Genomic DNA, 57671 nt, shown 5'->3' on the forward strand with positions numbered 1-57671 from the left:
GTTTATCCCAATGCTCAGGTTCAGCTGTGTATCGTGCATATGGTGCGTTACTCCATGAAGTTTGTACCATGGACGGATAAGAAGGCCGTAGCGGCTGATTTAAAGGCCATCTATGGCGCTGATACGCTTGAGATGGCAGAGGCCAATCTTGAGCACTTTGATGAGGTGTGGGGCGAGAAATACCCGCACGTGGTTAAGTCTTGGCGCAATAACTGGGAGGGCTTAACGGTGTTCTTTAATTACCCTAAAGACATCAGAAAAGCCATCTATACCACCAATGCGATAGAGTCGCTAAACAGTGTGATTCGGACAGCGGTGAATAAGCGTAAGGTGTTCCCCTCTGATCAGGCAGCATTTAAAGTGGTCTATTTAGCAACTCAGCAGGCATCCAAAAAGTGGTCTATGCCCATTCGTAACTGGACGTCTGCTTTAAATCGCTTTATGATTATGTTTGATGATCGTATTAGTAAGCATTTAATCTAAATGGCAGTTACACAGAGTTTGGGATGGTCTCGTTATTTTTATATTTGCCTTTGTTTTTATGCTTGTTGTTATTTTTATATTTGCCTTTTCCGTGCTTGTTGTGCTTATCCTTTTTGTCATAATCATACTTATTATGGTCGCGATCATCATAATCACGGTCATTATCATATTTATCATCATAGCGTTTCTTGGACCAATCTTGCCTGCTTGAACTGATAAGCCTTAAATCAGGGTAGGTATACTTGAGCTCGTAGGCTTGATTGTTCTTTTTGGCATAGGCTGTGAGCAATCGATTACCGCGATAACTGTCAGATCTGATGTTCGTGACCTGATACCCTTTACGACGTAAATCGTTGCGCAGCTGTTGGCTAACGCGGTTATAGTTAGCATTGCTGTAACCCTTATCACCGCGATAGACGGACTGATTGTCATAGCCTGGACCAACGACGGTACAACCGACCATCGTGCCTAGCAAGGTAAGCGAAAGGCCTGCAGACATCGCTGTCTTCAATGAAAATAGCTGCAAAATCTTCATGATAAAATCTCCTACGATATTTTTGGATTAATAATTACCGGATTGCTTTTCACATCTAACAGCGTCATGTGGTTGATGTCTATGTCACTTGGTAGCCTTTATAAATGCAGAAGTAATAATTGCATGACTAACTGACTTTCTTATTTATCTGATGGCTAGAAATATTTTCTTACATTATCTATGATAAGACACAAAACTTGATGTTAAGTGTCATTTGCGTTAATAAGTTGTAATTGCCCGTTTAATGATATATCGCTTAATTGATCACTTAGCTAACAAAGCAGCATATCTCTGAATGGTAGCGATGAAAAGGAACCATAAATGCTATTCAAGCTTATTTTGTTTTCAGCTTTTGCAGGTATAACCGTGTTTATAGGCGGTTTATTGGCCAATGTTTTTGACCACCATGTCACAGACAGCCCAGTCAAATATGAATTTATTCATACCTCGATGTCGTTCGGTGCGGGTATTATTTTATCGGCATTGGCATTCGTTTTATTGCCAAAGGGTATGGAGGTATTGAGTGTTTGGGGTGTCACAGGCTCATTTTTATCAGGGGCCATCCTGTTTATGCTGCTAGATCGTAAGCTGGCTGAATCGAATAGTCAGCAGGCAACCTTACTCGCTATGATGATGGACTTTGTACCGGAGTCCATCGCGCTAGGAGCGGTATTCGCGATTGAACCGCAGCTGTCGCTATTATTAGCATTGTTTATTGGACTGCAAAACCTTCCAGAGTCATTCAATGCCTTTCGTGATATGGTGCAGAGCGGTTTTAGTGTTAAAAGGACGTTGACCATCTTTTTTGGACTCAGTTTTTTTGGCGTTATATCTGCGCTGATCGGGCATTTTTTATTGAGCGAGCATCCTAATCTTACCGCCCATCTTATGATTTTTGCGAGTGGGGGTATTTTATATCTACTTATCCAAGATATCATTCCTGCCAGTAAGCTGGATAAGAGTTATCTGACCTCGCTTGGGGCAACGCTCGGCTTTTTGGTCGGTATTTTTGGGGAAATGCTGATTTGAAAATAGCAATAAAATCGTTATCAGGTTCTCGTGTAAGCATATGCTTACACACAATGACGTTTACGCGACTTAACATCGGAGTGAGAATTAGGCATTATACATACACGGCATAAGGGAATGTAACTCAAGGATTGAGTTGACCGCATTAAGGATAATGATTCGTTTACTAGCGTCAGGATGATAATAGTGAACGAAGAAAGGATACATAACCTTTGCTAGTAGCATTATTAATGCTAATAACGGTAGTAAACAGGGCAGGATGCCCGATATCGCAACACACTGAACGTTATGCAAGGATGCATAGATTACAGTCGTGATAGGTAACATGGATGGTTAACAATAAAACCGCATAACAATCAATTGCTATGCGGTTTTATCGTGTCTAGAGCTTAAGAATTTTTTATTCAACCTTTTTTAGATACGTTATTGAGTAGTGTATAAAGCGTTAAATGGCTGCTAACAAAAAAACCGCATAAGATTTATGCGGTTTTTTGACTTATTAGATTATCGAATTAAATCATCAATAGCATTGTTCGCTATTTGACTGATAACTTAGTATTTGTTTTCGCGACGCCAGTCATCTACTTCACGTTCAGCATCTTCTTTTGCATGGCCATAACGCTCTTGTACACGACCGACCAGTTTATCGCGGCTACCTTCGATGTGGGTTAAATCATCATCAGTGAGATCAGCCCATTTTTGTTTTACTGAGCCTTTCATTTGGTTCCATTCGCCTTTTAGAGTATGTTCGTTCATTGTTATATTCCTTTTTTGATTATTTGTTTATCCAGACATTTATCCCATCTGGCCTTTCTTAACATTTTATTCAGTAGCTTTTTTCTAATGACCGTTTTACTTGATAAGCTCTTGTTTAATAAGAACTCGTCGAGTCGTTATAAGAAATTTATAAAACAAGCTAGCTGATGTCTCTAATATAGGCGTCAAGAATTCGGCTGTCTGTATGCGCAATGTTTAGAGTGTTACTTCATGATAGCAATCTGCATGGCTATGTTATGGAGACCATCTTTGTGTAATAAAGCAGGGGTTTTATCAGTGCAATAGGTAAATGAATTAAGAAAGGGTTTATTGAAAAATAAAAATGAGCGTGCTTTCTCAATAACGCGAACCCTATATTCGTATAGGCAAATAAAAAACAGGCGCTATTAATAAAATGGCGTCTGCTTTTTACTGTGGTTATTAATCGATTTAGGCTACTTAGCCAAATAATCTTGATAACGTTTTGTTAGTTTCTTTAAGCGTATGCGGTCGCTAATTAACGAAAATAGTGGCGAGGCATTGGTCTTGGGTGTTTTTCCTTGCCCCATGCGTTGTAGCTGACGCTTAATGACTGCCATGGTGGCGATAGCGCTCAAGGTTTTGTCTTTCCAGCGTACGGCTGGGTCGTGCGCACTTAGTTGCTCATTGTGTTGCCAATCATTGGGCAGAGATGGACTCATGGCGAGCGCGGTGCCCATGCCGACGATATCGATACCTTGAGCCAATACGGATTCTGCTACCGCTAAACGCCTGACCCCACCAGTAGTCATCATCGGCATGCTGGCCACTTGTGCAATCTCGGCGGCGAACGTTAAAAAGTAGGCTTCTCGCTGTAAGGTTCTACCATCTGCCGTTGTACCTTGCATCGCCGGACTCTCATAGCTGCCACCCGACAGTTCAACCAAATCAACACCAAGCCCGCGCAGCGCTAAAACAACAGCTTTGGCATCATCAGCATCAAAGCCACCACGTTGAAAATCAGCCGAATTTAATTTGACTGATACCGCAAAGCTAGGGGCGACTTGGGCACGGACGGCTTTAATCACCGAAATTAATAAGCGCATACGATTCTCGATTGAACCGCCAAATTCATCAGTGCGCTTATTGGTCAACGGCGATAAAAACTGTGATATCAAGTAACCATGAGCCCCGTGAATTTGCACACCATCGAAGCCCGCTTGTTCAGCTTTGACAGCGGTATCGACGAAGCGTTGAACCAGCTGCTCAATATCCTCGTGGGTCATGGCACGAGGCTTGCCAAACAGATGAGAGTGCTTTCCTAAATCAAGGGAAACGTCAGAAGGTGACAACACATCGCCTCCCATCGCTGCATAGACTTGGCGACCCGGATGATTGATTTGCATCCAAATGTGGCTATGGTTCTTTTTAACCGTTTGCGCCCATGCTTGAAAGGGTGCTAAATCACTGTCTTTCTCTAATACGATGCCACCAGGTCCCGTCATTGCTCGGCCATCAACCATAACATTACCAGTAATCAGTAACCCAGTACCGCCTTCCGCCCAGCGTTGGTATAGGCGCAAAATAGTAGGACCGGGGATTTGCCCTTTATCTGCCATGTTTTCTTCCATAGCGGCTTTGGCTAAGCGGTTTGGCAGCACAGCGCCACATGGCAAGGTAAAAGGAGAGAAAACGGCTGATGTCATAATAAATCCTAAGTATCGTCAATTCTATATAAGTCGATTCTATATAAATGGCGTGCAGTGTCAGGCTTGCTCAGTCTGTTATTGCTAAGACTTAGCGAGCCTTTCTTGTATCCAACTTATCTTGAAACGACTGCATGTGGTTTTGGGGAGGTTTTTATAACCCTCTTTTTCTAAAAACTTTGTACTAAAAATTTAAGCTATAGACTTATAGTTTAAATGACTATAGTCTTATAGTCGATGTAGTAATTATTCCCGTAAGTCATTTTAAAATATAAATCGAGGTCAACATTGAAGGCAAATGCTAAAACAGACTTCATCAGTGCAGATGACAGTGCAACAACTGAAACAAAGCGTGAGCTGGCAAAAGCCAAGACACGACGCGCGCTCCTAAAAAGTGCCTTGCAGCTCTATCGTGTGGAAGGTGCTTGTGGCATGAGTATGAATAAAGTGGCCAAGGGCGCAGGCATCGCGCAGCCGAGTTTTTACAATCATTTTGCGAGCTTAGAGGCGCTGCAACAAGAGCTGGGTGCTCAGCTTAAGGAGAACTATTTATCGCCCATGCGTATGGCGTGGATTGATATGCTAAAGGATTATCCTAGATTAACTAAAGCGCAGTTCAATGAGCGTTGTCAGCACTGCTTAAATATGATTTTTGATGCAGCATTTCAGAATATTGCTTTATTTCAGCGTTTGCTCGAAGACCGTCTGCGCTTTGCCCCAAGTATAAAAGAGCAAGATTTATTGAATGAATGTTTATTAACTAGCGATTCAAAAAATCCAGCCCAAGAAAATAACAGCCTATTGGATAAGGGTTTAGGCAATTTAATGACCGAAATACAAGAAGAGTGGACGGCAATATTTATAAAAGGATTGTCCTTATCTGGATGTTCTTTTGAACGCTCGGAAGTCAATCTTTGTGTCGATATCGCCGCCGCTCAAGTCCATGAATTAATAGTTGGCTGTCATCAGCAGCGTTATAGCAGACAGCAAGCTATCTCGATGTTAAGCACAAATTTCGATGCGCTTTTTAGTCAATTCTTTACCACAGAATGGCAAGAAATGAGCGGCTAATCATCAAGGCAGTCCAATTTATAAAAAGATTTAAACGGAATTTACATAGCAAAAACGCGGATAAAAAATAATAGGGAGCACGACGATGAGTAATGAGCCAACCAAAAACAATGAGCAAACCCATTTTAGAACTTGTAACCTATGCGAGGCGATGTGCGGTATCGTCATCAAACACGATGGCGATAAGGTGCTATCGATTAAAGGCGATAAAGATGACCCTTTTTCGCAAGGTTATATTTGCCCGAAAGCGACGGCTTTGCAAGATTTGCATGAAGATCCTGATCGCTTGCGTCAACCCGTTGAGAGAACGGCGAATGGCTGGAAGGAAATCAGCTGGCCTGAAGCGCTAGATAAAGTAGCAGCGGGCGTCCAAACGGTACAAAAAAAATATGGTAAAAATGCGCTCGGTATCTATCTGGGCAACCCCAACGTGCATAACCTAGGCGGGATGTTAACCGTTAAGCACTTATTAACCAGTATAAAGACGCGCAGTCGTTTTTCTGCCACCTCAATCGACCAACTACCGCATCATATCGTCTGCATGCATCTCTTTGGTCATATGCTGCGCATCCCAGTACCCGATGTCAATCGTACCCAGTATATGCTGATTATTGGCGGCAATCCGCTGGCATCTAACGGCAGTATTATGACTGCCCCCAATATGCGCCAGAAGCTAAAAGATATCAAAGCCCGTGATGGCAAGGTGGTGGTGATTGATCCAAGGCGCACAGAAACGGCAGATATTGCTAGCGAGCACCATTTTATTCGTCCAGCGACCGATGTCTTATTACTGCTAGCAATGCTCAACGAAATCTATCTACAAGGCTATGCGGATAAGGCACAGATTGATAATAGGGCGGCGGCTCTAACGCCAGAAATTTCACGACTCGCAGACTTTGCTAAAGACTATAGTGCAGAGTCGGTTGCCAGTATTACGGGTATCACTGCGTCTGAAATCAAACGTCTCGTTAAAGAGTTTTGTGAAGCAGAAAGTTCGGTCTGCTACGGTCGCATGGGCGTATCGGTGCAAGAGTTTGGCTTATTAAGCCAGTATTTGATTATGGCGATTAATATCGTCAGCGGTCGCTTAGATGAAGTAGGTGGTCTGATGTTCCCTAATCCGGCGGTCGATGTGGTGAATAACTCTGGCCCCGGCTATTTAGGTAAGCGCCACAGCCGCGTCAGCAATTTGCCTGATTTTAATGGCGATTACCCCGTGGTTGCGATGGCAGATGAGATGCTCGTGGAAGGCGAGGGACAGCTAAAAGGCTTTATCACTGTCGCAGGTAACCCGGTGCTCAGCACTCCGAACGGTGAAAAACTAGATGAAGCTTTAGCAAAGTTGGACTTTATGGTTTCATTTGATTATTTCGTGACAGAAACCAGTCGCCACGCCAATATTATTTTGCCACCCGTATCACCGCTAGAGCGTGATCATTATGACGTCACCTTTAATGGTTTTGCGGTGCACAACGTCGCTAAATACTCTCCAGCGTTATTTGCTAAGCAAAAAGACGCCAAACACGATTGGCAAATCTACCTAGAGCTGGCGGAGCGACTGGATAAAAAAGTCCCTCTGGCGACCAAAGTTGAGCGTCGATTGGTAAAGGCGCTAGGGCCAAAAGTAATACTCGATCAAGGCTTAAAGCGCGGGCCTTATTACCATATGAGTTTGAGAAAACTAAAGAAACACCCTCACGGTATGGATCTTGGGCCACTAAAAACAATGCTGCCGCAAGCGTTAAAACATAAAGACAAGCAGATTCATCTTAACGTTGATTTTTATCAGGCAGATCTAAAGCGCGTGCAAGACATGATGGAGCAATATGATGACAAACAGATTCTATTGATTGGTCGTCGCCACGTGCGTAGCAATAACTCGTGGCTACACAATAGCCATCGTTTGGTCAAAGGCAAACTACGCTGTACCCTGATGCTGCATCCTGAAACAGCGGAAAACCACGGTATTAAAGATGGTCAAGAGGTAAAAGTTACCTCACGCGTCGGTCACGTGACGATCGTCGCAGAAGTGACGGATGAGCTGATGCCGGGCGTGGTCAGTATTCCTCATGGTTGGGGTCATGGGCGCAAAGGCGTGAAACAGAAAATCGCGCAAGCACATGCAGGCGTCAGTGTGAATGACTTGACGGATGACACGTTAATCGATCAGTTAAGTGGTAACGCAGCGGTCAATGGTGTACCAGTACAGCTAGAAGCAATCGAGCTAGAAGGGGTTGATTTGAACACGACTGATGCTAAGGTTGAATCTACTAGTGCGGCATAAAATAACTTTAAAAATTTTAGTTTAAATGAAGAAGGTACTTATATTAGTGCCTTTTTTTATACTTTTAGACCAATAAAATCAAAATCTACCTGCGGCGTCTCGCCTTGCATCAATAAGCTAATAGCCTTTGCAGAACCGCAAGCATGAGTCCAACCAAGCGTGCCATGCCCCGTATTTAGCCATAGATTATCAAAAGTTGCGTGCGTATTATGACTGCCATGCCGCACTTGACCGCTATGCGCGCGCCCAATTAATGGCACATTAGAAGGGGTCATCGGTCGTAGCCCCGTCCAATATTGCACAGAATTGGCAATGATACCTTTCGGGAATAGTTGCTGCACACGGCGAGTAATCGCTTCACAGCGGGTACTATTTAAGTCCAAATTATAGCCGTTAAATTCAGCCGTTCCTGCGACGCGTAATTTATCGCCAAGGCGTGAAGTTACTAACTTAAACTCATCATCAATAAGACTGACAAAGGGAGCGAGGTGCGGGGCGCGAGGATTGATTTGATAAGTGGCTGAGTAGCCTTTGGCTGGAAATATGGGTGCGTGTATTCCCAAAGGTTTTAGTAATGACACGCTATAGCTACCGAGGGCTAGCACATGGCTATCAGCACTAAAAGTTTGCGCGTTTTCACCCTTGGGACGAATGGTAATACTATGGATATGTGGACTGGTAGAGTTGGCATCTGCGTTTAACGCCAACACTTCCGTATCATATAAGAATTGCACGCCAGCATCGGCGCAACGCTCAGCTAGACGCTGAGTAAATAAGTGCGCGTTACCCGATTCATCATGGCTGGTATAGGTTGCGCCCGTGAGCTTATGGGCAATAGGGTAAAGTGCTGGCTCCAAACTGACCGCGTTATTAATGTCGATGACATGGCGCTCACAGCCCAGCGCTTGCATACGCTCTGTTGGCGCAATAGCAGCGTCAAACTCTGCTTGGTTGGTATAAAAATGCATGATGCCGCGCGTTTGCTGCTCATAATTGATACCGATGTCAGCACGTAGTTGCTGCAAAGCATCGCGTGAATACAGACCCAAGCGCACCATTTGTACCAGATTGGCATCGGCTCGTTCAGCACGACATTCTTGCAAAAATTGCATGGCCCATTTGAGCTGTGCCTTATCAGCACGCAAGCGATACAGTAATGGTGCGTCCTCGCGAAACAGCCATTTAAGCGCCTTCATTGGTGTGGCAGGATTCGCCCAAGGGGTCGCATGCGAAACCGATATCTGCCCACCATTGGCAAAGGAGGTTTGCATACCTGCTGCCGACTCACGCTCAATCACGGTTACATCGTAGCCTGCTTGGCAAAGATACCAGGCGCTGGTTACGCCCACCACACCCGCTCCGAGTACCGCAATATGGGTCATAGATTGCTCTGTTGCGTTTTTAGTAAAAGTGCTTTAAATAGTGCTTACTGTTTTGGTTATTTGGCGTTACTTTTGGCGCGCCACATCCGCTTGTAGTGCTGGCGGTAAGTCTAATATCGTAAGCTCGCTATCGGCCAAATGCTCAGGACGGGCAACCACTAATGCCTCAAAGCCTTCGGCAGTGGCAATCGCATTGACTATCTGAATTTTCTCTAGCTTGTCACCTGCGGCTGGCACGTCACCTATGCCGCTGACATAATGCAAAAATGCTTTTGGTGCTGCTTTAAAGTAAATGCGAGCGATGACTTCTTGACCAAGATAACAGCCTTTATCGTAGTCCATACCGCCGCGCTGATGCAGACGCAGCTCTTGTGGTTGAAACTGGGCCTGCGTTGCTGACACGATCCAATAATTGCCGTTTTCAATACTACACTGCATCCACGCTTGCGTATCTTCAGCATTATTATGATCATCCTTATGACTAAAAGTCGGCTCATCAGCGAGCACACAAGGATAAATCGGCGTTGGCGCGCTCGTATCGAACTTTGAAAAGGCACCAAACTTTTTTAAATGCGATTGTAGCGACTCTGCGCAATCCCCACTAACAACCACGTCGTAATGTTTCTCTGCTTGTTTTTTAATCCAAATGCCAAACTCAATACGACCTTTTAAATTGCTAAGCGCCGCTGCTTGATAGCTAAGCCCGAGCTTGGTGACATCACAAGTTAACTGACCCTGTAAGAATTTTTCGGCATCCTCGCCTTGAATGGTTAGTTGAGAAAATTGTGGCAGCGTTGAAGCGTTCGAAGTTTGAGTCATTGTTATTATCCTATTTATAAGCGTGCATGTATCACTATATTGTTATCAAAAAGGAAAAATTAAAGAGCGCCACTTAAGCTTTTACCCTTCATAGACAAGAGGGTCTAAAAGCCAATAAGGCTAAAGAAGAGTACCACAAAAAACACTGCGATAAAAAACGTCCTATTTAATAGGCAAGTTAAGGTATAAATAGGGCTCAGCACCCCGTTTTCAAGCGCACAAATTGGTTAAAGAGTGCAAGTTACGATACAATGTGGTATCTAGGCTAACTCTAGAATAAACCTAATTTACGATGGCTGCCGAGGAAATTATGAGCTTACCCAATTGCCCAAAATGTGATGCTGAATATACGTACGAAGATGGTGCGTTACTGATATGTCCGATGTGTGCTCATGAATGGACGGCGGCTGAAACAGATGCGGCTGAAGCTGCAGACCAAGACGCCGTCATTCGTGATGCAGTTGGTAACGAGTTGCAAGACGGTGATGCAGTTACTGTCATTAAAGACTTAAAGGTCAAAGGCTCTTCAGTCATTATTAAAGTAGGCACTAAGGCGAAAAGCATTCGTCTATTGCCAGATGCTACTGACGGCCATGATATTGACTGTAAACTTGATGGCTACGGTCCAATGAAGCTTAAGTCTTCGGTCGTTAAAAAGGCTTAAACAACTTTAATAAAAAAATGAATTTACTGTTAATAAAATAATAGAGAATAACTATGAGCACTAAAAACGAACAGCTATTTGCGCAAGCACGCAAACACATTCCAGGTGGCGTCAACTCGCCAGTCCGTGCCTTTGCAGGGGTCGGTGGTACGCCCATCTTCATGCACCGTGCCAATGGCAGCAAAATTTATGACACCGAAGACAATGCCTATATCGATTATGTCGGCTCGTGGGGTCCCATGATTTTGGGTCATGCGCATCCAAAAGTCATCGATGCGGTCAAAAAAGCGGCCGATGATGGTCTCAGCTTTGGTACGCCAACGCCGTTTGAAACGACGGTAGCTGATAAGATTTGCGAAATCGTTCCGAGCGTTGAGATGATTCGTATGACCAGCTCTGGCACAGAAGCGACCATGAGTGCGATTCGTTTAGCACGTGGTTATACCCAGCGCGACAAAATCGTCAAATTTGAAGGTTGTTACCATGGACATTCAGACAGCTTATTGGTAAAAGCAGGCTCAGGTATGCTTGATATCGGTGAGCCAACGTCAAAAGGCGTGCCAGCAGACTTCGCTAAGCACACGATTACGATTCCTTATAATGACCCACAAGCGATTAAAGATTGCTTTGAAAAATGGGGTGATGAAATTGCCTGCGTTATCTTGGAGCCGATCGCTGGCAATATGAATATGGTCATTCCGAGCCAAGAGTTTCATGATACCTTGCGTGCAGAGTGTACTGCCAACGGTTCAGTGCTTATCTTTGATGAAGTTATGACGGGCTTTCGTGTTGGACTTGGCGGTGCACAAGCGCATTTCGGTATCGACCCTGACCTAACTTGCTTTGGTAAAATTATCGGTGCAGGCTTGCCCGTTGGCGCTTTCGGTGGTAAAAAAGACATTATGTCGTGTATTGCGCCACTCGGCGGTGTCTATCAAGCCGGCACATTATCAGGCAACCCACTGGCGATGCGTGCCGGTATTGCTATGTTTGAAGACTTAACGGCAGACGGGTTTTATGATGAATTAGCAGCGAAAGTAGACCATCTAGTTGATGGTTTCCAAGCAGCTGCGGACAAACATGGCATTAATATGCGTACCAATAAATTGGGCGGCATGTTTGGCATGTTCTTTGTCAAAGACAGTGCAACCGAAACGCCAAAGAATTTTGATGATGTGACAGAGTGCGATATGACCGCGTTCAATACTTTCTTTCACGGTATGCTCGATCGCGGTATTTATCTGGCACCCTCTGCTTATGAGGCGGGCTTTATGTCTATCAAGCATAGCGATGCAGACATCGAGGCATCAATCAAAGCTGCCGATGAGATATTTGCAGAAATGGCCAACGCATAATCTAAATATTCATCATCGTAAAAACTAAGTTTTAAACTTTTAAAATAAAAACCAGCCAATGTGCTGGTTTTTTTATGGCTAGGGTATGTCCTGACTCTGGATGGAAGTGACTAAATAGGCTAAAAATGGCGGGCATGCAGAAGAAGCCATGATTGCCCATCTATAAAACAGACAATAAGTTGTGCTATTCTGAGGCTAATGATAATGACTGAGCAAGGACGCGACCTAATGAGTAATAGCTTTGAAAATAACTCGCCTAGCGCCACGGTTCCTCCATTGTGGCAAGCCGCCTATGAGCAATATGGACTAAAAAATAACTTGGATGTGTTAGAAGGTAAGCACAATCTGCTGGATTTACTACAACCAAAAATTGAGCAGCATAGTGAGTCGGTGGCTTTTAGTATGGGAGCAGCCACAGTAACCTTTGCCCAACTAGATATTGCTAGCCACCGTTTTGCTGCCTTTCTACAAGCAGAAAATATCGAAAAAGGGGCACGAATTGCCGTACAGCTGCCAAATATATTGCAGTACGCGGTGGCATTGCTCGGTTGTCTACGGGCAGGCGCGGTATTGGTCAATGTCAATCCCATGTATACCCATTATGAATTGGCGCATCAGCTGACTGACTCTCAAGCCTGCGGATTGATCGTCCTTGATGGGATGACAGCCGCTTACGATCAGCTCGATGAAGAGGTAAAAGCGCAATTATCCTTGGTCGTACATTGTTCCGTAGACCCCAATGCCGAACCTGCCGATAACGATATCGCCTTACTGACGCGCATCGACCAGACAGCAAACACAACTAATAGCCAAGCCAACAGTGTTCGCACAACCACAGACGATAGCGCTACAAACAATACTTCAGCACAGGGCGTCAGCTTTGCCCACATTATGAGTGCATACCATGCTGAGCAATATAAGCCCGTTACTATCACGCGCGAAGATTTAGCCTTGTTACAGTATACGGGCGGCACGACTGGCAAGCCAAAAGGCGCGATGCTCACACACTATAATGTGATGGCCAATGTCAGTCAGTGTTATGCGATGTTTGGCAGTGCGATTGAAACAGGTCGCAGTGAGCAGATTAAAATACTCAATCCGCTACCGCTGTACCATATTTTCTCATTCACCGTTTGTGGTCTGCTCGGCATCTATGGTGGTTGGGAAGACATACTGGTCACCAACCCGCGTGATATTGATGGGCTGGTCAAGACCATCGAGCAGCATCGTCCGCATGTCATTCCGTCAGTCAATACCTTATTCATTGGGATGCTGCATCATCCAAAATTTGCTAGCCTCGATTTTAGTCGCTTGGCCTTATCTATCGGGGGCGGCACCGCGATTATCAAAGCAGTGTCTGATCAATGGCAACAAGTCACTGGCATGATTATCAACGAAGGTTATGGCATGTCGGAGACCGCGCCCGTTATCTCTTTCAATCCACCAGGTATAGATGGTTTTAATGGTAGCGTCGGTCTACCGCTCGCTATGATGGATATCAAAATCATAGACGACAATGGCTCAGCATGTGCTATCGGAACGCCGGGAGAAGTCGGTATCAAAGGGCCACAAGTAATGCAGGGTTATTGGCGCCAAGACAATAGCGATACCTTTACTAATGATGGCTACTTTAAATCAGGTGATATTGGGCTACTGAATAAACAGGGCTTTTTGACCCTCGTTGATCGTAAGAAAGACATGATATTGGTGTCAGGCTTTAACGTGTATCCTAACGAAGTAGAAGCAGCGTTGACTGAGCATCCAAAAGTGCTCGAGGTGGCGGTTATTGGAATTGAAGATGCGCATAGCGGTGAAGTACCCAAAGCTTTTGTAGTAAAAAAAGATTCGAGCTTAACGGCTGAGGAGCTGGCAGCCTTTGCCAGTGAACGTCTGACTGGCTATAAACGCCCGCAGTCATACGAGTTTATCGATGAGTTGCCTAAGACCGCAGTCGGTAAAATATTACGTAAATCCTTACGCTAAATCAGCATTTTATTAAAGCTAAAAAATTGGATTGCTATTTTGGCAGTCCAGTTTTTTATTTTTTATCTATATTAATCATAAACTTAGCTTTATCGTGCTTTATCAAACTTGCGATCTTTTAAACTTACATTACCGCGTAGCACGTCGCTATACATACGAAAATCGCTGGCAAAGCTTTTTAGCGGAAATTTAAAAGAGGCGGGCTTGTTTTTCTCAAAAAAGAAATGCCCGACCCAAGCACAAGCGTAGCCTGCAGCGATGCCTTTGAGTAATGGTTTTGGCGAACGGGTTTTGACCGACTTTGCCAAGCCTAATAAGCCAAAACTACTGCCTGCAAAATGCAGTCGTCGGCATGCCATATTTTGATGTTCATCCAAATAAAAATCATAAAAGTTTGGCTTCGTTGGACTGACCGTCTTCATGATGTCTTTTTTGGCCGTGCCGATAGTAGCAGCGTCGGTATATTTCGTAGTGTTTTGTGTGGCAACTTGATTCATTTTTAGCTTCCTTGCTAATCGTCTATCGAAAACAGGCATTAGGGCAAATCATTGAGAGATTTTTTAATTCATTAAACCTTATACTTGATAAGTAAGTGTTTGTTCTTTATTACAATATTTATGATTTTTAATGTAGCAAATCGCCATGAGTAACACAAGCGTCAAGTGTGGGCTACTTGTCTGTGTTGTCATCGGGTACTAGCCAAGGTTGCGTCTTACTTGCCACTATTTGGCATAAATGCTTTAATGGCAAAACTCGCTGTGTTTCGCTCAGTGAGCTGTGTTTTTTATCTATCCGTTTTCCTATTTTTCAGCAAATATCCTATCCTTTTTATCTAACACGGTAACGATATATCCTATGCCTAATGACTACCTAGCAAACCCACCGATCGCCGATGATGAAATGATGGCAGCCATTGATATTGGTTCCAACAGCTTTCATTTAGCCATTGCCCGTCTTGACCACGGTGAGGTGCGGAAAGTGGTTTCGATGTCCGAAAAGGTGCAGTTGGCAGCAGGATTGGATGAGAATAATATATTGGGCGCGGCGGCTGAACAGCGAGGACTTGAATGTCTAAGTCGGTTTGTGGCGCGTCTTGATTCAGTACCACCTGAGCGTATTCGTGTGGTGGCGACCAATGCCTTGCGCCAAGCTAAGAATGCCAATGACTTTATCACTCGGGCCAATAAAATCTTACCCAAGCCGATCGAAATCATCGCTGGACGAGAAGAGGCGCGTCTAATTTATTTGGGCGTCTCGCACACCAACGCCAGTAGCGATAAGCGTTTGGTCATCGATATCGGCGGTGGCTCGACCGAGTTCATCATTGGTCAAGAGTTCGATCCGCTATTGACCGAAAGTTTACAGATGGGCTGTGTTGCCTTTACCAAAAAATATTTTGATGATGGGCAAATTACCAAAGAAGCGTTTAACAATGCGATATCAGGCGCGCGCAAAGAAGTATTAGCGATTAATGGTCGCTACCAAAAAACCGGTTGGAGTAGTGTGGTTGGCTCTAGTGGCACGATTAAGGCGGTGCGTAACGTCCTCGTCTCTAAAGGCTGGGCGGATGAGCAAGAACGCATTACTTATAAAGGCGTCAAAAAACTAGAAAAATTATTGATTAAGATTGGCAATGTCAATGACATCGAATTAGAAGGCGTCAAGGAGCATCGTAAAGCCGTCTTCCCCGCAGGCGTGGCGGTGCTACGGGCGGTGATGAAGGTGCTGGGCATTGAGACCATTGTTTACTCAGATGGCGCGCTACGCGAAGGCGTTATGTATGACATGTTGGGGCGCTTTGCCAGTGAAGACGTGCGTGACCGTAGTGTGCTGGCACTTATTAAACGCTACTCAGGCGATAAAAAACAAGCCAAACAAGTAGTAAGAACCAGTCGCAATTTGTTTGAACAGGTGAAGGCGAAGCTATCACTCAGTAGCGACGATGGCGATTTGCTCAGGCGGGCAGCGTTTTTGCATGAAATAGGCCTAGCCATTAGCCATAGTAGCTACCACAAGCACAGCGCATATTTACTTGAACACTCTGATATTCCTGGGTTTTCACAAGTCGATCAAAAACGTATGGCGCAGCTGATGCTCAATCATCGCCGCAAGCTCAAGGCGGATATGTTAGAGCAGACTGGTACTATTGGCGGTGATTCGCTGGTGTATTTATGCTTATTGTTACGGTTAGCCGTACTCGCGCATCACAGCCGTAGCGATAACGAACTACCAACGTTGCAGCTTCAAGTCGTTGATACCAACTGTTGGCAAATCACAGTGACGGATAACAATGAGCATTATGCGTTCTTATTATCAGATTTACATAATGAGGTCGAGCAGTTTGCCAAGTGGGGCGTGACACTAAGCGTGGTCGAGGCATAAGTGCTGAGCGCTAGCATTGAGTCGTTACTATTGTGATGAGTAAGGTACAGATTAACGTAACAAAAGCGGCTTTGTCAGTAATGTCATGGCATTTAAGATGTGCTACTATAGCTCCTATTGAGTTTACAACTGTACTTTTATTATCTACAAACCGATAACGATGCTATTGTTAAATATAATTATTAAAGGGAAAGGTCTATGAGCACTGTCTGGGATAGTGTGCAGCTTGCACGGCACGCCAAGCGTCCATTATTTATGGACTATGTTAATCAGCTGTTTACCGAATTTGATGAATTGCATGGCGATCGTGCGTTTGCCGATGACAAAGCGATTCTGGGTGGCCTTGCGCGCTTTGACGGTATGCCAGTGATGGTTATCGGTCAGCATCGAGGTCGCAGCACGCGCGAGCGTATCGCCCATAACTTTGGTATGGCCAATCCTGAAGGCTATCGCAAAGTCATTCGCTTGGTAAAGATGGCGGAACGTTTTAATATTCCGGTGATGACCTTTGTTGATACCCAAGGCGCCTATCCGGGTATTGGTGCCGAAGAGCGCGGGCAGGCGCAAGCCATTGCTGAGAGTATTGCGGTTTTTTCTAGCCTAAAAGTGCCGATTATCGTGACCATTATCGGTGAAGGTGGCTCAGGTGGCGCGTTAGCGATTGGCGTTGGGGATAAGGTCAATATGCTGCAAAACAGCATTTACTCAGTTATTTCTCCGGAAGGCTGTGCCTCTATCCTGTGGAAAACAGCCGAAAAAGCGCAAGATGCCAGTGAAGCCTTAAAATTAAATGCCATTAATCTCTATCAAATGGGCTTAATTGATACAGTGATTGATGAAGGCGAGGGCGCTCATATTCAGCCACAACCAGTCATGACGGCTTTGAAAGTGCTCATTGGTGAGCAGTTAGATGAGCTTAAGGATTTGGATGCGCAGGAGCGTTGCGAGCTGCGTTATGAGAAGCTAAAAACCTTTAACTCGGAGGTAATGTTGCCTGCTTAATAGGCTAACATTGTGCTTTTTTAGATTGGGCTTGTTTAGAGTAAGGTCAATTTATTATTGAGCACCTATTAAGTATTTAACGCTCAGCTTTTGATATTAGATAGTTATCCTTAATGTTAAAACAAAAAATGCTAAAATAAAAACGTGTCATTTTATGGCGCGTTTTTTTGTGCCAACAAACTTCTGCATTAATAACGTATATATAGTCAGTGAAAAGTAATATCGAACCATCATGCGCTGCTGATATCAATTTTTCTTGCTTGCCGTGCCTGCGCAGACAGAGGCGATAAAAAATTGATATCAGCAATACCGTCGCGTTTTTAGGATATTTTAACCATAACAACTTAATAGATAAGATAAATTATGACCAGCAGCGCAATCCTCCAATATACTATTGAGCCAATAGCTGAGCTGCCAATTGACACTCATTTGGCTGAGGCGTTATTGAGCAGTTTGGCTAATTATGCTGAACAGCTACATGGTCACCGTCTTTGGCTGGCTTGTAGTGGTGGTCGCGATTCCTTGGCACTTGCGGCGTTATGTGTGCAGCTCTATCGACACGGTAAATTGCCATTTTTGCCGCAATTACTGCATGTTAATCATGGTCTACAAGTGGACAGTGGCATCTGGGCGAAGCATGTGGCGAAATGGGCGGAGGCTCAAGAGATACCTTGTCGGATTTTATCAGCGCAAGTGGACGGTCATGATGAGCAAGCCGCTAGGCAAGCGCGCTATGACGTTATGCGAGCGCAACTCAATCAAGACGATGTGTTGCTCTTAGCGCATCATGCCGATGACCAAGCAGAAACGGTACTGATGCGGTTGATTCAAGGCGCTGGGGTGAATGGCTTGTCGGGTATGCAGCCATGGCATCTACAGACGCAAGGTAGGCGGCGAAATATATTGTGGCGACCTTGGCTGACCGTCCAGCGTACCAGTATTAGTGCCTATGCTCAGCGTCTGAAATTGCCCTATATCGACGACCCGACCAATGATGCGGGCGACAATGTACGGAGTGGACTGCGCCGTGATGTCATGCCCGCATTGGCAAAATATAACTCCAACGTCATTGATAACATTGCTCGTAGTGCGCAGCTACTAAGTGACGCGCAAGCGACGGTCAGCGCTCAAGCAGAACAAGACATGCAGCAAACGGCTATTACCTCGTTACAACTGCCACCTGCACAATATGTATTAAATATTGACGAGCTACAGAAACTACCGCTTTATCGCCAACGCCAATTACTGCACTGTTGGCTAGCTCAAGATGAGCCATTACCGCCAGCTAAACAGCTAGTCGATGATGTATTAAACCTAGCTGAGCGCAATGATAATGATCACCAAACGGCACTTTTTTGGCAAGGTCGCACACAGTCTTATAGCATTCGGCGCTACCGCCAGCAGCTTTATCGGCTGAGCAATGAGTGGCTGACATGGCTGAATATGCCGCTTGATGAACAAACTCAACCGTTAGCGCCAGCCAATTTATCTAGCAATATTAGCACTGGCGTATTTGATGATAATTTGACACTGATTTATTTACGAACGAGCACCGATTTTACGTGGCAGTTGCGGATATTACCTCAGGTATTGGCACAGTTATTAGACAATACAAAAGGTGAGCATGCGTTACAGACAGTAGTGAAGCCAGTATTTAATATAAGAGCATTAGATCGCAAGCAGCGTGTGCAAACGGCATTGGCGTCGCGTCCGCAATCCGGTAAAAAGCTGTATCAAACCTTGGGTATCCCTTCATGGATGCGTGAGAGTTTAATGGTTATTAGTGCAGTGTGCACTTATGATGAAGAATTGCCATTATTGCTAGTATCACCGTTTGAAAGTTGGGTGTTAGGGACTGATAAGTCATCAACAGCCATTAGAAATGATAGTAGTATTTTAGACAGTGCTATCGGAAGTGTTCTAAGTGTAAATAATTTTTTGTGATAAATTTTACTCATTCTGAGTTAAGAAGTTAGATTATTTTTTTCTTACCATTTTGATATCTGTGATTTTAGTACCTTCGTAGCATTCTTCACTATTATCTCCAGTATAGACAAAACCGAATTTTTTATAAAAATCGATAGCTGCTGTATTAGATTCTAGTACCCATAAATAAAAGTGGGTATTGATATTAGACTCTAAGATGTCTTGCAACGACGTCTTCATTAACTCAGTTCCTATACCTAGCCTCTGATATTCTGGTAAAACATACAAAGTCGTAATTTCATAGCTATTATTTTTATTAAAATATCCAATAAATCCTAAGCTTTTATGGTTAGTATCATGTGCTACCCACACAACGACATCGTGATGAACGATTAACGCTTGCCACATTTCTGTTTTTTCGAATAGGTTGTTTTTGTTGCTAATATAAGACTCTGGTAGCAAACCTAAGTAGGCGGCACCCCAACTCTCAAAGTGCATGTTAGCAATATCTGTAAAGTCGTCTAGATTGCCTCTACGCACAAAATACATCGTTTACTCCAAAAAACTTAAAAATAGTTTGAAAATGACATTTCTCAATTTACTAACTAAGCTATGAAAGAGTCTGTGATAATTTAGTAGTTGAATAGGATTTTAGGCTAATAATGAGCTCGGGAATTTATCAAACGGTCGTAGTAGCAGTATGGTAAACTGAGTGTCATTTTAAATACCATTATGTTACTTTGATTGCCTTTGAAATTTTTGAGTAGGAGACACACATGTCAGTATTAGATAATAAGAAAATCAGTTTTGTCGGTGGCGGAAATATGGCGCAGGCCTTGATTAGCGGTCTTGTAAGCTGCGGCATTAAGCCCAGTCTGATTACCGTGGCTGATCCTAGCGGCGACGCGCGCGAGCAACTAGCCGCTAAGGGATTAAACACTGTAGATCCAACCGCTAATCCAACCGCCGCTATTACCGATGCTGATATTGTCGTACTGGCAGTAAAACCGCAAGTGATGAAACCAGTCGTCAGCGCTTTTGCAGATGTATTGGACAAGCAGCTAGTGATTTCGGTGGCAGCTGGCTTGTCGACGGATATTTTGTCTGGCATGCTAGGCGGCTATCGCAATATCGTGCGCGCAATGCCAAATACACCTGCCATGATTCAGATGGGTGCAACCGGTCTTTATGGTACGGATGATATCTCTACTGAACAAAAGCAATTAGCCACTGCAGTAATGGAAGCCTCTGGTCTGGTCATGTGGGTTGATGACGAAGAGCATATGCACGCGGTAACGGCAGTTTCAGGCTCAGCACCAGCCTATGTATTTTATTTTATTGAATCGATGGTTGATGGTGCAGTCGCCTTAGGGTTGGATAAAGAGCAAGCCTCAGCATTGGCCATGCAAACCATGTTGGGCGCAGCAAAAATGGCAATGGATAGCGATGATGTACCTGCCGAGTTACGCCGCAAAGTTACTTCACCGAACGGTACGACTCAAGCCGCTATTGAGTCGATGCAAGCCAATGAGATTGGTCGTCAAATCGGCGAAGCCATGCAAGCCTGTTATGATCGTAGTCAAGCGCTTAGCGAAGAGATGAAGTAATACCAATAGCCAGCAGATACAACCAGCCACTTTGTGAGTGGCTGTCATCATAAATGGTTAATACTGGTCTCGATTATTCGTCTTTTATTACTTTTATTGTTATTAGCGTACAAGCCCATTGAGTAGCACTTCATGAACAACCTGTTATTTCAAATTTTTGATTTGGTCACCACTTTCGCTATGATGTTGGTGTTTATCCGTTTTATGCTGCAGTTTGCAGGGATGGATGCCAGCAATCCGATGATTGCACCGGCTTACAAGGCGACTCATATCGTCGATGTGTTTGGGCGTATTTTTCCTACTGTTGCGCACGGTCGCATCAGTATTGCCGCGATTGTGTTGATGTTTTTGATTCGTCTGATTGATATCTCTGGAAAAGCCGCGTTGACCCACAAAGGCATCGCGCCTGTGCCGCTATTTTTTACAGGTACCATAAGTTTAGTATTAGACTTTTTACGCATGTGTCGCTATTTAGTGATCGGTTCTATTATTGTGAGCTGGATTGTCGTGTTTACTAAATCTGAGCATCCTATTATTGGTATCATCATTAATTTGGCTGAGCCGATTTTAGCACCTTTTCGCCGCATCACGCCAAACTTAGGCATGATTGATTTATCACCGATGGTTGCATTTTTTGCCTTTTATTTGCTTGAGATATTTATCGGTGGTTTGGCATCGAGTTTTATGCCGATGTTGGGCTAATAAAGTAAAGACAGAAAAGTAAGAACAGAGTCAAAAAAAGACGCTCTATTAATACAGAGCGTCTTTTTTTATTTATCGTTTATAGATTATTCTGAAAGTCTATAAAACGGTTGGGTATCAGTTGGGCTTCTGCATTCTCAGGGTGCGGTGCATCGGCGGCGCGCAAGGTTTGAGTAATCCAGTTATCGGCTGCCTTGACGGCATCAATGAGCGCGTCGCCTATTGCTAGACGTCCAGCGATAAAGCTAGCCAGCGAGCAGCCAGAGCCATGGAATTCGCCTTCTAAGCGCGGTAAGGTGCTTTGATGCACCATCTCACCTTCTATATACAGATACTGCTCGATATCACCGCTATTAAAGTCGTGTGAGGTTTTGACCAATATCGCATGAGATCCTTGTGCGCATAGTTTTTGCGCACCAATATGCAAGTCTTGCTCGCCGCTCAGAGCGCGTAACTCATGAGTATTAGGCGTAATTAAAGTGGCATAGGGCAGTAGCTGTTTGAAAGCTGCTACTAAAGTTGCCTCATCGCCCAAACTACCGCCACTATTAGCAACCAATACTGGATCAAGTACAAAAGGGGTGTTTTTTTTAATAACTTTATTAGTGAATAATCTAGTCATCATTTTTATATTATCAGTAGTGCCGAGCATGCCCGATTTGATAACCTTTACTGGCAAATCTTCGAGCACAGCCATCGCTTGATTTCTGACCAATTCAGCGCTACAAGCCTCAAAGCCGAAGACCTGCTGTGAGTTTTGAATGGTGATAGCCGTGCAAGCAATCGCTGCATGAGCGCCTGCTTGACCAATGGCTTCGATATCTGCTTGTAGTCCAGCCCCGCCGGAGGGATCTAATCCTGAAAAACACAATACCACTGGCCGCATAAGCGTTCCTTTTCCACGTTTGATGACAATGAGGTATTAATATTTATTTATCATACTCAATGATGCGCTATTACTATAGCCATCCGCTACCAAAAAAGCCATAGCAGCTTAAGGTCGCGCGTTATATTATATTTTTTAAAACCATTTATTAAATGCACGGTTGCTTTTACGAGTAGTCGGGTCGCAAGCGCTAGAAAAGGGCGAAGAATCTGTTTAATAGCTCTAAAACTCATAATTATGGCAAAAGCATGGTTAAAACTGTAGACAGTGCTTGCAATTCGTTTTGGCTTTGCTATAATACTCGCCCACGACATAAGACGTATTGTTAGCATCGATACTGTGTTTAAAGAAGTGTTTTTTCAAAAATACTTTGATAAGTGTCTTAAATCGTTAGGTGAAGTGGGTGAGTGGCTGAAACCAGTTCCCTGCTAAGGAACCATACGTGTAAGCGTATCGAGGGTTCGAATCCCTCCTTCACCGCCATTTATTCAGTTGTTAGTAGAGTAATAACGCAAAAATTGGCGTTAATTATTTTTTTAGTATTTGGTTCAAAACTAATTTGAATTTAACTAATAAAGATATTGACACAAGCGATATTATCTATATAATAACCAACCTAATTTGCTGTAATTGTTGTTAACAATGCAGTAAATGATGTGCAAAGTACGCGCTTGTAGCTCAGTTGGATAGAGCACTTGGCTACGAACTAAGGGGTCGGGAGTTCGAATCTCTCCAAGCGCACCATTTGCATACTAGTTTATTTGTTCATGTAATAAGTAAGCTAACAGAAAATCTAAATCAATCGCCTGTCTTATGACAATTTGGCGATTTTTTTATGTATGTAGCTTTTATCTCTATAGCTTCTATAAGTCTTCTATTTATAAAACGACTGTTATATCTCCCATCTTCCTTCTACATTTGAATAGACAGTCTTTTACAGAAAAAGTCTTCTCGCATCATAATGTACGATAGGCGCTTGAATTACGGTACAATGAGCGCTCTATTTTTCGCTTGTTATGGGCTTGTATCATGTCTAAATCGTCGTCAAAAGCGGCTACTAAAGCCAAATTATCACCAAAAACCCCAAAGCCTCATATCTCTGAAGCCGAAGAACCGACGATTGCCAAACCTGGTACTCGTATGGCGGCTATTCTCTATGATGGTATGTTGGTTTTAGCGTTGTTATTTTTGGTAGGTACTATATTGACGGTGATTGGCACATTGTTGACCATGGACACCGGCACGCAATCACAAGAAGCCAGATCACTGCCGACATGGTATCAAAACTTTATTATGACCCCGTCTTTTATACTGACGTTAGTGGGCTTCTATGGTCTGTTTTGGCGTCGTAGTGGTCAAACACTAGGGATGCAAACGTGGCGCCTAAAGACGGTCAACAATGGCGGTCATTTGCTAACGTGGGGTCAGTCTTTTAAGCGTATTTTAGCGGCTAGTCTTATGCCGCTTATATTTGGCATTATTGGTAGTGTCATCGGTGGCACTCGCGCTATTTTATTAACCAGTGCTTTATTGGGCTTCGTCTTTAATTATGCCTTTTGCCTGTTCAATCGTCGCGGACTCGCGGTACAAGATATGCTATCGAATACCATTACCTTAAAAATGCCAAAAACCGAGAATGAAAGTTTATGGCGGGTCATTAGAAACCGTAAGCAAGGAAAATAAACCGCACTATCATCACCATAGTCTGTCAACACACGTTAAGCGTTACATGTTGGCTGTCTGCATCAGCCATAAAGTATAGCCGACGAAAAACATGACTAAGGTCGCGCCAGATATACGACCAAATGGACGCTTGCTCATAAAGGCAAAGACGCACAGTACGACGAGTAATAGAGTGATCAAGCCCATCGCTAAAATATCACGCGACAAGATAATCGGATTGGCAGTGATAGGGGCGATGAGAGCGGCCAGACCAACGACGCCTAAGGTATTAAAGATATTAGAGCCAATAATATTGCCTAGCGCCATGTCATGCTCACCTTTACGCGCTGCTGATAAGCTGGCAACCAGTTCGGGCAATGAGGTACCAACTGCCACGATGGTTAAGCCAATAATCAGCTCGCTCAAGCCCCAAAATGTTGCCAACTCTACTGCACCCCAGACGATGGCTTGCGAGCTTGCTACCAGCATTGACAGACCAATGAATAAACTACCCAAACCCCGCATTAAACTCGGTGCACTATGATCAGCATCGATGACCTCTTTAGTCTCATCTGCGTTATCTGAATTGCCGTCGCGTAAGCTCAGTACGATTTGAACCCCTAAGACAATGACCAGCATTGCCAATAGCACTAGCCCGTCATTTAAGCTCAGCAGCCCGTCACGTAGCTGCCATGCTGCCAATGCGGTAATCGCTACCAGTATCGGCAAATCGCGCCTGATGATGCCTTTATGAATGATGATGGGGCTAATCAGTACCGTTGCCCCCAATACCAAGGCTATATTGATAATATTTGAACCATAAGCGTTACCTAGCGCCAGCTCGGGACTGCCTTCCAAGGCAGCAAGTAACGACACTACCATCTCAGGTGCCGACGTGCCCAATCCTAAAATAATCACCCCAATCAAAAAACTTGGCACGCGTAACTTTATAGCCAGAGCAGTTGCCCCATCAATAAAAATATCGGCACTCCATACCAAAATGGCTAAACCGATTAATACTGCAATAACTGCCAACCACATTAGTAGGTTTCCTTGTGACTCGTAAATGGATAAAAAAACATAAAAAAAGCTGAATCCTATATAGATTCAGCTTCCTTATCGAACACAATTTTTTATAAACTTAACAGCAGCGTCTCGCCGTTAACAACTAAGCTACCACAGGTAAGTTACAAAACGAAAGTTACTACAACTAAGCCACTTGTACTGGAATGATATTCGCTGTGTCTTTGACCGTATTGTCTTCGTTGCAATAGACCAGTTTTGGCTGATAAGTTTCGGCTTCCACTTCATCAAAATGCGCATAGGCACAGATAATGACGATGTCACCTAAGTCGGCCATATGAGCGGCGGCACCATTTAACGAAATAATACCAGAGCCTGCTTCAGCACGGATAGCATAGGTGCGAAAGCGCTTGCCATTGGTCACATTATAGATATCGATAGATTCGTTTTCACGTAGACCAGCCAGATCTAGTAAATCACCATCGATACCACACGAGCCTTCATAATGAAGCTCGGCATGGGTAACACGGGCACGGTGTAACTTGCATTTAAGCATATTAAGTAGCATAGGTTGCTTCCTTAGCGTAACTGATATTAATGAGCGTGACTGCTATTAAAAACTATCATTAGAAAAATGAGATATCAACTGACTTATTAATTAACCAAATCAAGAGGTTAATGGGGACAATATCGCCAAAATAAAAGGTGCTGTTATTCATTCGACCTATTATTCTGGACCTTTGAAACTATTAATCTGAGAGCGAGCTTTTTCAATATCACCACTTAACAGCAGGGGCAAAGCTTCAAACGCGGCGCTCAAGGCGCTATCAATGGCAATTTGCTCATCGGAGGAAGCTTTTGATAGGACGTGTCCGCTGACTTTAGACTTGTGTCCCGGATGCCCAATACCCACGCGCAGGCGATGAAAGTCGTTGCCAATATGCGGCGTAATATCGCGCAAACCGTTATGACCACCATGTCCGCCATCGGTTTTGAGCTTGATGCTGCCCGCTGGAATATCGAGCTCATCATGGGCAATCAGCAACTCATCATTTTGGATGCCATAAAAGTTGACCATAGGCACCACTGACTGACCGGATTTATTCATAAAGGTCAGTGGCATCAATAGCCGCACGTCATGCCCATGAATTTGTCCGCGTCCTGTTACCCCGTGGAATTTTTTGTCAGGGGCGAGCGTGATGTTGAACTGCTGCGCCAAATGATGGACGAACCAAAACCCTGCATTATGACGCGTAAACATATACTGCTGACCGGGATTACCAAGACCGACAATAAGTTTTATGGCCATAAAAACCCCTTTCTTAGCTGTAATAAATGAGTGATAAGGTTTGAAAAGTAAGACGACTCTATAATATTTAGGCTACACAATAGTTGTCCTACTTTTCAAACCTTACTTACAAAAACAGCAGGAGATATTTATCACCTGCTGCTTTCTAACTAAACAAACCTTTATCTACGTAGCATACGATAAGTCACTACATAGCGATTGTTTATTATTCGTCGTCTTTCTTGTCTTCAGTTTCGCCTTCAGCATCTTGCTCAGTGGCTGGAACGTCAGCTGCATCCACTTCTTCAGCGTCTTCGTCAACTTCTTCAACCGTTGGTGGCTGCATGTTAACGATCGTGCGATCATGACCGTCTTCTAGTTCAAGTTCATGAATAACAACACCTTCAGGAAGTTTGATGTCTGATAAACGGAACAAATCACCGATTTCCATACCAGATACGTCTACTTCTAGGTATTCAGGTAGCTGTGATGGTAGGCAGATGATTTCGATATCAGATACTAGCGTTGATAGTACACCAGCAGCAGCAGTACCCGGCGCATCTTCACGACCAGTGAAATGCACAGGAACATTCATGTGGATTTTTTGACCTTTCACAATACGCTGGAAGTCAGCATGCATTGGGAAGCCTTTAGCTGGATGGCGCTGCAAGTCTTTGATAACGGCTTGATGCTCTTCGCCGTCAACATTGATGGTCAAAATGTGCGAGAAGAAGGCTTCGAATTCAAGTGATTTTACCAACTCGTTAAGCTTGATAGAGATCGCTGTTGGCTCTTCGTTACCACCATAGATGATAGCAGGCACAAGATTCTGCTTACGTAGGCGGCGGCTCGCACCTTTACCTTGTAGTTCAGCAGCACGATCAATGGCGTTTAGTTCAAAATGATTAATGCTCATGGATATAATCCTATAGAGAGTATGTGAAGTATCTACCAGTAATAACAGACTTGCGACCAGTCTATCACTGGATAATCAATACTTTAGAAAGTATCAATCATGTCGCTAAGTATAAAAATACCTAAAAATAATAAAGATTAGCTAATGATGAATACAGGCGCGCATTATACGTGATTCTTTAACAATAATAAAGACCTACGTGAAATGGCTATTTAAAGTGAATATACAATAAACAACGAAAAGTGATTAAAAAAAACGCCAAGTCATAAAACTTGGCGTTTTTTTAACAGATTTTTTAGTAACGGACAATCTTAAGCGTTACCTAAGCGTCAAACATCGCACTGATAGATTCTTCGTTATTGATACGGCGCAAGCTCTCAGCCAGCATCGGGGCGATACTTACTTGACGAATTTTGCTACAAGCTTTGGCGGCGTCAGATAAAGGAATCGTATCAGTGACCACAATCTCATCCAATGCAGATTCATTGATGTTTTTTAGCGCATTACCCGATAAGACTGGGTGGGTAATGTAAGCCAATACGCGGCGTGCACCATTTGCTTTCAATGCTTCAGCAGCTTTGCATAATGTGCCTGCAGTATCGACCATATCATCAACGATGACGCAATCACGGTCGCGAACATCACCGATAATGTGCATCACTTGTGATTCGTTGGCACGCGCACGGCGCTTATCGATGATGGCTAAGTCAGTATCACCTAGTTGTTTGGCCATAGCACGGGCACGAACGACACCACCGACGTCAGGAGAGACGACCATGATATTGTCATAATCTTGCTTTTTGAGGTCGTTTAGCAGCACAGGCGTGCCGTAAATGTTATCGACTGGGATATCAAAGAAACCTTGAATTTGATCTGAGTGCAAATCAACGGTCATGACGCGATCGATACTGACGATGTTGAGCATGTCAGCGACGACTTTGGCCGAGATAGGAACACGCGCTGAACGCGGACGACGGTCTTGACGGGCATAACCAAAGTAGGGCATGACAGCGGTGATACGGCCAGCACTAGAGCGACGCAAGGCATCGGCCATCATCATGATTTCCATCAAGTTGTCGTTGGTCGGTGCACAAGTAGGCTGCATGATAAACACGTCTTTACCGCGCACGTGCTCTTTGATTTCCACCGCAATTTCGCCATCAGAAAAACGCGTGATGTCAGCTTTACCAAGAGGGATGTGTAGGTGGTCGGCGACGGTTTTCGCTAATTCAGGATGGGCGTTGCCCGTAAAAATTGCCAAATAAGGCATGACTGAAGTCCTATTGATTAAATCAAGCAGCGACCGCTAAGCAGTGTCTAACTGCCCAAATATAGAAAAGAGTGATGAAAAATATTGAAGACTACTATTACAGTAAAAAATGGCAGGGGTAGCTGGACTCGAACCAACGGATGTCAGGATCAAAACCTGATGCCTTACCAACTTGGCTATACCCCTGTAATGTACTAGGCAGTACGAGCGCTGAATACTAATAAAAAATTAGACTAGCGTCGTTACCTATTAACCGTCTAAGACGGCGTTCCCTAACGGTGTTCATTGCGAACTATACCGAAATAGGAAAGGTGTTGTCAATTGCTATAAAACAGCAATCCGAACTAAAAATGGCAGGGGTAGCTGGACTCGAACCAACGGATGTCAGGATCAAAACCTGATGCCTTACCAACTTGGCTATACCCCTATTGAGGCGACCTATTATAAGTAGATTTTCAGATTTTGCAAGTCATTTGCGGCTTTTTATGGCTTTTATTCGTAATGGGATGGTTTTGATGGGTGAATGGCAGAAATCGACCATAAGAATTGACGAGTTAATGACATTTTATTGTAGGATTGCATAGGTGAGCTTAGATAGGGTTTGTCTAGAGCAACATTTTTTAAAATATAAAAAAATTCTTTATACTTAATGTCTACAGTTCTTTAAATTACATACAATAGAAGTCAAATAATTATATTTATATAAATAGCCAATAAGGGATAGTTTCTTGGGTATAAAACAGTGGTTCGTTAAACCAACGCCTAAGCAGTTTTTTTATACAAGTTTAGTTTACGCGATAGTATTTCCAGTGATAGGTGTTTTTATCGCTGACTCTATGGTTTCAGCCTATATGCTTTTCTTTTTAATTTTATCTGCTCTAGTAACGCGAACCTACCTTAAGCCTGTTATTTCGAGTAATGGGTATAATGTTATTACCGGTATCATACCATTTATTATAATTATTACATTTCTCTTTAACTCAAGTATATCTTTTACAAAAATTGCTGAAGATAAAACTAAGCTAGAACAAGTGAGTGGGGTTATTCCAGATGAGCCATTTAACCGTCGAGTAGGTAAGAACACGTCATCATCATTACTAATTAGGGATACAAGGCTACATTGTAAATATTATGACCGTGATAGTTGTAGTCAAGCCTATGGTTATTCTGGACAAACCGCGAATATTCTCTATCAGCCAGGTACCTGGATTGGTAATGTCGTATATGAAATCAGTGTTGATGGCAAGAAGCTATACAGATACGAAGATCAGCTTGCTTATTTTAGGGCAGAGCAGCGTACAGATCGTCGTCAATGGTTTTTAACGTTCCTACTATTTGGTTTTCCTAGTTACTGGTTCTACAAACATGATAAGCGGCTTAGAAAAGCCACGCCTAAAAGGTCTATTGAAGAAGAGCAAACGCTAAAGAAATCTCAAGAATTAGCCGCTAATGAAGCGGGTTGCGCTGGTGCAATTGGAATTATTCTATTTTTGACGGTAGCCATTTGTGCTGCTTTGGCTGGCATAATTCACTTTGCCATTCATAAATTTGGTCTATCAGTGCTATATCTTGGTTTAGCTGGAATATGTTGGTATGTACTGGTTATATTATCGAAACCAAGCTCTGAATTGTAAAAAATGACTAGCTACAAACTCCTAACTACATACCCTTCACAAGGCGCACATTTAATCCACTTTGCCAAGAGTGCCTTATCACTAGCAACATTCACATCTAACGGCAAAAATACCGCACTACCAGAGCCAGTCATTCGTGATGTTCCTAGTGCTTGCTCTTCTAAACGTTGCAAATACTGAAGCGCTTCATCGACAGCAGGGGCAAGGCTGATAACCACGGGCGTAAAGACATTTTGGTAAGGCGCATTTAAATGTTGATCATAGTCATTAGACTGATTTTTAATCGTCTCAATTGACAGTGGCGTAATATCGCGCTGTAATTCAGGATGGGCGAACAGTTTGGCGGTATTCACATGCGCGTTTGGTGTTAGCACTAAATACTGCTGCTCAGGCAAATCAATCGCTGTCAGCTCCTCGCCAATACCCATCGCAATCGCATCTTGCCCAAAGATAAATATGGGTACGTCCGCACCCACTTTTGCACCGATTTCTATAAGCTCCTCACACGTTAAATTCAGCTGCCAAATCTCATTTAATGTTAGTAGAGTTGTCGCGGCATTGGACGAACCACCACCCAAGCCTGCACCCATCGGCAAATGCTTATCTAGAGTAATTTGCACTGACGCTAGTTGCTTAGGTAGTTTGGTTGATTCTATGGCAAACGCTAGCAATGCGCGTGCGGCTTTAAAAATGAGATTGTCTTCAATGCTGACCGTTATTGCGTCTGCGCCAGTCAATATCAGTAGCTGATGACAAAGCTTATCCGCATCTAGCGTATTGTCTACCGTAAAAATCGTCGTCTTATTCATGACTGAGAAATGGAGATAATCGCCCCAATCGAGCAAGCGAAAAACGGTTTGTAAATTATGATAGCCATCAGTACGCTTACCAGTAATGTGCAAAAACAGATTGATTTTTGCTGGGGATAAGCGAGTGATGGTCGTTTTAGCGCTCATATTATTTTGCATCGCCATTTGATTTATGAATGTCTCAATATTTCAATGCTTTAACGATTCTGATGGTCAATCGTCATGACGACTTTATTGCCTTGTGATTGTACGGCGCTGATTTTGTTTGGCAGTTTATCATTGCCTTTATACGTAAAGCTGGCTTGCCATTCACCGTTCACTGAGCTGATTAAACGGTTCTGAGCATCAAGCTGTGGTGCGCTGTCTGAAGGCGCTGGGCGACCAGATATCCAGTAGGGCATTTGGGATATCGGCGCTTGCCAGCCCGTGGCTTTTTTGAGCAAGGTTTCAGGATCAGCAGCAGTTAAGGTTCCGGTCTTTTCACTGACTAAGGTCGCTGATTGACCATTATATTCGATGTTGGTTTTGCCAATGCCTAGCGCGCCAATCAACTCAATCGCAAAGCGGTCGCTTTGTTGTCCCCACGCGTAAAAAGCACTGCCGCCTTGGGCACCGTTAGCATCATTAGCAGGTGTCGTAACGCCAATTTTACCAGTGATATTGAAGCTCTCAAGTTTTTGTGGCTGCTGGACGCTTTGTCCCTGTACGGTACTACTAGGTTGATTGGTGCTGCTGTTAGCTTTTAACGATTGACAGCCAGTCGTCACCAAAATGGCTGCTGTCAAAGCCGTCAATAGACCCAGTTTATTGCCTTGAAAAGGGATTGTTTGTAATACTGACATGATACTTCCTCAAAATTAACAAAGATAATAGCTTAAGCTGAATTTGTTACCCATTTATACGCCGCTGTTAGCTTCTTATAAGTGCCTTGTAGCTTTGATAACTTGTGCTTGAATGGCTGGCGTAATGGTATAACTGATTATTTATAAAAAATATTGATTGAAGATAATCCAAACCGCTGTTAATACAGCTGTATGCGGTCATTAACATTGTGTTGCCCAAACGAGAAGCGCTGCTGTAGGTCGGTGAGTAAGGCGTCGACTTTGTCATTATCGCCCAGACCTTGATAAGCACGCAGCAACAGCGTTCCTGAGCGTAGAGTCGGTAAGACGTCGTAAGGGGTTTGTAGATAGTCAATCACTTGGCGATAGTCTTCATTGGCCAAGGCATTACTTGCTAGTACGTTGAGCGCTTGCAGATGCAGCTCGTTATCGTAACGCGGATCATCGTAGCGGATTTGGATAATCGCTGTCGCTAGCGCCAAGCCTTGCGCAGAGCTACGCTCGTTGGCCAGCAATAGCTGAGCGTAACTGAGCTGATAAGAGAGGTTGTTAGGATCGAGCGCTTGCAAGTGATTGAGCAAAGTGCGTTTGACCACGTAGTCGTCTTTATCATCTAACAGCTGAGCACGGGCAAACAGTAGCATCTCACTATTAGGGTATTTGCGCGCCGCTCGCGTCAACAAACGCAGCGCTTCATCTGGCTCATTCTGCTGCCACAAAATATCGGCTTGCAGCACATAAGTATCAGGGGCAAAGACGCTGAATTCTTTGCGTAGTTTTTCTAAGGTGGCGATGGCGGCGTCTACGTCATCGTTAAGCAATTCAAAACCCACGACTTTTTTACGCGCCTCTAGCACCAAGTCTTCTTGCATGACGCCATTCAGATAGTACTTGGCTTGCTCAAAGCGTTGTTGGCGCTCGGCACTGATACCAAGGTAATAATAAGCTTGGTCAAGGTAAGCGGGGCTTTTTGCTAACATATTGAGTAGCCGATCGGCACTAGGATATTCTTCGATGTCTAAGCTGACCAATGCGGCCAATAAGGTAATCTCAGCATCATCACTAAAGCGATTGTGCGCCGCTAGTAATAGCTGCCACGCTTGCTCGCTTTGTTTCAGATCCAATAAGTAGCGAATCTCATATAGGTATAAGTTTTTGCTGTCGGGGTTACGCAGGCGCGCTTGGCTGACATAATTAATCACCGTCTCTGGCGCTTCTATTTTGCGCAATATATCGGCTTTTAGGGTGATAAAAGGCACATAGTCAGGCTGACGCTCCAGCGCGCGATTGATATGGACGATGGCGATCTCAGGTTCGTTGAATTGGTAAAGCAAGCCTGCTTTTAACACCGACAACGAGGCATTTTGTTCACTATCCAGTGGCTGTAGGGCGGCGAGTAATTCACGCTTGTCATCATCAGTGTTGGGATAAATGCCGATAAGAATTTCACTTAAGTCTGCCCTAGGGTCATAACGCAAGATACGATTTAAGGTCTCACCCGCCAACAGATAGTCGTGCGCACGCAAGGCCAAATGCGCCACGTAAAACCATGCTGGTACATGATCGGGGTTTTGGTCTTGCCACGTTTTGGCAAACTGCAAGGAGTCCTCGATACCTTCATTACGCAAAGATAAGCTAAGCGCGCGCTCAAACACTGCGGTCGCATCTTCTTTAAAGGATTGCTGCTTATAAATCGTCACGGCCCGGCGTGTATCGTTGCGATCAGCAGCAAATTCTGCGTCCAAAAGCGCATATAAGCTTGGTTCTGTCAGCGTCGGTTGTGCGGCAATCGTCGGTGCTAAGCTATTTACATTTGCTACGCTGGTTACGGTCGTTGTTGACTCATTCTGTGTTGGCTCATTGGCAAATGTATTATCGACATCATAATCCTTGATAGACCATTCGCGATTAGCCGCATCTGTATTCATCATTGCGGCTGAAGGCTGGTTTACTGAGGATTGACTGTTATGAATATCAGATGGGTCGAGCGGATTGGCCTGAGTGGGTGAGGCTAGGCACAAGCAAATGGCCAACGATAATGTTAGCTTATAACGTTGGCATAGACGTTCAATAATGACGTGTAATAAAGCGCGAAGGCTAGATTGATCGTTATGCACAAGTTGTGATCGAAATGATGACTCAAAAAAAATCATAAATAGCCGTATACACCTATTGTTTACCCATTCATAAGGCAATTTTATCGTGTTGATTTTAAAACAGACATCGGTAGCCAGTACCCATGACCAACATTATAAGATTAGATTGAGGGGATAAACAATAGCGCCCGTGTTACTCAAATAATCGTCTTAAAAGTTTATGAGGTAGTTGATTTGTTACTCATGCGCCCAGATACAGTCAACCAGATACAAGCAAATAGTCATCACAGGTGGGCGAGTATTAAATAAAGCTGGCAATAATGATATAATAAGCGATTTTAGGTTTTCCTTTAAGCGCTGTCTGCTAAAAACTGCCTTTTAACTTACAAAAACTGCTTCTGGCAAACGATACGCATGCTTGACTGGCAGGTGAGCGTTATATTTATGGTCTATCAATAATGAGATTAGTGGTCATTGGGGTCAATCACAAAACCGCACCAGTCGCTCTACGAGAGCGCTTGGCGCTCGTGGGTGAAGACGTGACTATTGCCCTTGAGCAATTAGAGGCCTTTACTGATGGCAGCGTGATCGTCTCCACCTGCAACCGCACTGAGATTTATGCCATCGTGCCGCAGACCTTGTTTGTGCCAGCACAGCCAAATGTCGATGATGCCAAGTTATCCTCTTCTGGCAGTGACTCTAGTGGTAAGCCTAACAATATGGCGCTCAACAATACTGTCTCCTCAGCGGCCGTCAGCGCCCATATCATGAAGATTAAAACTTGGCTGGCTAACTTTAAGCAATTGTCGCTTGCAGAGATTGACCCTTATCTTTATGTGCACCGTGATACTCATGCGCTGACTCATTGGCTGCGCGTCGCTGCTGGGCTGGACTCTATGATATTGGGCGAACCGCAGATACTCGGTCAAATTAAGCGCTCTGTACATCTGGCGCAAGATCAAAAAGCCTTAAGCAATCAGCTAGGCTGGATCGTCGATCAGGTGTTTGCTGCTGCCAAACGGGTACGTAATGAGACCAAGGTTGGCGCTCAAGCAGTATCGCTTAGCTTCGCTGCTGCCAAGCTGGTCACGCAGATTTTTGATGACTTGCCCAATCGTACTCTGTTGGTGGTCGCCGCTGGTGAAATGAATCGTCTAGTCGCCACTCATATTGCCGGACTTGGGGTAGGGCGGGTGATTATTTGTAACCGCAATCCTGAGCGTGCTGAGGCTCTAGCGGCTGAACTGCGCAAGCCTGGACGACGTGTGGAAGTCAGAGCTTTACAAGAGTTGCCGCAAGTGTTGGCGGAAGCCGATATTGTGAGTAGTTGTAGTGGTAGTATGGATTTATTGATTGATAAAACCATGACGTTGCAAGCGCTGAAACGTCGCCGTTATCAGCCAATGCTGATGATAGACTTGGCGGTGCCACGTGATATCGATTCGACCGTGAGCCGTATCGATGATGTGTATCTGTATTCTGTCGATGACTTGCAACATGTCATCGCGGGCAATATTGAACAGCGTCGGCAAGCAGCAGTAGATGCGGAGCTGCTCGTTAGTCAATTGGTCGTTGAAATGGATCGACGCTTTCAAGTGCGCCAAGTCGGCAAAGACATTCAGCAGTATCGCGAGCGTACCCACGACCAAGTGGATAAATTGCTCAATGAATCCATTGCTAAGCTGAACGCTGAAGGTGCTAGCCCTGAAGATATCATCACCGAGCTGTCGAGACGCTTAACTCAAACCTTGACCCATGCGCCATCCAAGCTGATGCGCAAAGCGGCGCGCGAAGGGGACAGTGAATTGTTAGATTTCGTTGTCTCAGGGCTAAAAGATACCAATCGTCGACGTTGATGAGCGCCGCATTTACCAATAAACAGTCAACAGTGCAAGTCATATCATTGCCTAGACGTATCGTTGTCAACCCTCGGTATCAGTGCTAATATCAAGCTCTCATTAATTAAATGGTTTGGATTAAGATACCGTACTGGTGTTCGCTAAGCGTGTGGCTATGAATATATTGGCTTAGTGTTTATAGGCTTTATCAATATTCATTTTTAGCCTATTTAGTCGCTTTCTGGTTTCTTATCCGGTATTAATACCTAGGCTTTATCCATATTTGGATATGGCTGTACTGAGACTTAAGCGTCATCAAATTATCTAACCATAAACTAGGAGCGTTCCATGACTGCATTACGTCAAGATATTGATCCAAATGGCCTATTAGAATATTCAGTGGTCTACACTGACCGCGCCCTTAACCATATGTCCAAGGTCTTTCAACAAGTAATGAACGACTTATCTAGTGAGCTAAAGTCAGTCTATAACGCCGATGCCGTTGCTATCGTGCCGGGTTCTGGCACTTATGGGATGGAAGCTGTCGCGCGTCAATTGGCAAAGGATGAAGATTGTCTGATTATCCGTAATGGCTGGTTTAGCTATCGTTGGACGCAAATCTTAGAAAAAGGCAACATTGCTAAGTCATCGACGGTATTAACCGCTGATCGTACGGAAGATACGGAAGCGCCAAAGCCATTTACACCAGTCGATATCGACGTCGCTGTAGCAAAAATAAAAGAACAAAAACCCGCCATTGTCTTTGCTCCGCACGTCGAAACCTCAGCCGGTATCATTTTACCAGATGACTATATCAAAGCATTGGGCGAAGCCGTCCATAGCGTTGGTGGCTTATTGGTCATCGATTGCATCGCATCAGGTTGTGTATGGCTCGATATGAAAGCCTTGGGCATTGACGTGCTTATCAGCGCGCCACAAAAAGGCTGGAGCAGCACCCCTTGTGCCGGTCTTGTCATGCTTAGCGACGCTGCCGTCAAAAAAGTCGAGAGCACAGAATCTGATAGCTTTAGTCTCGATCTTAAGCAATGGTTAAACATCATGCACGCCTATGAAAATGGTGGTCATGCTTACCATGCAACGATGCCAACCGATGGCCTGCGTCAGTTCCGCGATACTATTAATGAGGCCAAAGAAGTTGGCTTCGACAAACTGTCTGACGCGCAGTGGGAGCTTGGCAACCGTATTCGTAAAGTACTAGAAGACAAAGGCGTCGAAAGCGTTGCGGCAAAAGGTTTTGAAGCGCCAGGCGTTGTGGTGGCTTACACTGAGCGTGATGACATGCATAAAGGTAGTGCCTTTGCTGAGGCGGGCTTGCAAATCGCTGCTGGCGTACCGCTAAAAGTTGGCGAGCCAGAAAATTTTAAAACCTTCCGTTTGGGTCTATTCGGTTTAGATAAATTGACAGACGTTGATGGTGCGGTACAACGCTTTGAAAGCGCGCTTGATAAAGTATTGGCGAAATAGTACCTATCCAAAAAATATGATTATCTGCGTAAAACTTACTTAGCCTACTTGGTGTAGTGCTTACGCTTGTTTTACTTACTACTCAAATTTTTGCAAAAGGTATGTTCAACTTAAAAATACTGAGCCTTTATAACAATAGGTTCAGTATTTTTTTACCTTTTTATTATATTTTATAATATAATGTTTTTTTATAAAATGATTTTAAAGTTATTTTGGATGAAAATAAGCTTAGGTAAATATTATGAGCATACAAGTAGACTGGCAAGCATTTACACCGATATCTTTATTAGGTGGCTTAATGTTGGGAGTGGCGACTGTCATCCTGCTGTTAGGCATTGGCCGTATTGCTGGCATCAGTGGTATTTTTTCAAGCCTCTTAAAGCCCAAGCGCGTCGAGATGTGGCAAGTGCTTTTTATATTTGGTCTCATCGTCTCACCATTGCTATATCAGCTGGCAAGACCACTACCTGATGTCGAAATCAGCACCTCTTTACCCTTATTAATCGGTGCAGGATTGCTGGTCGGCTTCGGTACGCGTTTGGGCTCAGGCTGTACCAGCGGTCATGGAATCTGCGGTAATGCACGCCTGTCACCACGCTCGATGGTAGCAACAGTAACCTTTATGCTCTTTGGTGTTATGACGGTTTATCTTGGTCGTCATATTTTGGGCATGATTTAAGTAGCGATATAGGCGGCACGTTGCTCAGGCGGCGTTAATACTATTTATAAAAGCTGCTTATAACAGCTTGGATTAACATATTAAGTGCGAGACACAATAATGCTAAAAAATATAATTGGATTACTGGCTGGGCTATTATTTGGCTTGGGGCTGCTGATATCAGGCATGACTGATCCTGTGAAAGTCCAAGGATTCTTGGACGTTTTTGGTGCATGGGATATTTCTCTAGCACTGGTGATGGGTGGCGGATTGATAGTGGCAATGGTCGGCGTGCAATTGGCTAAGCGCCAAAAGAATAGCTGGATTGGCACCTTAATCGAGATGCCAACTAAAACTGATATTAATAAGAAGTTGCTAGTCGGGGCGATGCTATTTGGTATCGGCTGGGGCTTGGTGGGTATTTGCCCAGGACCGGGTATCGTGCTACTTGGGACAGGACAATGGCAGGCCTATGTCTTTATCCCAGCGATGATCGTCGGCATGCTAGTTTATCAATGGCTTGAACCTAAGCTTGATTAGTCGTTTGGTTATAGTCAGTCCTAAATAAAATCAGTACCAGTATTACAACGCGCTACTGATATTAATTTTCCTTGCTTGCTGTGCCTATGCAGACAGAGGCTGCGCAAAATTAATACCAGTAGCTCTGTGTTCATGTTATGGCGGACCGCCTATAATAATAAGTTTTATGTTTTTAATTAAAGAAAAGAGGGTCAGCCTAATGATTAGACTGACCCTTTTTTATGCACGTTGCTCAAAGCGCAAGTTTCTCAAAAGCTATTATTTAGTACTGGCCGTGACTTTAGGCGTTTCATGTGCCAATGATTTGGCGGCTTGACGCAGCTCAAACTTCTGTACTTTACCCGTGCTGGTTTTTGGAATTTCTGCAAACACGATATATTTAGGGACTTTAAAACCCGCCAAATGCTGTTTGCAATGCTCCATGACGGTATCGCGCTGTAAGGTGCTGCCTTCATGAATTTCGATAAAGGCGACGGGTACTTCGCCCCATTTATCATGCGGCGCGGCGACGACGGCACAGCTTTGAATTTCTGGCATTTTATATAGGATGTTTTCGACTTCAATACTAGAGATGTTTTCACCGCCGGAGATAATAACGTCTTTAAGCCTGTCCATGATTTTGATATAGCCATCGGGGTATTTTACGCCCAAATCACCGGTGCGGAACCAACCGTCGGCAAAGGCTTCTTCGGTGGCTTTACGACTTTTTAGGTAGCCTTTCATTACCATATTACCGCGCAGTGCCAGCTCGCCCATCTCTTCGCCATCAGCAGCAACGGATTCAGTGGTGCCTTGTTTAAAGACCTCAAATCCAGTCATCAAATGTGACGTGACCCCTTGACGTGATTTCTTTTGCGCACGGGCCGCGACATCAAGCGTATCCCATTCTTCTTGTTCTGCACAGACGGTGACCGGCCCATAAACCTCAGTAAGACCATAAACATGGGAGATATGAAAGCCCATGGCTTCCATAGCGGCAAGCATAGTTTCAGACGGCGGCGCACCAGCGACCCAGCCTTTTACTTCATGGTTAATCGCTTCTTTATACTCCGGTTTACCGCCAGCAATCATATTGTGAACGATAGGCGCTGAACAATAATGGCTCACTTTATACTTGGCAATCAATTGTAAGATTAAATCAGCATTTATCTGACGCAAACAGACATTGACGCCAGCGCGCTCTGCGATAGTCCACGGGAAGCACCAGCCATTACAATGAAACAATGGCAGCGTCCACAGATACATGGGGTGCTTAGGCATATCCCAATCTAAAATATTAGAGAGCGCATTCAGTGTCGCACCACGATGATGGTAAACCACACCTTTGGGTTTGCCAGTTGTGCCAGAGGTATAATTGAGGGCAATGGCATCCCATTCGTCTAATGGTTTTTCCCAATTGTCTAAACTGTCGGAGCTGGCAAGTAGCTCGTCATAAGTCATTTGCCCAAAATGCTCGGTATCGACAGCAGCATCGGTCGCATGAATGACGATGAGGTTGGGAAACGCTTCATCAATAATTTCAGCGTGCTCAGCAAATTCGCTGTCTAAAATCAGCACTTTGGCTTCTGAGTGTTGCAGACAAAAGGTAAGCGCATTGATATCGAGACGGGTGTTTAAGGTACAAAGTACGCCGCCTGACATGGGTACACCAAATGCACATTCGACCATCGCTGGGGTGTTCGGCATCATGACTGCGACGGTATCGTTTTTATCAATACCGAGTTTACGCAGGCCGTCAGCCAGTTGCCGACAACGATCGTAAGTCTGTTGCCATGTCTGCGTGAGGTCATTGTGCTCTAGGTCATCATAGATAATCGCAGTTTTGTCAGGATAAACCTGCGCGCTGCGAATGATAAAATCGATGGGAGTTAGCGGTTGATAGTTGGCAGGGGTTTTGCCGAGACCTGTATGAAAGTCGGTCATGGAGATAGTCCTTTATCGCATTTTGAATGTGGCTATTTTATAGCTCAGGGTTTTTCTATTGGTATCTAAGGCATGTCCTCAATCTGAACGAAAGTGTCTGAATGGGCTAAAAATGGTTAAATCTTGCCAAACTGCGTCAAATAGCTAGTCAGTATCTCGATATTATCTGCGCTATTTTCCTTATTTGGCTGCAATTTATCTCATTTTAAACACCATTTTCAAAATGAGGACACGCCCTAGTTTTCATTATAGCCAAAGACAGGGCGATATTGGGCTGATTTTGTGGCTTTTACTTAACTTAATGCTATAGAAGTGCGCAATTAAATAGGGTTGTCGATATAGTGTTCACTGATCAGTCGTTTGTCTGCATAGCTGATAATAATGGCGGTGTGTTACGATAGCGGTAACGCTAAATCCCATAGCATCACTATTCTCACGAAACACTCCCAGCAAATTATTCATAAGGAAAATGATATGACCGCCAGCCGCACTGCCAATACGATTGACACCGCCAGCACCAACGAACACTATCCGCATTTATTTGAGCCGTTAGATTTGGGCTTTACCACGCTTAAAAACCGCATGGTTATGGGCTCGATGCACACAGGGCTTGAAGACCGTTTTTATAATTACGGTAAGCTGGCAGCATACTTCGCAGAGCGTGCCAAAGGCGGCGTGGCGATGATGATTACGGGTGGTATTGCGCCCAATCGCGAAGGCTGGTTGTCGCCTGTTGGTGGCACGATGAACAGCAAAGCTGATGTGATTAATCATCAGCGTGTCACTCGTGCAGCGCATAAACATGACAGCAAAATCATTATGCAAATCTTGCACAGTGGTCGTTATGGCTATCAGCCATTTGTGGTGTCATCAAGCCCGATTAAGTCACCAATCTCGCCATTTAAACCCCGTAAGATGAGCATCAAAAACATCGAGCAAACGGTCGAAGACTATGCTCGCTCTGCAAAATTGGCTAAGCAGGCGGGTTATGATGGTGTTGAAATCATGGGCTCAGAAGGATATTTGCTGAATCAGTTTTTATCGCGTCATGTCAATAAACGAACGGACGAGTATGGCGGTGACATTCAAAATCGTATGAAATTCGCTGTTGATATCGTCAAAGCAGTACGCGCGGCGACTGGTGAAGATTTTATTATCCTGTTTCGTTTGTCAGTCATTGATTTGGTCAAAGACGGCAACGTCATGGATGAAGTTATCATCGTTGCCAAGGCGCTAGAAGAAGCGGGTGTAACCATCATGAATACGGGTATCGGCTGGCATGAAGCGCGTGTTCCAACCATTGTCACTAGCGTACCGCGCGCGGCTTTTGTAGATTTCACTGCTGAGATTAAAAAACATATCAGCATCCCAATGATGGCAGCCAACCGTATCAATATGCCGGACACGGCGGAAGAAATTGTCGCCAGTGAACAAGCTGATTTGGTTCAAATGGCGCGTCCTTTCCTTGCTGATCCTAACTGGGTCAATAAGGCCAAAAATGGCGAAGCGGATCGCATCAATACTTGTATCGCCTGTAACCAAGCTTGCCTCGACCATACTTTTGCCAATAAACGCTCGACGTGTCTGGTCAACCCCCAAGCCTGCTACGAGACTGAATTGGTCTATAAGAAAACTAAAAAACCTAAAAAGGTCGCCGTCATCGGTGGCGGTGTTGCTGGTATGTCAGCGGCTCACGTCGCCGCGCTACGTGGGCATGACGTTACCTTATTTGAAGCAAAAGACATCTTAGGCGGGCAGTTTAATTACGCCAAAGTCATCCCTGGTAAAGAAGAATTCTTTGAGACCATTCGCTACTATATCAATGAGCTTGAGCACTTAGGCGTTGAGATTAAACTCAATAGCAAAGTCGATAAAGCCATGCTTGAGAAAGCCAAGTTCCATCATGTCATCGTTGCGACAGGCGTAGTACCAAGAAGCTTAGAAGGCAAGCTAGAAGGTGCTGAGCTGCCACAAGTGATGAGCTATGCCGAATTGCTCTCTGGTGAAAAATCAGTCGGCGATACGGTGGCAGTCATCGGCGCTGGCGGTATTGGCTTCGATGTCAGCGAATATCTAACCGCGCGTCATGGTCAGCCTTTAGATGAGCTCGGCCCTGAGACCTTAAAAGACCCAAGCTACCGCCCTGAGCCGCAGTCTATCAGCGAGTGGCGCGCAGAGTGGGGCGTCACTGACGATACTAACTATCAAAGCGATGGCGGTTTAATCCGTCCTGAAGGCATCAAGCCAATTCGCCAAGTGTATCTGATGCAGCGCACCAAAGGCCGCTTAGGCGCAGGTCTCAATAAAACCTCAGGCTGGGTACATCGCGCACACGTTAAATCACACGGCGTCATCCAAGTATCGGGTGCGCAGTACAATAAAATCACCAACGAGGGCATTTGGGTCACCAATCCGCAAGGCCAAAGCCAGCTGCTGCGTGTCGATAGCGTGGTCGTCTGTGCCGGTCAAGAGTCGGTAGTTGAGCTGATGCCAAATGTTGGCGATGCGCCAGACGCGCAATATCATTTGATTGGTGGGGCGAAACTGGCTGCTGAACTGGATGCTAAACGTGCCATTCGTGATGGGGCAGAGGTTGCGGCGAGTATTTGAGGGTTTGATTTTTTGTAGTGAATACAGAAACGGCGAGATTAATTATCTTGCCGTTTTTTTTGTTTAAATAGTTTGCAATTATTCGCTCTTTAGAAGAGCGTAAAAAGTTATATTTGTCTTTAAATCACTATTTGGGTAAAGGATAAGAGGTATGAGAAAAGAAAACTTTCAATTTGGTGACGTAAATTTTAAATGGGGTGACAAGTTAGCTGACGTTAAGTCTCAACTCCCTGAGAAAGACACGATGACTCTTTCTAATGAGGCAAGCTATATGCCTGAAATAGTCACCATAAAACTACCTAAGTTTTGGACTCTTAATGTTGCTCACTGTCATTTTAGTGCAGTAGATGATGACCGACTGATTGATTCAATATGGATTAATATTCCAGCACAACTACTCAATAGGCAACAAGTTATTAAAAAGCTTATAGCCTATTTAGGACAAGGGTCAGACTATTCCTCCGATAGCCATTACTATAGTGATAATGTAGTAGAACACTGTGAATGGGTATTTGATAATTGTAGGATCAGCGTCAGTATGTATGGTGGCGTAAGAGAGGAAGACGATGAAAGAATTATCGGTCGTTTGTCCATATGGTTGACTGACGTAGGGCTTTTAGATGCCTTATATTCAAAGCCCATAAGAGATATGGAAGCTAAAATGGTGGATCAAATGGTTCTTAGCTCTATTCAAGCCTTCCAGACGCAGCAGGCACAAGACATGCGCCGATCGAGAGAAAGAAACATGTTCCCAAATTATCCTGCTGACTTTGTTGTCCGAGCATTTGATGGACTGCATAAAGAAGCTCTTTTTCAGACCCCATTAGCGATACGATCAAGCATAACTGAATCTCAAATTTGTACGTGGCAATCTTTAGCAGGAGATTATTATCTGTCGGAATATTGGCAAACGGTAAAACTAGAAAAAGATCTTAACTGTAGTTGGAATAACCTGCTACCCACCAAGTTTGGTGGTGTCTGCTATGTCTCGATAGGAGGTTTAGTGATTACTGACGAGCATAGTAGACCTGAGACTAAAGTATTTATTAAGCATCTCGAAAAGATACTGGAGACTAAAATTAAATATAGAGAAAGTTATAGCGATTAGCAAGCGTAGGCTGGGTTTTTAACCCCGCGTTTTGACTTAATATTTTTAATTTCAATATAGATAAAGTTTAGCTTATCGTTGCTCCGAAAGTTCGAACAGACAAACTCTTTTTACTCACGTTCTAATACAATACCGTCAAAATAACCTCGCATACCACAATGCCGCTCTCTAAATTGATTATCAGGATCTGTTAACACTAACTGCGTTTTGCCTTTATGAGATGCTGGGTATAAATGCAATTCAGTAGCTTCGTTTTGCTGCTCATCACTGATAACCCAGTGATTCTGTGACCATGTTGCCTTACTAACTTCAATCTCACAGGTATGCGCATTGGTAAAAATTAAAACGCCTTCAATTATGGCAAGGTAAGGCTTGTTAGCGACTTTATGAATGGATATAGAGTTTTCAGCTTCTTCGGCATCATCCCAACGCTCAGTATCTGGATTATACATTGAGATTTGAGTAGACTCTGAAAATTTACCAAACGCATTTTTGCTAGGTAAATCGGAACGATTCGGCTTGTTTGAATCACTTTTAGACAAAGCATCATGACTTTTTTCTTCAATATACTCTTTATACTCACGGATAAGACACGATGTATCTTTACAGGTATTACGTTGGAACTTTAGCCATGTTCGTTGCTCATAAATCACCCAATCTTTACTGTCTTTATCATTTGACTCGTTAATGAGATCATTTTTATATTTCTTTGCCATCGCTTCATCAAGCTTGGATAGCTCAGTGCTTTCGCAAATGGTTTTTTCTACCCAAGTAGTCGCTTTTTTACAATCAAAACTTGCTGAATTTGCATAAGTAGATAGTAGACAAACACCTAAAGTGGTAATGATAGCTACGGCTGATTTTTTCATGTTATTCTCATCGTTTAATGCTTAATTTCGAAAATTGATACTATTGTTCTAAAGCTGAATATGAATATAGCATTGTCACTATTAAATAACCTATAAATGCTACGCTAAACCTATCAACGATAGTCATATCTATCACTCACACCATAAAAAGGGATTTTATAATGGTAGTGTTAAAAAAACTGTTTAAATGGATCGTTTTGCCTATTGTAGCGCTACTCATTATTATCAGCTTAGGCTTAGTGGTGACAGGCAACGCTTATATTTTTCGTGGCTTACAGCTCACTTATCTGAAAGGTGAAAATACCGCCAATATCGATGATTATATCGATTTTGATAACCGTACTATCCGCGCAAAAGATACTATTGAATGGGACAAAGATGCTAACTTTGGGCAAGTCAAACTTACGCCTACCTTGAAAAATGCTTTGGATACTGACGAAACCGTTGCCTTTGCCATTATCAAAGATGGCAAGCTGCTGTACGAAAATTATTGGCAAGGTTACAGTGCCGACTCGCATACCAACAGCTTCTCGATGGCAAAAACCGTCACCACCATGCTGTATCTCAAAGCCGTGGAAGATGGCTATATATCAAGCGTTGATGAGCCAATTACCAAGTGGCTACCTGAATATGCGGATAACAAGTATGCGCAAAATTGTACCCTCGCAGATTTCTCAGCGATGACTTCGGGCTATGATTGGACGGAGGATTACTACTTTCCAATTAACCCCACCGCAGAATCCTACTATGGTCATGACTTAGTTAAGCAAATGGTCAATCGTGACTTTGTTGAGCCTTGTGTTGACCAGTTTGAATACTCGTCCGGCGATACGCAAATGCTTGGCATAGCTTTGTCGCGTGCTTTAGAGCCGCATGGCTATACCATCTCTAGTTATCTAGAAGAGAAGTTTTGGCAACCACTCGGTATGCAAGGTGACGCTTATTGGTCGCTTGATGGCTCAGAGAGCATCGAAAAAGTATATTGCTGTCTCAATGCCAGCGCTTTAGATTTTGCCAAATTTGGGCAGCTATTATTAAACGGTGGCGAGTGGCAAGGCGAGCAGCTACTCAGTAAAGAACATGTTAAGTTTATGATTACGCCCAATGCCGCAGCATTTGCAGACGGGCAAGCGCAAGTTTACGGTCATTCGGTGTGGACGGATATGGACAGTCCGATTCCGTTTTATGCCATGCTGGGTCATTTAGGTCAGAGAGTATTAGTGCTGCCCGAAGAGAACGTGATTATCGTCAGACTTGGCAAGCAGAAAGGTTTGCCCACACCAATAGAGGGATTTCATTTAGAGCCAGATTTGGGTCAGTATGTCACTGAGGTGAAGAAGATGTTGGATAGTTTGGCGGAGTGATGGGATTGTTAGACATTTCATAAATTAGTGGTTGTATGGGCTAAAAAATACTGACTCATACAACCGTCATTATCATTGGCTCATTTTTTCAATATCACCCAATGTGAACTCAGTTTCTTGGGTGCTGAAGATAGTGATGCCTGTATCGTCAATTTTATCGTTCATCACCAATCTACCAATGCGATTACTGGCTTCCTGATTGCCTTGATCTGCCGCTTTTTTATACCATTCAAAAGCTGTGTCATAGTCTTGCGGCACGCCGTAACCATTCTCGTAGAGACCACCGATATTAAGTTGTGCTAAATCCAGATCTTGAGCCGCAGCTTTGGTATACCATTCCAATGCTTTGGTGTAGCTTTGCGGCACGCCTCTACCAAAATAGTACATTGTACCAACATTATTTTGAGCAAGTGCAGAGTCATTATCGGCTGCTAATAAATACCAATGCATTGCTTGTTTATAGTCCTGCTCGAAACCTTCTCCATTTTCATACATAATAGCGAGATTACTTTGAGCTGGTGCATTTCCCTGATTAGCAACTGGAAGTAAATATTTGCCTGCTTTTTTATAACTTTGTTCCGTACCTATACCCTCATAATACATGATACCAGTGTAGAATTGCGCTGGACTATTTCCTCTATCTGCAGCTTTTTTAAATAGGCTAAAAGCTTCTTTATAATCCTGAGGGACTGAATCGCCCTCATAGTAGGCGAGGCCGAGTTCGTACATTTCATTAGGGGTACTTTGATCTGATAGTACTGGTATGTTTGATGATTCCGCTGAACAAGCAGAAGCTATTAAGCTACTGGATAGCATTGTGGCTATTAGTAAAGACTGAATTAAAGGGGTAATTCTTCTTTGATACATTAAAACCTCATTAGGAAACTTTATTTTATTGGCTGATTTGGTCTCACTTGTTCATAAGTTTTACCCTGTGGTACGGGTATGCAGTCGACTTCTCTTTGAGATTGGCTCGGTTGGCAGTAAGGCATGGTTGCTATATATTCAAATACTATTGCGTAGCGATGCAGGCCATCAGGCAATGGTTTTAGATAAATATTACCCATATCAATAATCATGGGACTTTTTAAGTTATCATCTTCAGATTTTGCCATACCGTCAATTGCAAACAGACGCCTTTGATAACCTTGGGTATCTATCATGACACTGGCTTCTTCAGCTAACGCTTTAAAATAACCTTTGCCCATATTATCTGAATCTATCTTTTGCATTGAGTGTAATTCAAAACGGCCTGTGTTATCAGAGATGCCTTGAATGTCATCTGTTAAGTAGACGGTGATATTGCTAAGTGGCTGATCAGTTTGACTGTCAATTAGCTGTCCTTTTATAGAAGGTGTGACATAAAAGGCCTCAGGTTCTTGCGCAGTACAAGATGAGGTTACTAAAGCAGTTAGCCAAAAGATACTGAATAATCTAACTTTACTAGACGGCTTCATGGTCCACTCCATCTGGTAGTGGAATGCAATTTACCTCTTTTTGCGACTGATTAGATTGGCAGTAAGACATATCTTCTATATATTCGTTGTATTTATAGTTGTCTTCTAGCTGCACACCATCTGGTAATTTATCAAGATAAATTATACCCATATGTACGTACTCAGGGACCTCTGAAGCTCTTTTAGCTTTTATTCTTGGAAGACCAAAATTCCAGTAATCTTTACTCTTATAATCTTTTTTATATACGGTCATGTCGCTTTCACTTAGTTGTTTGGACTCCCAATCGTCAGTTGAAGAGCTCTTAATCTCAATAGCAGGTAGTCGAAAAAAACCGTCTTTGTCAGTTGTGGTAGATGCTGAACTGGTATATATAATACTGACATCACTGATGGGTTGCTCTGTAGTTTTGTCTAGCACTTGTCCTGTAACGATAGGCGTTAGATAGTGCGTAGTAGTAGGTTCTGCCTGACAAGAAGTTAATGAAGCTGATAATAAACATAGTCCAGATAATAATTGTATTTTCATACCTAACCTCTACTTACTAATGGGACAACTTTAATCATTGATAACCATAAATCAATGATTCCGCTGAACAAGCAGAAGCTAACAAACCACTGAATAGTATTTTAGCCAGTAATAAAGGCTGAATTAAAGGCGTGATTTTCCTTTGATACATTAAAACCTCGTTAGAAAATGCTATTGAACAGGCTGATTTGGACTCACCTGCTCATACGTTTTACCTTCTGTTACAGGTATGCAGTCGACTTCTCTTTGAGATTGAGTAGGCTTACAATAACCTACAGTCAAGTATTCAGTTTTATACTCAGCTTCTTTACCAGCTGGTACTGGCATCAGGTAAATTTTTCCCATATTGACATATCTTTTTTGACCATCGGCGCTAGTCGTGAAAGCTAATCCTCCATTCGTATATGACTTATATTCATAGCCTTCTTTAAATATTGCAAGACTCGCACCTCGCCTAGACCTACTCTCCTGATAACTTGGTTCGTTGAAAGTATATTCAACTGTAGTAAATGGAACAGTAAATCGACCTTGTTTATCAGTGTAGTCAAGAGCTTGACGATTGATCACAGTTTTGACACCTTCAATAGGCTGATTGGTTTGCTTATCAATGACCTGACCCGTGATCTGCGGAGCAACGTAGACTAGTTTTTTCTGACAACCCAACGTACTGATTGTTAAAAAAAGTAATATTGAGAGATATGAGGTTTTAATATACAAGTGAAGCCTGCTTATCTTATAGGATATTCAAATCTTTCAATAAATCTTAATCTATATCTTTCCTTATCATCCATTCCACCTATTACTACTGTGTATTTGTCGTTAGTCAAATTTGCATATTCGCTTTTTTTCAATCCTAGTAAATCATCATTCATACAGATACTTTCGCCCTCTTCTAATTTATAGTATTTTTGAGAGTTTGGCGATGCTTGCCAAATTTTTTTATTAGATAATGGGTCGTTTCCAAGTACTACATCCACATAAGATAAGTTTATAAACTTTAAATCATCATATTTCTTGGTTGATGTTAAGTATGCGGTTTCAAATTTTGGTAAAAAACACAGGCCTTTTTCATCGGTATTTACTAAACCAATAGCTCCACCAATCGGTGGTCTATGAGAAGGGTTACTTTCGCAGGCAACTAAAGAAAATAGCGCCGCTATAAGGGTTAATGACTGAATTTTACGGTAGTAAATTTGCATTTGAAGAGTCCTTTATGAAATTTGAGAGTATGCTTTTATAAATATCTTGATTTGTTCTATAAAGCATACCTGATTGACTCACAATTCTATCGATATCAGTATCATGAAAGTAAGAATAATAATCCGCAATAATATCGCCTTGCTGTTCCATATTATAATCGCTCAATGTCTTAGAATTTTCTAACACGTAGTTATAAGGATCACACCCATTCAATTTACACCACGGGTGTAATAGAGCGCCTTTTATCATCACAGAATAGCCCAACTGATGCTGCCAGACATGTACCATCTCATGTATGAATAGATGTCTTAAGCCTGCATCTTGAGGTACTAAATTTGAAAAATCATCTCTATACAAGCCTTTAGGAAAATAAATCTCGCCATTTGGCGTCATTACCGTATCGTCGTTCTGTAATCCAAAAGGTAAGAATTCATCGTTATGAATATAGACATCAGTATAATCAATTGAATTAGCAAAAACTAAACTTGCCATACTGATTTCGCCTGATGTTAAAGCTCGCTTAGTTTGTATTCCAAACTGCTTAGCCGTGTTATCAGGTATAGGCGTTAGAGTATGTGCAAAAATTTTAAAGTCCGACGTACTATTACCTATACTGGGTATTTTTATTTTTATTTGTTCAGCTTGTGACAACTCAATTTTTTCAGTATTTCCATTTTCATCTGTTTTGCCACTTATTGATCCTTGAGCATGCTCAATAATATATTCTAGTGATTTTAGTGGCTGTTTCGTTAATTCATCAATAAGCTGAATAACATCATTATATGTGTCATTACCCATTATCTTATCGAAATACTCTTTAGCCTCTCGCCTTATTACCTCAGCCTGCTCAACTCCCATCACATCAAATCCTGACTCTGCAAATGACTGCTGACTAGCAATCAGTTTAGCGCCGCAGCTGGTGACATCGCCGCCGCGTGCGATGGGTGCGCCATCGACGATAAAAGAAGCATCGCCACTAAGAATAGTGGTCACCTTTTTGCATTTCTTGCAGATGACTTTATCGCCTTTACGCGAGACTGGGATACCGTTATGAGTAGTATGCGGTGAGCCGGAGATGACCGTACCGCCATGAGTGGTCTTTGCGCCGACTGTGATATAGGCTGCCATAGTGCTACCTTGCTTAAACGTTTAAAGTTTGGACTTTTATAGCGGATCTATTATTTGCATCACATTATAGATGGTAAAAGCGTAAAATATCAAACTTAAGTTTGTCTAAATTTATGATTTATACGGCAAGCTCAGTCGGCGTAAACTATGAAAGATTTTGAAAAATTGAACACAAAAGAAAATTGAGTCCTTTTATTTATTATTAATAACAAGCAAAAATCTAACCTTCCATCTCTCCAATTAGCCACACAGACACGTCATCAATCTGCGCTGCCAACTCAGGATGTGCTGTGCATAACTCTTCAAACTTAGCTTTAATCTCATGTTTATCGTATTTAATGTCCGTCAATGTGTCTTTTAATAGGTCAATTAATTCAACGTTTAGCGCATCAGAGAAGATAACCACATCGCGTATCACTGCTTGCTTCACATCAAGGTGACAATCAATGATGCCCCAATCAAATCGCGTCTCAATGTGATGGGTAAATTCAGGGGTTTTACCAAAACGCCAATCCCAATCTGCCATTTGCTGATAGTATTTATTCAGGTTAGGTTGCTTGGCGAGACTGGCTTCATCCAATTCTTCTACTGGCGCAGTGTCGCCATAATCAGTGTCACGATAGTATTCGCAAAACGCCTCGATAATCGCCTCGGATAAAGTCTCGTGATTGATGTCTTCATTAAACTCAACCAAGTTGGCGACACGCGCACGGACAGATTTTATGCCTTTGGCTTTGAGCTTAAGCGGATGCGGATTGAGATAATCGCCCAGCTTTTGCATATTGGCATTGACCAATAATGTGCCGTGATGAAAGCTGCGATCAGCAGCGTGTTTAAAGGCGCTGCCTGATATCTTTTTATCACCGACTTGCATGTCGTTACGCCCAGATAAATCCGCGTCTATGCCCAGTTTCTTTAACGCATTAATAATGATGGTAAAGTTCGCTTCTTGGTCGTAGTCGGCTTTGGGCGATAAAAAGGTAAAGTTGGTATTGCCCAAATCATGAAATACCGCGCCGCCGCCACTTTGACGCCGCGCCAGAAACACATCGTCGGCTTCCATCTTATCGATTTTGCATTCTACCCATGGGTTTTGCGAGCGCCCAATGACCACGGTCTCGCTATTGCGCCATAAAAATAGCGTGTGTGAGTCGGGATTGAGGGTATTAAATATCCAATCCTCGGTGGCAAGGTTAAACCAAGGGTTGGTGACGGCAGACTTTAAGATGCGCAGTTTCATTTATCTGTCCTTTTTTAAGGTATGAGTTTAAGAGTTTTAAAATTAACAACTATTTTATACGGGTTAAAATAAAAAAAAGTTGGCAAAAAAATCTATAACTTTTACTGACTTTATGGAGTGACTAGGTATAATGCTACCTAACATAAGTTTGAGCGATTTTATATTGGATTAATGCCTACTAAAATGGTTTTTTATAACGTAGTAGAATCGCCCATAAAACACTCATTATTAAAATAGTGACACTCAAAAATGAATAGTACACCAAGGAAAGTCAAGTTCTCTACTATCATGAGCCTTCTAAAAAAGAAGCCAATTGCACTGTTTTTTGGATTACTATTTTCTTTTTTTGCCTTGCTGATGTTCGTTATTTTTACCCTGATATTCTCTTTTACGGGTAATGACAGTCCAAAAATAGACTATGAGTTAATCGACTCTCAAGGTATAGAAACGAGCGCTGAAGTCACTGATATTCAGGTCGAAAGCAACGTAACCATAAACGATGTTCATCCGACAATCATCTCATACCAGTACCTCAAAAATAATGAGGCAGTTAGGTCTAAATACAAAGTTCTGGAAGGTGAAAGAATCGAAGCGCTCCAAGTTGGCGATAATCTCGCTATTAAAGAACTAAATGGTCAATCAATCATACAAAATTTACAGCCTTACCGCTTTCCAGTGGCGTTACTTTTTCTGATACCTATATCGTTTATGCTATTTGGCCTGCCATTTTTAATTTATTTGTTTTTTAGTACCAGAAAAGAGCTAAAGCTATACAAGTACGGGCAAGTCGCTACGGCGCGTATCGTTTCTATGATGCCGAAATATGCCATTCCTATTATCAATTTTGGACAAGGCGTCATCGTGCATTATGAATATGAAACGAGAAGTGGCAATAAAGTGATAGGGGAATCGTTAACCACAGATTTCTCAATTATAAGTGATAAAAGAACAGGGGATGATATTCCGATCTTTGTAGCGGCGAACAATGAATATCAATCATGCGTCATTCCCAAGCTAGAATCGCTTCGCAATAACTGGGGTATTCATTTTGAATAAGAGTGTTCTTCATAAACCTCTCCTTTATTATGCAAAATATTCCTGAAGAATAGCCGCCATATTACGCTCGGCAAGTCCTGTGATAAACACATACGGATTGACGCCAGCGCTACTAGGGATTAATGCACCATCTCACTCAACCTTATAGTCGACACAAATCACGCCAGTTAAACAGTCTCTATTACCATCCGTTTTCCATGGCGAAGGTTTTTGCAATACTTCTGTTAATTGATAGCGGGGAATCTCCCAGTCGTCTATCTTATTGCCATTATCATCCTTGTTTGGCACGGGATACTTTTTCTTACGCTTACTATCGGACAACGCCATAAAATCAAGAAAAGTGTGCGCGTCTTGAGCCAAGATACTACTCGGACGCTTGGCTAACTGCTGTATGGCTTGCTTGTACTTGGGATCAGTAAACTCATGTATAGAGTCATCTGTCCATTGGGTATTGTTGGATCCGTAAAACAGTACATAACGGTACGTCGCAAATAAATTTTTAGCATCTTCAGTAAAGTAACTATCTGGGTATGTTTTAACATAGTTCTCCCAAAACACAGCACGGGCCATCACCTCGTCAAAAGACACCGCCACCGCACCATCATTCCAAAAAATATCCTGATTGTCTTTTGCCATACGTTGAATAAATATGGCTTGATCTGCAGGTAGATAAGGGACAAATAGGTCTGCCATCGCCTTTAGATTATGATGAAATTTGAAGATGCCTTCGCCTACATACAGCACGCTAACGTCAGCGTTACTCTGCACCAATTCACTAAGATATCGTTTACGTGGGCTCAGTGCTTTTAGTTGTTCAACGGATAATTGTTTGCCTTGATTTATAGTCTCTGCTACATCGTGAAAGCTTGCACAGTCCATAGAATCATTAGAACCCAAAAAACGTCCGTACAGTGCTTGATATTCTGTTAGCCATTGCAGGATTTCGACGTTCGCAGTCATTGGCAAGCAAGCATTTAATTGTCGTTGGATACCATGAATATCTTCAATTTTACTTTTGTTATCAATGTCCTTCATAGAAGCACTGAGCTTAGTGCACACCAGCTTATTTGTTAACTGTTTTTCAGACAATGCGACCAATGCATTAGTGAGTGCTCTTGGCGTTTTTGCTTCTATTAATGGCTGCGTGCTTGGCTGTTTTGCCGTTTGCGTGGACATTGATGACTTATTTAATGTATCTGAGTTATCTGAGTTATCTGAGTTGTCTGAGTTTTTTTCATATCAGATGGAGGTTGGCAAGCGCTCATAGCAAATAATAGGCTTACTCCCATCATGAGTGACAATGTGGTCTTTTGCATATGCGGTATCCTTTGAGTACGTCCTAAAAATGGTAGCCATCATAACCATTGTCGACTAAATAGTGTCAGTATACAGCGGCTATGTCAGCTGATGACATAATCAGCCAATATTATTAAAGTCATTTGCTTAATATCATCATAAGAGGACTTGAATAATGAGTATTATCAATACCGATATCATGCCATATCGGTGTTTTTGTTTGTAAAGTTGCCTTGGAATAGCCGAATGTGCCCCCTATAAAGAACACGGATTATCAATACACTGCTTAGTCATTAAGTGAGTAACCTGAATTAGGTTAGCGCTAAGAACTGAGCACTATTGCTCCATTATAAATCAAACTACTATTCTATTTTTATAACGAAAAACGAGGCATACCATGGCACACGATATTTTATTTGAGCCTGTAAAAATGGGCACACAAACGCTAAAAAACCGCATTATGATGGCCCCACTGACACGTCTGCGTGCCGTTGAGCCAGGCGATGTCCCTATCACATGGGCAGCAGAGTACTACTCGCAGCGTGCAGGGGCGGGCCTTGTCATCACTGAAGCGACGCAAGTATCGTTTCAAGCAAAAGGCTATGCAGGCGCACCAGGGCTACATACTCAAGATCAAGTCACTGCATGGAAAGCCATCGTTGACAATGTCCATGCCAAAGGTGGCAAGATCGTCGTCCAGCTATGGCACACAGGACTTGTCTCACATGAAAGCGTACAACCTGAACGCCGTGCGCCAATTTCAGCCTCAGATGTCGATGTAGGTATCCGTACCTCATTGCGTGATAGTGACAACCAAGCCATTCGCGCGGATGCCACGCCGCCGCGCCCAGCCAGTCTTGATGAGATTCAGCAAGTGGTTACTGACTTTGCACATGCAACCAAGTGCGCGCAGGAAGCGGGGTTTGATGGTATTGAGATTCATGGCGCGCATGGTTATTTGCTGCATCAGTTTTGGGCCGAGCATACCAATCAGCGTGACGATGAGTACGGTGGCAGCCGCGAAAACCGCGCGCGTCTAACCTTGGACGTGATTGATGCTTGCGTAGAGGCATGGGATGCTGATCACGTGGGTATTCGTATTTCACCACTTGGCACGTTCAACAATGTTGAGGGAGGCTACGAAGAAGACGATAACATTTGGCTGATTGAGCAAATCAACAAGCGTGGTCTAATGTATTTGCATCTGTCAGAGCCAGACTGGGCAGGGGGTACGCCTTATAACGATGAGTTCCGCCAAAACGTACGTAATGCTTTTGGTCAACTGATTATTGCCGCTGGTGGCTATGATGCGGACAAAGCTGAGAAGAACATCAAAGCAGGCTATATCGATGCGGTAGCATTCGGTCGTGATTATATTGCCAACCCTGATCTCGCTGAACGTATTCAAGAGGGCGCACCGCTCAACGAGCAGCATCCAGAGAGCTTCTATGGTGGCAGCACGGTTGGCTACACTGATTATCCGTTCCTGAACCAAGCGTAAAGTCTCATCGATCAGCCTCAATGCTGACAAGATGAGTCATAGCGTTATAAACAATAAAAAGCCACCTTACTATCATTAGTAGGGTGGCTTTTTTATGCTTATTTTTTGAGTATTTAGTGTTTTAACTATTTACCAAAATTACCGGTTTGATAATCGCGAAACGTTTGTTTTAATTCTGCTTGAGTATTCATGACAAAGGGGCCATAACCGGCGATAGGTTCGCCGATAGGTTCCCCGCTCAGCAGCAATAATTTAACGGGTGCTACTGCTTTTTCCGCCTCCGCCGTTGCTGGATAAGCCAATTCAATAGTGTCCGTAGTATCCGTATTGACTGCCGCATCGGTCGTGATTATAGAGGTATTTTCATTTTGTAAGTCTGTGCGGGTTTTGCTAGGCGCTACAAACTGAATCAGTTGACCAGCTACGACGTGCGTACCATTGACCAACAGCTCGCCTTCTTGCACCAATAACAAAACATTATGAAGGTTCGGTATCTGTAGCGTCGTCGATCCTGCTGCCTGTAACTCGATATCCCATAAGTTAATAGGGCTAAAGGTGCTGGCAGCGCCGGTTGTCCCTTGCCAATCACCTGCGATAATAGCCGCTTTGCCAATCACGCTTTGGTTGATAGAATCTCTTTGATTGGTAGCATCTTTTTGACTGGTCACTTCTTTTTGGACGCCAGCATTGCTATCAGCCAGCAACTCGACAACCGGCATATCTGCACGCCTGATGGTTTGATACTTCGGGTTAGTCAGTTTGTGAGCACTAGGGAGGTTCACCCACATTTGCACCATACTAAAGACGCCACCGCGCTGACCAAAATCCTGCGAATGAAACTCTTCATGCAAGATGCCACGCCCTGCGGTCATCCATTGCACATCACCTTCGAAGATAACACCATTGCCACCCGTTGAGTCCACATGACTGATTTCACCAGAGTAAGCAATGGTGACAGTCTCAAAGCCTTTGTGCGGATGCTGTCCGATACCATGAGGCTGTACGTGATAATCGGGGTTGGGCGCAAATTTCGTCGGCTCGCCATAATCAAACAATAAAAAAGGGTCGGTATGGCTATAATTAAAATTGGGATCATTCTCAAGATGGTTGATCAAGGTTTTTACATAAAAACCATCACCTACCCAATGCGGCGCTTTATCTCCATGAATATGTTTAACTGCACGCATTGTTCACCTCGTAAGCCCAAGCTTATTTTTAAAGTTGTTTAAATGGCTAATATATTTTTTATTATGAACATATAGTTTATTATGAATATATAGTGATTGTTCTTTTATTTTCAAAGTTATCAAGCTTCTTATGCTAAAAAAGGTCACTTAACGACAGTATTAAGTATCCTGTTTTATCAAACCATTTCACCGCACACAAAGCCACTGGCCCACGCCCATTGGAAGTTGTAGCCACCGAGCCAACCTGTGACATCCAATACTTCACCGATGAAATATAGCCCGTCCTGAAAGTTGCTTTGCATGGTTTTTGACGAGACTTCATCTGTATTGACGCCGCCACGGGTGACTTCAGCCGTCCGATAGCCTTCAGTGCCGGATGGTTTTAACTGCCAGCCGTTGAGCGTCACCCCCAGTTCGGTCAGACGTTCGTCTTTAATATTGGCAAGCTCGGTATCTTTTATATCGTCCCACAGGTGCGTCTGTAGGGCCGCCAGTAGCTTTTTGGGTAAGGCACTATCGGTATAGTCGGCCAAAACGGTACGGATGAGCTGCCTTGGATGCGACTTTTTATGAGCGAGGAAAAGCGCCGTCACA

51 protein-coding genes and 4 tRNA genes (1 of these 55 running past the window's edge) are annotated in these 57671 nt (G+C 43.4%); 25 read left to right on the forward strand and 30 right to left on the reverse strand.

All coding sequences use genetic code 11. The features are described from left to right. Positions 1-483 (forward strand): IS256 family transposase (locus tag W293_RS0107515; RefSeq protein WP_025651597.1); only part of this gene is annotated, 483 nt, incomplete at its 5' end. Between the two features lie 7 nt (positions 484-490). On the opposite strand, the gene W293_RS0107520 is transcribed toward W293_RS0107515, so the two are convergent. Further along, complete coding sequence (locus tag W293_RS0107520) at positions 491-1018, reverse strand: hypothetical protein (RefSeq protein WP_025651846.1); 528 nt, start codon at positions 1016-1018, stop codon at positions 491-493. A 321-nt stretch (positions 1019-1339) separates the two neighbouring features. Here W293_RS0107520 and W293_RS0107525 point away from each other — a divergent pair, with 321 nt between their 5' ends. Beyond that, on the forward strand, positions 1340-2047 hold the full coding sequence (locus tag W293_RS0107525; protein WP_025651847.1) for a ZIP family metal transporter: 708 nt from the start codon (positions 1340-1342) through the stop codon (positions 2045-2047). 552 nt (positions 2048-2599) lie between these two features. On the opposite strand, the gene W293_RS0107530 is transcribed toward W293_RS0107525, so the two are convergent. Both W293_RS0107530 and W293_RS0107535 read right to left on the reverse strand, forming a co-directional pair. Then, on the reverse strand, positions 2600-2803 hold the full coding sequence (locus tag W293_RS0107530; protein WP_025651848.1) for a CsbD family protein: 204 nt from the start codon (positions 2801-2803) through the stop codon (positions 2600-2602). A gap of 455 nt (positions 2804-3258) precedes the next feature. After that, on the reverse strand, positions 3259-4488 hold the full coding sequence (locus tag W293_RS0107535) for an NADH:flavin oxidoreductase/NADH oxidase family protein (RefSeq protein WP_025651849.1): 1230 nt from the start codon (positions 4486-4488) through the stop codon (positions 3259-3261). Between the two features lie 288 nt (positions 4489-4776). On the opposite strand from W293_RS0107535, the gene W293_RS16745 reads away from it, so the two are divergent. Further along, positions 4777-5559 (forward strand): TetR/AcrR family transcriptional regulator, encoded by a 783-nt coding sequence (locus tag W293_RS16745; RefSeq protein ID WP_025651850.1) that lies wholly within the window; start codon positions 4777-4779, stop codon positions 5557-5559. Between the two features lie 85 nt (positions 5560-5644). Continuing rightward, entirely contained in the window at positions 5645-7843 is a 2199-nt protein-coding gene (locus W293_RS0107545; protein ID WP_025651851.1) for a molybdopterin oxidoreductase family protein, read from the forward strand. A gap of 56 nt (positions 7844-7899) precedes the next feature. On the opposite strand, the gene W293_RS0107550 is transcribed toward W293_RS0107545, so the two are convergent. Next, a complete protein-coding gene (locus W293_RS0107550; protein WP_025651852.1) occupies positions 7900-9225 on the reverse strand; it encodes a D-amino acid dehydrogenase in 1326 nt (441 codons plus the stop codon). Positions 9226-9291: 66 nt separating this feature from the next. Beyond that, entirely contained in the window at positions 9292-10044 is a 753-nt protein-coding gene (locus W293_RS0107555; RefSeq protein WP_025651853.1) for a YgfZ/GcvT domain-containing protein, read from the reverse strand. 310 nt (positions 10045-10354) lie between these two features. Between W293_RS0107555 and W293_RS0107560 the strand changes: the two genes are divergently transcribed. The 3 genes from W293_RS0107560 (at position 10355) to W293_RS0107570 (ending at position 14046) form a co-directional block, all read left to right on the forward strand. Beyond that, positions 10355-10708: a zinc ribbon domain-containing protein YjdM gene (locus W293_RS0107560; RefSeq protein WP_025651854.1), complete on the forward strand. Its 354-nt coding sequence runs from the start codon at positions 10355-10357 to the stop codon at positions 10706-10708. Positions 10709-10761: 53 nt separating this feature from the next. Next, a complete protein-coding gene (hemL, locus tag W293_RS0107565; protein ID WP_025651855.1) occupies positions 10762-12063 on the forward strand; it encodes a glutamate-1-semialdehyde 2,1-aminomutase in 1302 nt (433 codons plus the stop codon). A 228-nt stretch (positions 12064-12291) separates the two neighbouring features. Then, complete coding sequence (locus W293_RS0107570; RefSeq protein ID WP_025651856.1) at positions 12292-14046, forward strand: AMP-binding protein; 1755 nt, start codon at positions 12292-12294, stop codon at positions 14044-14046. An 89-nt stretch (positions 14047-14135) separates the two neighbouring features. Here W293_RS0107570 and W293_RS0107575 read toward each other — a convergent pair whose 3' ends face one another. After that, the gene (locus W293_RS0107575) at positions 14136-14468 is read right to left on the reverse strand and encodes a DUF962 domain-containing protein (RefSeq protein WP_227502370.1); all 333 of its coding nucleotides are present in this window, start codon (positions 14466-14468) and stop codon (positions 14136-14138) included. Positions 14469-14901: 433 nt separating this feature from the next. Here W293_RS0107575 and ppx point away from each other — a divergent pair, with 433 nt between their 5' ends. The 3 genes from ppx (at position 14902) to tilS (ending at position 19374) form a co-directional block, all read left to right on the forward strand. Then, positions 14902-16428, forward strand: a complete 1527-nt coding sequence (gene ppx, locus W293_RS0107580) for an exopolyphosphatase (RefSeq protein ID WP_025651858.1) — start codon at positions 14902-14904, stop codon at positions 16426-16428. Positions 16429-16626: 198 nt separating this feature from the next. Next, positions 16627-17430 carry an acetyl-CoA carboxylase carboxyltransferase subunit alpha gene (locus tag W293_RS0107585; RefSeq protein ID WP_025651859.1) on the forward strand — a complete coding sequence of 268 codons (804 nt, stop codon included), beginning with the start codon at positions 16627-16629 and terminating at the stop codon, positions 17428-17430. Between the two features lie 363 nt (positions 17431-17793). Further along, a complete protein-coding gene (tilS, locus tag W293_RS16750) occupies positions 17794-19374 on the forward strand; it encodes a tRNA lysidine(34) synthetase TilS (protein ID WP_051395111.1) in 1581 nt (526 codons plus the stop codon). A gap of 33 nt (positions 19375-19407) precedes the next feature. Here tilS and W293_RS0107595 read toward each other — a convergent pair whose 3' ends face one another. Then, the gene (locus W293_RS0107595) at positions 19408-19905 is read right to left on the reverse strand and encodes a GNAT family N-acetyltransferase (RefSeq protein WP_025651861.1); all 498 of its coding nucleotides are present in this window, start codon (positions 19903-19905) and stop codon (positions 19408-19410) included. Between the two features lie 227 nt (positions 19906-20132). Here W293_RS0107595 and proC point away from each other — a divergent pair, with 227 nt between their 5' ends. Together proC and W293_RS0107605 are read left to right on the forward strand one after the other, a co-directional pair. Then, positions 20133-20963 (forward strand): pyrroline-5-carboxylate reductase, encoded by an 831-nt coding sequence (proC, locus tag W293_RS0107600; RefSeq protein WP_025651862.1) that lies wholly within the window; start codon positions 20133-20135, stop codon positions 20961-20963. A 132-nt stretch (positions 20964-21095) separates the two neighbouring features. After that, positions 21096-21665, forward strand: coding sequence for a YggT family protein (locus tag W293_RS0107605; protein ID WP_025651863.1), 570 nt, complete (start codon positions 21096-21098; stop codon positions 21663-21665). A gap of 79 nt (positions 21666-21744) precedes the next feature. On the opposite strand, the gene W293_RS0107610 is transcribed toward W293_RS0107605, so the two are convergent. Next, complete coding sequence (locus W293_RS0107610; RefSeq protein ID WP_025651864.1) at positions 21745-22551, reverse strand: hydroxymethylpyrimidine/phosphomethylpyrimidine kinase; 807 nt, start codon at positions 22549-22551, stop codon at positions 21745-21747. A gap of 393 nt (positions 22552-22944) precedes the next feature. Between W293_RS0107610 and W293_RS0107620 the strand changes: the two genes are divergently transcribed. The 3 genes from W293_RS0107620 (at position 22945) to W293_RS0107630 (ending at position 24234) form a co-directional block, all read left to right on the forward strand. After that, positions 22945-23034, forward strand: a tRNA-Ser gene (locus W293_RS0107620). A gap of 184 nt (positions 23035-23218) precedes the next feature. Continuing rightward, a tRNA-Arg gene (locus W293_RS0107625) sits at positions 23219-23295 on the forward strand. A gap of 285 nt (positions 23296-23580) precedes the next feature. Beyond that, entirely contained in the window at positions 23581-24234 is a 654-nt protein-coding gene (locus W293_RS0107630; RefSeq protein WP_025651866.1) for an RDD family protein, read from the forward strand. A gap of 42 nt (positions 24235-24276) precedes the next feature. On the opposite strand, the gene W293_RS0107635 is transcribed toward W293_RS0107630, so the two are convergent. The 7 genes from W293_RS0107635 to W293_RS0107665 form a co-directional block, all read right to left on the reverse strand. Next, positions 24277-25254: a calcium/sodium antiporter gene (locus tag W293_RS0107635; protein WP_025651867.1), complete on the reverse strand. Its 978-nt coding sequence runs from the start codon at positions 25252-25254 to the stop codon at positions 24277-24279. A 169-nt stretch (positions 25255-25423) separates the two neighbouring features. Continuing rightward, a complete protein-coding gene (gene panD / locus W293_RS0107640; RefSeq protein ID WP_025651868.1) occupies positions 25424-25804 on the reverse strand; it encodes an aspartate 1-decarboxylase in 381 nt (126 codons plus the stop codon). 159 nt (positions 25805-25963) lie between these two features. After that, positions 25964-26545, reverse strand: coding sequence for an aminoacyl-tRNA hydrolase (gene pth / locus W293_RS0107645; RefSeq protein WP_025651869.1), 582 nt, complete (start codon positions 26543-26545; stop codon positions 25964-25966). A gap of 205 nt (positions 26546-26750) precedes the next feature. Next, positions 26751-27440: a 50S ribosomal protein L25/general stress protein Ctc gene (locus tag W293_RS0107650; RefSeq protein ID WP_025651870.1), complete on the reverse strand. Its 690-nt coding sequence runs from the start codon at positions 27438-27440 to the stop codon at positions 26751-26753. Positions 27441-27762: 322 nt separating this feature from the next. Then, positions 27763-28710 (reverse strand): ribose-phosphate pyrophosphokinase, encoded by a 948-nt coding sequence (locus W293_RS0107655; RefSeq protein WP_025651871.1) that lies wholly within the window; start codon positions 28708-28710, stop codon positions 27763-27765. A gap of 110 nt (positions 28711-28820) precedes the next feature. Then, positions 28821-28896: transfer RNA gene (locus tag W293_RS0107660), tRNA-Gln, on the reverse strand. 165 nt (positions 28897-29061) lie between these two features. Further along, positions 29062-29137, reverse strand: a tRNA-Gln gene (locus tag W293_RS0107665). A 301-nt stretch (positions 29138-29438) separates the two neighbouring features. Here W293_RS0107665 and W293_RS16755 point away from each other — a divergent pair. Beyond that, entirely contained in the window at positions 29439-30344 is a 906-nt protein-coding gene (locus W293_RS16755) for a hypothetical protein (RefSeq protein WP_025651872.1), read from the forward strand. A gap of 11 nt (positions 30345-30355) precedes the next feature. Here W293_RS16755 and ispE read toward each other — a convergent pair whose 3' ends face one another. From ispE to W293_RS0107685, 3 genes are all read right to left on the reverse strand, one after another. Next, on the reverse strand, positions 30356-31300 hold the full coding sequence (gene ispE, locus W293_RS0107675) for a 4-(cytidine 5'-diphospho)-2-C-methyl-D-erythritol kinase (protein WP_227502369.1): 945 nt from the start codon (positions 31298-31300) through the stop codon (positions 30356-30358). Between the two features lie 50 nt (positions 31301-31350). Further along, entirely contained in the window at positions 31351-31995 is a 645-nt protein-coding gene (lolB, locus tag W293_RS0107680) for a lipoprotein insertase outer membrane protein LolB (RefSeq protein WP_025651874.1), read from the reverse strand. A gap of 179 nt (positions 31996-32174) precedes the next feature. After that, a complete protein-coding gene (locus tag W293_RS0107685; protein ID WP_227502688.1) occupies positions 32175-34016 on the reverse strand; it encodes a tetratricopeptide repeat protein in 1842 nt (613 codons plus the stop codon). A 533-nt stretch (positions 34017-34549) separates the two neighbouring features. Here W293_RS0107685 and hemA point away from each other — a divergent pair. The 4 genes from hemA to W293_RS0107705 all read left to right on the forward strand — a co-directional run bounded on the left by hemA (position 34550) and on the right by W293_RS0107705 (position 38612). After that, positions 34550-35947 carry a glutamyl-tRNA reductase gene (gene hemA / locus W293_RS0107690; RefSeq protein WP_025651876.1) on the forward strand — a complete coding sequence of 466 codons (1398 nt, stop codon included), beginning with the start codon at positions 34550-34552 and terminating at the stop codon, positions 35945-35947. Positions 35948-36277: 330 nt separating this feature from the next. Continuing rightward, positions 36278-37414, forward strand: a complete 1137-nt coding sequence (locus tag W293_RS0107695) for an aminotransferase class V-fold PLP-dependent enzyme (protein WP_025651877.1) — start codon at positions 36278-36280, stop codon at positions 37412-37414. Positions 37415-37655: 241 nt separating this feature from the next. Beyond that, on the forward strand, positions 37656-38093 hold the full coding sequence (locus tag W293_RS0107700; RefSeq protein ID WP_037025550.1) for a YeeE/YedE family protein: 438 nt from the start codon (positions 37656-37658) through the stop codon (positions 38091-38093). Between the two features lie 99 nt (positions 38094-38192). Further along, positions 38193-38612: a DUF6691 family protein gene (locus W293_RS0107705; protein ID WP_025651879.1), complete on the forward strand. Its 420-nt coding sequence runs from the start codon at positions 38193-38195 to the stop codon at positions 38610-38612. Between the two features lie 258 nt (positions 38613-38870). On the opposite strand, the gene W293_RS0107710 is transcribed toward W293_RS0107705, so the two are convergent. Continuing rightward, positions 38871-40535 (reverse strand): AMP-binding protein, encoded by a 1665-nt coding sequence (locus W293_RS0107710; protein ID WP_025651880.1) that lies wholly within the window; start codon positions 40533-40535, stop codon positions 38871-38873. Positions 40536-41009: 474 nt separating this feature from the next. Between W293_RS0107710 and W293_RS0107715 the strand changes: the two genes are divergently transcribed. Further along, a complete protein-coding gene (locus tag W293_RS0107715; RefSeq protein ID WP_025651881.1) occupies positions 41010-43145 on the forward strand; it encodes an NADPH-dependent 2,4-dienoyl-CoA reductase in 2136 nt (711 codons plus the stop codon). Positions 43146-43296: 151 nt separating this feature from the next. Further along, positions 43297-44253: a hypothetical protein gene (locus W293_RS0107720; RefSeq protein ID WP_025651882.1), complete on the forward strand. Its 957-nt coding sequence runs from the start codon at positions 43297-43299 to the stop codon at positions 44251-44253. A 110-nt stretch (positions 44254-44363) separates the two neighbouring features. Here the strand turns inward: W293_RS0107720 and W293_RS16760 are convergent, their stop codons facing one another. Further along, positions 44364-45122: a lysozyme inhibitor LprI family protein gene (locus W293_RS16760; protein ID WP_025651883.1), complete on the reverse strand. Its 759-nt coding sequence runs from the start codon at positions 45120-45122 to the stop codon at positions 44364-44366. A gap of 161 nt (positions 45123-45283) precedes the next feature. On the opposite strand from W293_RS16760, the gene W293_RS0107730 reads away from it, so the two are divergent. Next, a complete protein-coding gene (locus W293_RS0107730; RefSeq protein WP_025651884.1) occupies positions 45284-46486 on the forward strand; it encodes a serine hydrolase domain-containing protein in 1203 nt (400 codons plus the stop codon). A gap of 72 nt (positions 46487-46558) precedes the next feature. Here W293_RS0107730 and W293_RS16265 read toward each other — a convergent pair whose 3' ends face one another. The 7 genes from W293_RS16265 to W293_RS0107765 form a co-directional block, all read right to left on the reverse strand. Then, on the reverse strand, positions 46559-47215 hold the full coding sequence (locus W293_RS16265) for a tetratricopeptide repeat protein (protein WP_025651885.1): 657 nt from the start codon (positions 47213-47215) through the stop codon (positions 46559-46561). Positions 47216-47373: 158 nt separating this feature from the next. Then, on the reverse strand, positions 47374-47943 hold the full coding sequence (locus W293_RS0107740; RefSeq protein ID WP_025651886.1) for a hypothetical protein: 570 nt from the start codon (positions 47941-47943) through the stop codon (positions 47374-47376). Next, positions 47930-48469 (reverse strand): hypothetical protein, encoded by a 540-nt coding sequence (locus tag W293_RS0107745; RefSeq protein ID WP_025651887.1) that lies wholly within the window; start codon positions 48467-48469, stop codon positions 47930-47932. The genes W293_RS0107740 and W293_RS0107745 overlap by 14 nt, the downstream gene beginning before the upstream one ends. A 171-nt stretch (positions 48470-48640) precedes the next feature. After that, positions 48641-49186 carry a hypothetical protein gene (locus tag W293_RS0107750; RefSeq protein WP_025651888.1) on the reverse strand — a complete coding sequence of 182 codons (546 nt, stop codon included), beginning with the start codon at positions 49184-49186 and terminating at the stop codon, positions 48641-48643. Between the two features lie 11 nt (positions 49187-49197). After that, positions 49198-49668 (reverse strand): hypothetical protein, encoded by a 471-nt coding sequence (locus W293_RS0107755; RefSeq protein WP_025651889.1) that lies wholly within the window; start codon positions 49666-49668, stop codon positions 49198-49200. Further along, entirely contained in the window at positions 49649-50797 is a 1149-nt protein-coding gene (locus tag W293_RS16765) for a PAAR domain-containing protein (RefSeq protein WP_025651890.1), read from the reverse strand. The genes W293_RS0107755 and W293_RS16765 overlap by 20 nt, the downstream gene beginning before the upstream one ends. Positions 50798-51017: 220 nt before the next feature. Next, positions 51018-52037: a lipoate--protein ligase gene (locus W293_RS0107765; RefSeq protein WP_025651891.1), complete on the reverse strand. Its 1020-nt coding sequence runs from the start codon at positions 52035-52037 to the stop codon at positions 51018-51020. 249 nt (positions 52038-52286) lie between these two features. On the opposite strand from W293_RS0107765, the gene W293_RS0107770 reads away from it, so the two are divergent. After that, positions 52287-53093, forward strand: coding sequence for a DUF3592 domain-containing protein (locus W293_RS0107770; RefSeq protein WP_156915628.1), 807 nt, complete (start codon positions 52287-52289; stop codon positions 53091-53093). 132 nt (positions 53094-53225) lie between these two features. Here W293_RS0107770 and W293_RS0107775 read toward each other — a convergent pair whose 3' ends face one another. Next, complete coding sequence (locus W293_RS0107775) at positions 53226-54269, reverse strand: hypothetical protein (RefSeq protein WP_025651893.1); 1044 nt, start codon at positions 54267-54269, stop codon at positions 53226-53228. 517 nt (positions 54270-54786) lie between these two features. Here W293_RS0107775 and W293_RS0107785 point away from each other — a divergent pair. Beyond that, positions 54787-55890 (forward strand): alkene reductase, encoded by a 1104-nt coding sequence (locus tag W293_RS0107785; protein WP_025651894.1) that lies wholly within the window; start codon positions 54787-54789, stop codon positions 55888-55890. Between the two features lie 125 nt (positions 55891-56015). Here W293_RS0107785 and W293_RS0107790 read toward each other — a convergent pair whose 3' ends face one another. Both W293_RS0107790 and W293_RS0107795 read right to left on the reverse strand, forming a co-directional pair. After that, positions 56016-57077 carry a pirin family protein gene (locus W293_RS0107790; protein ID WP_025651895.1) on the reverse strand — a complete coding sequence of 354 codons (1062 nt, stop codon included), beginning with the start codon at positions 57075-57077 and terminating at the stop codon, positions 56016-56018. Positions 57078-57253: 176 nt separating this feature from the next. Then, a protein-coding gene (locus W293_RS0107795) for an NAD(P)/FAD-dependent oxidoreductase (RefSeq protein WP_227502689.1) crosses the window boundary here: on the reverse strand, positions 57254-57671 show its 3' portion. Its footprint extends 899 nt past the window's final position; the window shows 418 of its 1317 coding nt (coding positions 900-1317); its start codon lies beyond the right edge, outside the window — the gene reads right to left on this strand; the stop codon is at positions 57254-57256.

The organism is Psychrobacter sp. TB67, from assembly GCF_000511065.1.
Lineage (GTDB): Bacteria > Pseudomonadota > Gammaproteobacteria > Pseudomonadales > Moraxellaceae > Psychrobacter > Psychrobacter okhotskensis.

Coding starts and splice junctions, on each gene's coding strand:
- W293_RS0107520 (WP_025651846.1), bottom strand. CDS start 1,018: ATGAAGATTTTGCAGCTATTTTCATTGAAGACAGCGATGTCTGCAGGC.
- W293_RS0107525 (WP_025651847.1), top strand. CDS start 1,340: ATGCTATTCAAGCTTATTTTGTTTTCAGCTTTTGCAGGTATAACCGTG.
- W293_RS0107530 (WP_025651848.1), bottom strand. CDS start 2,803: ATGAACGAACATACTCTAAAAGGCGAATGGAACCAAATGAAAGGCTCA.
- W293_RS0107535 (WP_025651849.1), bottom strand. CDS start 4,488: ATGACATCAGCCGTTTTCTCTCCTTTTACCTTGCCATGTGGCGCTGTG.
- W293_RS0107545 (WP_025651851.1), top strand. CDS start 5,645: ATGAGTAATGAGCCAACCAAAAACAATGAGCAAACCCATTTTAGAACT.
- W293_RS0107550 (WP_025651852.1), bottom strand. CDS start 9,225: ATGACCCATATTGCGGTACTCGGAGCGGGTGTGGTGGGCGTAACCAGC.
- W293_RS0107555 (WP_025651853.1), bottom strand. CDS start 10,044: ATGACTCAAACTTCGAACGCTTCAACGCTGCCACAATTTTCTCAACTA.
- W293_RS0107560 (WP_025651854.1), top strand. CDS start 10,355: ATGAGCTTACCCAATTGCCCAAAATGTGATGCTGAATATACGTACGAA.
- hemL (WP_025651855.1), top strand. CDS start 10,762: ATGAGCACTAAAAACGAACAGCTATTTGCGCAAGCACGCAAACACATT.
- W293_RS0107570 (WP_025651856.1), top strand. CDS start 12,292: ATGAGTAATAGCTTTGAAAATAACTCGCCTAGCGCCACGGTTCCTCCA.
- W293_RS0107575 (WP_227502370.1), bottom strand. CDS start 14,468: ATGAAGACGGTCAGTCCAACGAAGCCAAACTTTTATGATTTTTATTTG.
- ppx (WP_025651858.1), top strand. CDS start 14,902: ATGCCTAATGACTACCTAGCAAACCCACCGATCGCCGATGATGAAATG.
- W293_RS0107585 (WP_025651859.1), top strand. CDS start 16,627: ATGAGCACTGTCTGGGATAGTGTGCAGCTTGCACGGCACGCCAAGCGT.
- tilS (WP_051395111.1), top strand. CDS start 17,794: ATGACCAGCAGCGCAATCCTCCAATATACTATTGAGCCAATAGCTGAG.
- W293_RS0107595 (WP_025651861.1), bottom strand. CDS start 19,905: ATGTATTTTGTGCGTAGAGGCAATCTAGACGACTTTACAGATATTGCT.
- proC (WP_025651862.1), top strand. CDS start 20,133: ATGTCAGTATTAGATAATAAGAAAATCAGTTTTGTCGGTGGCGGAAAT.
- W293_RS0107605 (WP_025651863.1), top strand. CDS start 21,096: ATGAACAACCTGTTATTTCAAATTTTTGATTTGGTCACCACTTTCGCT.
- W293_RS0107610 (WP_025651864.1), bottom strand. CDS start 22,551: ATGCGGCCAGTGGTATTGTGTTTTTCAGGATTAGATCCCTCCGGCGGG.
- W293_RS0107630 (WP_025651866.1), top strand. CDS start 23,581: ATGTCTAAATCGTCGTCAAAAGCGGCTACTAAAGCCAAATTATCACCA.
- W293_RS0107635 (WP_025651867.1), bottom strand. CDS start 25,254: ATGTGGTTGGCAGTTATTGCAGTATTAATCGGTTTAGCCATTTTGGTA.
- panD (WP_025651868.1), bottom strand. CDS start 25,804: ATGCTACTTAATATGCTTAAATGCAAGTTACACCGTGCCCGTGTTACC.
- pth (WP_025651869.1), bottom strand. CDS start 26,545: ATGGCCATAAAACTTATTGTCGGTCTTGGTAATCCCGGTCAGCAGTAT.
- W293_RS0107650 (WP_025651870.1), bottom strand. CDS start 27,440: ATGAGCATTAATCATTTTGAACTAAACGCCATTGATCGTGCTGCTGAA.
- W293_RS0107655 (WP_025651871.1), bottom strand. CDS start 28,710: ATGCCTTATTTGGCAATTTTTACGGGCAACGCCCATCCTGAATTAGCG.
- ispE (WP_227502369.1), bottom strand. CDS start 31,300: ATGAGCGCTAAAACGACCATCACTCGCTTATCCCCAGCAAAAATCAAT.
- lolB (WP_025651874.1), bottom strand. CDS start 31,995: ATGTCAGTATTACAAACAATCCCTTTTCAAGGCAATAAACTGGGTCTA.
- hemA (WP_025651876.1), top strand. CDS start 34,550: ATGAGATTAGTGGTCATTGGGGTCAATCACAAAACCGCACCAGTCGCT.
- W293_RS0107695 (WP_025651877.1), top strand. CDS start 36,278: ATGACTGCATTACGTCAAGATATTGATCCAAATGGCCTATTAGAATAT.
- W293_RS0107700 (WP_037025550.1), top strand. CDS start 37,656: ATGAGCATACAAGTAGACTGGCAAGCATTTACACCGATATCTTTATTA.
- W293_RS0107705 (WP_025651879.1), top strand. CDS start 38,193: ATGCTAAAAAATATAATTGGATTACTGGCTGGGCTATTATTTGGCTTG.
- W293_RS0107710 (WP_025651880.1), bottom strand. CDS start 40,535: ATGACCGACTTTCATACAGGTCTCGGCAAAACCCCTGCCAACTATCAA.
- W293_RS0107715 (WP_025651881.1), top strand. CDS start 41,010: ATGACCGCCAGCCGCACTGCCAATACGATTGACACCGCCAGCACCAAC.
- W293_RS0107720 (WP_025651882.1), top strand. CDS start 43,297: ATGAGAAAAGAAAACTTTCAATTTGGTGACGTAAATTTTAAATGGGGT.
- W293_RS16760 (WP_025651883.1), bottom strand. CDS start 45,122: ATGAAAAAATCAGCCGTAGCTATCATTACCACTTTAGGTGTTTGTCTA.
- W293_RS0107730 (WP_025651884.1), top strand. CDS start 45,284: ATGGTAGTGTTAAAAAAACTGTTTAAATGGATCGTTTTGCCTATTGTA.
- W293_RS16265 (WP_025651885.1), bottom strand. CDS start 47,215: ATGTACGAACTCGGCCTCGCCTACTATGAGGGCGATTCAGTCCCTCAG.
- W293_RS0107740 (WP_025651886.1), bottom strand. CDS start 47,943: ATGAAGCCGTCTAGTAAAGTTAGATTATTCAGTATCTTTTGGCTAACT.
- W293_RS0107745 (WP_025651887.1), bottom strand. CDS start 48,469: ATGAAAATACAATTATTATCTGGACTATGTTTATTATCAGCTTCATTA.
- W293_RS0107755 (WP_025651889.1), bottom strand. CDS start 49,668: ATGCAAATTTACTACCGTAAAATTCAGTCATTAACCCTTATAGCGGCG.
- W293_RS16765 (WP_025651890.1), bottom strand. CDS start 50,797: ATGGCAGCCTATATCACAGTCGGCGCAAAGACCACTCATGGCGGTACG.
- W293_RS0107765 (WP_025651891.1), bottom strand. CDS start 52,037: ATGAAACTGCGCATCTTAAAGTCTGCCGTCACCAACCCTTGGTTTAAC.
- W293_RS0107770 (WP_156915628.1), top strand. CDS start 52,287: ATGAATAGTACACCAAGGAAAGTCAAGTTCTCTACTATCATGAGCCTT.
- W293_RS0107775 (WP_025651893.1), bottom strand. CDS start 54,269: ATGTCCACGCAAACGGCAAAACAGCCAAGCACGCAGCCATTAATAGAA.
- W293_RS0107785 (WP_025651894.1), top strand. CDS start 54,787: ATGGCACACGATATTTTATTTGAGCCTGTAAAAATGGGCACACAAACG.
- W293_RS0107790 (WP_025651895.1), bottom strand. CDS start 57,077: ATGCGTGCAGTTAAACATATTCATGGAGATAAAGCGCCGCATTGGGTA.